The sequence below is a fragment of the Bartonella sp. AU15XJBT genome (genome assembly GCF_028618615.1).
Classification (GTDB): Bacteria; Pseudomonadota; Alphaproteobacteria; order Rhizobiales; family Rhizobiaceae; genus Bartonella.
In genome coordinates this window covers 1-48,942 of sequence record NZ_JAQITG010000013.1, presented here as the reverse complement: position 1 = coordinate 48,942, position 48,942 = coordinate 1, and the positions used below count along the sequence as shown (strand labels likewise).

Sequence of the window (48,942 nt, the reverse complement as noted above, 5' to 3'; positions counted from 1 at the left end):
GTGTTGAAATGTTCCGTAAGCTTTTAGATCAAGGTCAAGCGGGTGATAATATTGGTGCTCTGCTTCGCGGTGTTGACCGTGAAGGGATTGAGCGAGGTCAAGTATTGGCGAAGCCCGGATCTGTTACACCTCATACACGTTTTAAAGCAGAGGCTTACATTTTGACGAAGGATGAAGGCGGTCGTCATACACCGTTTTTCACGAATTATCGCCCTCAGTTTTACTTCCGTACGACGGATGTTACGGGTATTGTCACGCTTCCAGAAGGAACGGAAATGGTTATGCCAGGGGATAATGTTGCGATGGATGTGTCTTTGATTGTTCCAATAGCGATGGAAGAGAAGCTTCGTTTTGCTATTCGTGAAGGTGGTCGTACTGTTGGTGCTGGTATCGTCTCTAAGATCATTGAATAAATAATGCTTGCTGAGCGCCTTGATTATTGAAGGCGCTTTATATGACAGGGAAATAAAGAGCATGAACAGTCAAAATATTCGTATTCGCTTGAAAGCGTTTGATCATAGAATTCTTGATACGTCGACGCGTGAGATTGTATCGACTGCTAAACGGACTGGTGCAAATGTCCGTGGTCCCATTCCGCTTCCGACGCGGATTGAGAAATTTACGGTCAATCGTGGACCACATATCGATAAGAAGAGCCGTGAGCAGTTTGAAATGCGTACGCATAAGCGTCTTCTTGATATTGTTGATCCAACACCGCAAACAGTGGATGCGCTTATGAAGCTCGATCTTTCTGCTGGTGTGGATGTAGAAATTAAGCTCTGAGGTTTGAGGACAGAAGGAACAGACCCGATGCGTTCAGGTGTAATAGCACAGAAGCTGGGCATGACCCGTATTTATAATGATGCTGGTGAACATGTGCCGGTGACAGTACTTCGTTTGGAGAATTGTCAAGTCGTTGCTCAGCGTACAGTTGAAAAGAATGGTTATACTGCTGTTCAATTAGGTGTAGGCTTTGCTAAGGTTAAGAATACTTCACAAGCTCTTCGTGGACATTTTGCTAAGGCTTCTGTTGAGCCTAAGTCCAAAATAGCAGAGTTTCGTGTGAGTCCCGATAATCTTCTTGATATCGGTACTGAGATTACGGTGGAGCATTTTGTTCCAGGGCAGCGCGTTGATGTGACGGGTACCAGTATTGGTAAGGGGTTTGCCGGTGTTATGAAGCGGCATAACTTTGGCGGGCACCGTGCTTCCCATGGTAATTCGATTACACATCGTGCTCATGGTTCTACGGGACAGTGCCAAGATCCTGGTAAAGTTTTTAAAGGGAAAAAAATGGCTGGCCATATGGGGCAGGTGCGTGTAACAACACAAAATATTGAAGTTGTTTCCACTGATATTGAGCGTGGTTTAATTTTAGTGCGCGGTGCTGTTTCTGGTTCTAAGGGTTCTTGGATTTTGGTGAGAGATGCCGTGAAGAAGCCGCTTCCTGATAATGCTCCAAAGCCTGCTGGTATTCGCCGTCTTGTGAAGGAGAAAACGGAAATGGTTGCTCCGGTGACGGAAGCCTCTGAAGTTGAGGGAGCCTAATAATGGATCTTGTAATTAAAACTCTTGATGGTCATGAAGCTGGTAAATTAAAGGTTTCTGAATCTATCTTTGATCTTGTTCCGCGTGAGGATATTTTACAGCGTGTTGTTCGTTGGCAACTTGCACGTCGTCAACAGGGAACCCATCAATCACAAGGGCGCTCTGATGTGTCACGCACAGGGGCAAAGATGTTTAAACAAAAGGGAACTGGGCGTGCGCGACATTCATCGGCCCGTGCTCCTCAGTTTCGAGGTGGAGGTAAGGCACATGGACCGGTGGCTCGTAGCCATGCGCATGATCTTCCTAAAAAGGTTCGTGCTCTTGGGTTACGTTTTGCTTTATCTGCAAAATTAAAAGCAAAAGATTTAATTGTTGTGGATGAGTTGACTATTAAGGATGCTAAAACGAAAAAGCTTGTTTCTCATTTTTCTAAGCTTGGGTTTAATAATGCTCTCTTGATTGGTGGTAAAGAGATTGATATTAACTTTTTCCGTGCGGCATCGAATATTCCTAATATTGATATTTTGCCCATTCAGGGAATTAATGTTTATGATATTTTGCGTCGCAGCAAACTTGTTTTATCAAAGGCAGCTGTTGAGGCTCTTGAGGAGCGTTTTAAATGACAGATCTTCGCCATTATGATATAATTATTAGTCCAGTTATTACTGAAAAGTCGACTATGATTTCTGAATATAATCAAGTTGCTTTTAATGTCGCGCCGAAAGCGACGAAACCTGAAATTAAGGCTGCTGTTGAGGCGCTTTTTAGCGTAAAAGTTAAAGCAGTTAACACGATAGTCCGTAAGGGTAAAGTGAAACGTTTTAAGGGTATTGTTGGTCGGCAGAGTGATGTCAAAAAAGCGATCGTAACTCTGGCCAGTGGTCAGACTATCGACGTTTCGACAGGTCTTTAAAGAGGCTCGGAGATAGGAATAATGGCACTTAAGCAATTTAATCCAACAACACCTGGGCAGCGTCAGCTTGTTATTGTGGAACGTTCTGGTCTTTATAAGGGAAAACCCGTAAAGATGTTGACTGAAGGTTTGTCTTCAAAGGGTGGACGGAATAACCGCGGTCGTGTTACTGCTCGTTTTCAGGGTGGTGGCCATAAACGAAGTTATCGATTTGTCGACTTTAAGCGTCTTAAGCGTGATGTTTCAGCAAAAGTTGAGCGTTTAGAATATGATCCTAATCGCACCGCTTTTATCGCTTTAATTCGCTATGAGGATGGGCAATTAAGTTATATCCTTGCACCACAGCGTCTTGGTGTTGGTGATTCTATTATCGCTGGTTCAAATGTTGATGTTAAACCAGGGAATGCTATGCCCCTTGGCAATATGCCGGTTGGTACAATTATTCATAATGTTGAAATGAAGCCAGGAAAAGGGGGGCAGATTGCACGTTCAGCGGGTGCTTATGCACAATTGGTTGGACGAGATCATGGTATGGCTATTCTTCGTTTAAATTCTGGTGAACAGCGTTTGGTGTCTAGCAGCTGTTTTGCAACTGTTGGTGCTGTTTCAAATCCTGATCATGGGAATATTAATGATGGTAAGGCAGGTCGCTCACGTTGGCGTGGTAAGCGTCCACATGTTCGTGGTGTTGCTATGAACCCTGTTGATCATCCGCACGGTGGTGGTGAAGGTCGTACATCGGGGGGGCGTCATCCAGTGTCTCCTTGGGGTAAACCTACGAAAGGTAAGCGTACGCGCTCCAATAAAGCCACTGATAAGTTTATTATGCGTACGCGTCATCAGCGCAAGAAATAAGAAAGGTAGTCTGAAGTGGTTCGTTCAGTTTGGAAAGGTCCGTTTGTTGACGGCTATCTTCTTGGTAAAGCAGAGAAGGTACGTGCAAGTGGGCGCAATGAAGTTATAAAAATATGGAGTCGTCGCTCTACTATTTTGCCGCAATTTGTTGGTTTAACTTTTGGTGTTTACAACGGCAATAAGCATATTCCTGTTTCTGTTTCTGAAGAGATGGTTGGACATAAGTTTGGTGAGTTCGCTCCTACCCGGACTTATTATGGTCATGGTGCCGATAAAAAAGCGAAGAGGAAGTAGGAATGGGAAAAGCTAAGGTTCCGCGCCAGCTTAAAGATAATGAAGCAAAGGCTGTTACACGAACAATTCGTGTTAGTCCGCAAAAGCTTAATTTAGTTGCTGCAATGATTCGTGGTAAAAGAGTTAATGTGGCGCTCGCTGATTTGATGTTTTCGCGTAAACGTATTGCTGCTACTGTGAAAAAAACGCTTGAATCAGCGATTGCAAACGCAGAGAATAACCACGATCTTGACATTGATTCGCTTATTGTAGCAGAGGCTTATGTTGGTAAGTCGATCGTGATGAAGCGTTTTCATGTTCGTGGTCGCGGGCGTGCTAGTCGAATTGAGCGTCCATTTTCACATCTTACTGTTATTGTTCGTGAAGTTAGCGAAAAAGTGGAGGCCGCGTAATGGGTCAGAAGATCAATCCAATAGGACTTCGTCTTGGTGTTAATCGGACATGGGATTCTCGTTGGTATGCTGATAGTGGTGAATATGGACGTCTTCTTCATGAAGATTTGAAAATTCGTTCTTATGTGCTTGAAGAGCTTAAGCAGGCAGCTATTTCTAAGGTCGTTATTGAACGCCCTCATAAAAAATGTCGTGTTACGATTCATTCTGCGCGTCCTGGTTTGATTATCGGTAAAAAGGGTGCTGATATCGAGAAACTTCGTCGTAAGCTTTCAGAAATGACCAATGCTGAAACTTCATTGAATATTGTGGAGATTCGTAAGCCAGAGATTGATGCTACGATTATTGCGCAGTCAATTGCTCAACAGTTAGAGCGTCGTGTTGCTTTCCGTCGTGCGATGAAGCGTGCTGTTCAGTCTGCTATGCGTCTTGGTGCGGAAGGTATTCGTATCAATTGTTCTGGTCGTCTTGGTGGTGCTGAAATTGCTCGTATGGAATGGTATCGTGAAGGTCGTGTTCCACTTCATACCTTGCGTTCTGATGTCGATTACGGTACAGCAGAAGCTAAGACCGCTTACGGTATTTGTGGTATTAAAGTTTGGGTCTTTAAGGGTGAGATTCTTGAACATGATCCGATGGCTTCAGAACGTCGTGCTACGGAAGCTGATCAATCTGGTTCTTCATCGAATCGTCGCCGCGAAAATGCTTAGTTTTTGAGATTAAACTAAAATTTGGAGTAGAGAACAATGTTGCAGCCAAAGCGCACAAAGTTCCGTAAGCAGTTCAAGGGCCGTATTCACGGTGTTGCGAAGGGTGGTACGGATTTGAATTTCGGTGCCTACGGTTTGAAGGCTGTTGAGCCGGAGCGGGTTACTGCTCGTCAAATTGAAGCGGCGCGTCGCGCGATTACACGTTATATGAAACGTTCTGGTCGTGTATGGATTCGTATTTTTCCAGATCTTCCGGTTACATCTAAACCGACTGAAGTTCGTATGGGTAAAGGGAAGGGTAGTGTTGATTATTGGGCTGCACGTGTTGCTCCTGGGCGCATCATGTTTGAGCTTGATGGGGTTCCTGAAGATGTTGCACGTGAAGCACTAAGGTTGGGCGCTGCAAAGTTGCCTATAAAAACGCGTTTCATCCAGCGTATTGCTGAATAAAGAGGTTAAGCGATGAGAGCCAGAGAATTACGGGCGCAAACGCTCGACCAAATGAAAGATGAATTGGCTAAATTAAAGAAAGAGCAATTTAATTTGCGCTTTCAAAAAGCAACAGGTCAATTAGAAAAGACTGCGCGTGTTAGACAAGTTCGTCGTGATATTGCGCGCATTAAGACTTTTCTTCGTCAAAGATTAAGTGAAAGTAAGGTTTAAGGAAATAAGAGATGCCTAAACGCGTTTTGCAGGGTGTTGTTATTAGTGACAAAAGCGATAAGACTGTCGTTGTTAAAGTTGAGCGTCGTTATTCTCATCCGCTTCTTAAGAAGACTGTTCGGCAGTCTAAAAATTATAAAGCGCATGACGAAAACAATCAATTTAAGATTGGGGATCAAGTTTCTATTCAAGAATCTAGACCAATTTCGAAAGATAAATGTTGGATTGTTGTAAAAGACAATGTAGCGTAATGGGTTAAGTTTATTGTTTTAGAATTTAACAGTGGTTTTTCGTTGGTAAATTTGAAGGCGATAACTTTATCGTTATTTGGCAGGCAAATTCGAGTGTATAAAAGATACAAGCGGATATAGATGTTAAGAAAAGGTGGCCAGTCATGATTCAGATGCAAACAAACCTCGACGTTGCTGATAATTCTGGTGCTCGTCGTGTCATGTGCATCAAGGTGTTAGGCGGTTCAAAGCGGAAATATGCTTCGGTCGGTGACATTATTGTTGTTTCGGTTAAGGATGCTATTCCTCGTGGCCGTGTTAAAAAGGGTGATGTTATGAAAGCTGTTGTGGTTCGTACTGCTAAGGATATTCGTCGCGCAGATGGTAGTGTCATTCGTTTTGATAGTAATGCTGCGGTTTTAGTGGATAACAAAAAAGAGCCGATTGGTACGCGTATCTTTGGACCTGTTCCCCGTGAATTGCGTGGGAGGAACCATATGAAGATCATCTCGCTCGCTCCTGAAGTTCTGTAAGGAGTTAATATTATGCAGAAGATTCGAAAAGGTGATAAAGTTGTTGTTTTATCCGGTAAGGATAAAGGATGTAGTGGTGAAGTGATTAAGGTTAGTCCAAAAGAGAATAAGGCTTTTGTTCGTGGGATTAATATGATTAAACGTCATCAACGTCAAACGCAGAAACAAGAAGCTGGGATTATTTCTAAAGAAGCTCCGATTCATCTGTCTAATTTGGCGATTGCTGATCCTAAAGATGGTAAGCCTACACGCGTAGGCTTTCGTATGAATGCAGATGGTGATAAGGTACGTGTTGCCAAGCGTTCGGGAGAGTTGATTAATGGCTGAAGAAAGACAAATACCGCGTATGAAAGCGTATTATTTTGAAGTGATTCGTAAAGCACTTCAAGAGAAGTTTAATTACAAAAATGCGATGCAAATTCCGCGGATTGATAAAATTGTAATTAATATGGGGATAGGTGAAGCAACTGCTGATTCGAAAAAACCTTCCCTTGCCGCTGAGGATTTAGGACTCATAACAGGTCAAAAGGCTGTTGTTACCCGTGCGCGTAATTCTATTGCGACCTTTAAGGTTCGTGAAGGAATGCCTCTTGGTGCCAAAGTGACATTGCGTAAAGATCGTATGTTTGAGTTTTTAGATCGCCTTGTTACGATTGCTCTTCCGCGGGTTCGTGACTTTCGTGGTTTAAATCCAAAGAGTTTTGATGGTCGTGGCAATTTTGCTATGGGTATTAAAGAACACATTGTGTTTCCAGAAATCAACTATGATAAAGTTGATCAAATTTGGGGCATGGATATTATCGTTTGTACGACAGCAAAAACAGATGATGAAGCTCGTGAATTGTTGCGTGCTTTTAATTTTCCTTTTCGTTCGTAACGGCAAACGTAGCGAGGTGAAATTATGGCCAAAGTAAGCGCCGTTGAAAAAAATAAGCGTCGTGAAGTGATGGTGAAGCGTTATGCTGCACGTCGCGCACGTTTGAAAGCAATCGTTATGGATCAGAAGGTTTCTCTTGAGGAACGTTTTAAGGCTTCTGTTCAATTAGCGGAATTGCCGCGTAATTCTTCGAAAGTTCGTATTCGTAATCGTTGTGAGGTTTCAGGTCGTCCGAGGGCTTATTATCGTAAGTTAAAAATGTCACGGATTGCATTGCGTGAACTTGGCTCTATTGGTCATATTCCTGGTATCGTAAAGTCTAGTTGGTAAGAGGAGATTATTTAATGTCTATGTCAGATCCTCTTGGTGATATGTTAACACGTATTCGTAATGCGCTTGGTCGCAAAAAAGGCAAGGTGGTTACTCCAGCTTCGAAGCTTCGTGCGCACGTTCTTGATGTGCTTCAGTCTGAAGGTTATATTCGTGGATATAATCAAGTCGATTTAGGTGATGGAAAGTCTGAAATTGAAATCGAGTTGAAATATTTTGAAGGATTAGCTGCTATTCGTGAGATTTCACGTGTTTCAAAGCCTGGTCGTCGTGTGTATGTTTCTGCCAAGTCACTTCCGCAGGTGGCAAATGGTTTAGGTATTTCGATTTTATCGACTCCTAAAGGTGTTATGGCTGATCATGAAGCGCGTGAACAGAATGTTGGTGGAGAACTCCTTTGTCGTGTTTTCTAAGGTATGTTAAGAAAACGGAAGAAAAAGTAGGTTAGAACAATGTCTCGTATTGGAAAAAAACCCATTTCAATTCCTTCTGGGGTTACTGCTACTGTTGAAGGTCAGCTGGTTAAGGCAAAAGGTCCAAAAGGTGAACTAAGTTACGTCGTTAATGATGAGGTCTTAGTTAAATTCGAGGAAAATGTCATATCAGTTATGCCGCGGGATCAGTCAAAAGATGCACGCTCTAAATGGGGTATGTCACGCTCAATGATTGAGAACATTTTTTGTGGCGTAAAAGATGGTTTTGAAAAAAGGTTAGAGATCAATGGGGTTGGTTATCGTGCTGCTTTACAGGGTAAGGATATTCAACTATCTCTAGGTTTTTCGCATGATGTGGTTTATAAAGTTCCATCGGGTGTTACTGTAACTGTTCCTAAGCCCACAGAGATTGTTATTTCTGGAATTGATAAACAGCAAGTTGGGCAAGTTGCAGCGGAGATTCGCGAGTATCGTAGGCCTGAGCCTTATAAAGGTAAAGGTGTTAAGCATGCAGATGAACGTATCTTCCGTAAAGAAGGTAAAAAGAAATAAGGATTTTGTATTATGGTTTCATCTAAGGACATTATCCAGCGTCGTGCAAGACGTGTTCGTCGTAGAATAAAGATGGTTTCTCATGATCGTCCTCGGCTTAGCGTTTATCGTTCAAATCAGAACATCTACGCGCAAGTTATTGATGATTTACGGGGATGTACGCTTGTTTCAGCTTCTACTCTTGAAAGTGATTTGAAAAAATCATTAAAAAGTGGTGCTGATAAAGAAGCCGCTTTTGCTGTTGGTAAGTTAATTGCTGAGCGTGCAAAGCAAGCTGGTGTTAATGAAGTGGTTTTTGATCGTGGAGCCTATGTATACCATGGTCGAGTCAAAGCTTTGGCTGAGGCTGCTCGTGAGGGTGGTTTGAGCTTTTAAAGTTTCCTCCTTTTTGGATGGGGAGGGATACTTTAAAGTATTTCGTTTAAGTTCTTCTGGTTTGATGAGGAGCTTTGTTATCGTGCTTCCGGAAAAGAAAAAGGAATGAGGAATGGCACAAAAAGAACGTGGTGAGAGAGAAGAACGCGATAATGAGTTTGTCGATAGGCTCGTTCATATTAATCGTGTTGCTAAGGTTGTAAAGGGTGGTCGGCGTTTTGGTTTTGCTGCTCTTGTTGTCGTTGGAGATCAAAAAGGGCGTGTAGGTTTTGGACATGGTAAAGCCCGTGAAGTTCCAGAAGCCGTTCGTAAAGCAACTGAATCTGCAAAGCGTGGGATGATTTATGTTCCACTTCGGTCTGGACGTACATTGCATCATGATCTTGAAGGTCGTCACGGAGCGGGGCGCGTTTTGCTCCGTTCAGCGTCTGCTGGTACTGGTATTATCGCAGGGGGACCGATGCGTGCTATTTTTGAAGCTCTTGGTATGCAGGATGTTGTTGCAAAATCACTAGGATCATCAAATCCTTATAACATGGTTCGTGCGACATTTGATGCATTGAAACATCAAATGCATCCGAGAGATATTGCTGCTCAGCGTGGTATAAAATATTCGACTTTACAGGCGCGTCGTCGCCATTTGGTCGACGTAGAAGGGTAGTTTCTGAGATTGTCAGAAAAGGAATTAGAAAATGGTTCAGAAAAAATCTCAGAGTGGTAAAACTGTGACAGTAGAGCAAATTGGAAGCCCTATTCGAAATTCACAGATTCAGCGTGCAACCTTAAAGGGGCTTGGACTCAATAAAATGCGTCGGCGGCGCGTTTTAGAAGATACACTGTGTGTACGGGGTATGATTGCTCGGGTTCGGCATCTTGTTCGCGTTATAGATGAAGATTAAGGGTTGCAGGAGTATTAGATATGAAACTCAATGAACTACGTGATTGCGAAGGCGCAACAAAAAATCGTAAGCGTGTTGGGCGTGGTATTGGTTCGGGAACTGGCAAAACTGGTGGTCGCGGTGTAAAAGGGCAAAAATCCCGTTCTGGTGTTTCCTTGAATGGTTTTGAAGGTGGGCAAATGCCTATCTATCGTCGTTTACCAAAACGTGGATTTAAAAATTTCTTTTCTAAAACCTACAATGAAGTTTCACTGGGACGTATTCAATTGGCCGTTGACGCTGGTAAGTTGAATATTGAAAAGCCTGTTGATATGATTGCTTTGAAAGAGGCTGGTATTATTCGTCGCCAGAAGGATGGGATTCGCCTTCTTTCTGATGGTGATTTGAAAGCTAAAATTACCTTTCATATTTCTGGTGTTTCACAAGCTGCTCGTGTTAAGATTGAAAAAGTGGGTGGTCAGGTTATTTTTCCTGAAGTTGTTGGATAATTTTTTGATATCAGTCGTTATTTAAAGAAGAGGTACATCTATTCTTTTGAATTTTTTGTGGAGAATTGTTTAAGTTCTGCAATTATTTGTGTATAAAGATATGAATTTTAGGATACTTCTGTGATTTAAAGAACTGGAGTGTGAAGTGGAGACGTTTTATGGCATCAGCAGCAGAGCAATTTGCTTCCAATATAAACTTCGGTACCTTTTCGCGTGCAACTGAATTAAAAAAACGGATCTGGTTTACTCTGGCGGCACTTCTTGTCTATCGTTTCGGCACTTATATTTCTCTTCCGGGTATTAATATTGATGCTTTACGGCAAACATTTGAGCATCATGCATCGGGTGTCCTAGGACTGTTTAATATGTTTGCTGGAGGTGCTGTTGGGCGTATGGCAATTTTTGCTTTGGGTATTATGCCTTATATATCGGCATCTATTATTGTACAATTGCTCACCTCCATTATTCCTTCTTTGGAGACCCTAAAAAAAGAGGGTGAGGTAGGTCGTAAGGTTATTAATCAATATACGCGTTATGTAACAGTTATATTGGCTATTCTGCAAGCTTTTGGTATTGCGGTTGCGCTTGAAAGCGGTATAGGGACAGGGCTTCAAATTGTTGTAGAACCAGGTCTCATGTTTCGTATCTCTTCTGTTATTACACTTGTTGGCGGGACAATGTTTCTCATGTGGCTTGGCGAGCAAATTACATCACGCGGTGTTGGTAATGGGGTTTCTCTTATCATTTTTACAGGGATCGTAGCCAACTTTCCTTCTACTTTTGCTCAGCTTTTGACCGCGCATAGTCAGGCTGATTTATCAACTTTTCTTTTAATAGCAATCGTTCTTATTGCTGTTTTGGTTATCGCACTTATTGTTTTTATAGAACGTGCTCAACGGCGAATTCTTATTCAGTACCCGAAACGTCAGGTTGGTAATCAAATGTTTCAAGGTGATATGTCGCATCTTCCTTTAAAATTGAATACTGCTGGTGTTATTCCGCCTATTTTTGCTTCATCTTTATTGTTATTACCCGCCACTATTAATAATTTTTCTGATAAAATGCCCCAATGGATGCAAGCCATTTCTTATTCTCTTGGCCATGGGCAACCACTTTATATGATTATTTATGCATTTTTAATGGCGTTTTTTTGCTTTTTTTATACGGCTATTGTGTTTAATCCAAGTGATACTGCTGATCAGTTGAAAAAACATTCTGGTTTTATTCCAGGAATTCGTCCAGGTGAGCGTACAGCGGAATATATTGATTATGTTTTAACGCGTATTACTGTTGTGGGTGCACTTTATATTATCTTGGTTTGTTTACTCCCTGAATTTATGATATCTGCATTCCAGGTTCCTTTTTATCTTGGGGGGACGTCTTTGTTGATTGTTGTGACTGTTACTCTTGATACGGTTGCTCAAATCCAAGGGCATCTTGTTGCGCACCAATATGAAGGGTTGATAAAAAAATCAAAACTTCGTGGAGGTCGAAGAAATCGATGAGAGTTGTTCTTTTAGGCCCTCCTGGAGCGGGGAAAGGGACGCAAGCTAAAATGTTAACTGAGGAATATAATATTCCTCATTTGTCAACAGGGGATATGCTGCGTGAGGTTATTGCTAAAGAAACGGAAGTTGGTAAAAAAGCTAAAGCTATTATAAGTTCTGGTGCTTTGGTTCCTGATAGTATTGTTAATCAAATCGTATCAGATCGGATTGATGAAGCTGATTGTATAAACGGTTTTATTTTGGATGGATATCCAAGAACTGTAGGACAGGCAGAAGCGTTACAACAGATGCTTGAGTCAAAAAATATGCCGCTTGATGCTGTTATTGAGTTGTGTGTTGATGAAGACGCATTGATTGAACGTATGAAAAAGCGTGTTCAGGAGACGGTCGCGGCTGGTGGACAAGTCCGTTTAGATGATAATCCTGTTGCTTTTGCAAAAAGATTAGTAGAATATCGTGAAAAAACATCTCCTTTATCAAAATTTTATTCAGAGAGAGGAATGTTGAAGGTTATTGATGGAATGATTGGTATTGCTGAAGTGACACGTATAATTAAAGGTTTTCTTGCATAAGATTTTTTTGAGAAGTAAATGAAAAGAGTTGACTTTTGAGATAAAATCTATCACAAACAACTTTAATTTATTTCAGTTGAATAGGCGGATTCGGAAGAGTTTTGTTCTGAGTCTATTTTTTTCTGTAAGGTACATCAGTTATTTTATAACAATTTGTCAACATAATTAAGGAGAGTAGGCGTGGCTCGTATTGCTGGCGTCAATATCCCGACAAATAAGCGTGTAATTATTGCGCTTCAATATATCCACGGGATTGGACCAAAATTTGCTCAAGAAATTACTGAAAAGGTTTGTATTCCCACGGGGCGTCGTGTGCATGAGCTTTCAGATGCCGAGGTGTTGCAGATTCGTGAGGCGATAGATCAGGGCTATCAAGTTGAAGGTGATCTTCGTCGTGAAGTTGCCATGAATGTTAAGCGTTTGATGGACCTTGGTTGTTATCGTGGATTGCGTCATCGTCGGTCTTTGCCAGTTCGGGGACAGCGTACACATACGAATGCTCGTACGCGTAAGGGACCTGCTAAGGCAATTGCTGGTAAGAAGAAATAAGAATCTGTGTGAGAGGTTTTTTATATATTCTGTTTCTTGTTGAAGTTGGTTTGACAAGGGAAAGAAGGTGGAGCTGCTGATATTACGGCAGTGATGAGATCGTTGAAAGGAAAAATATGGCCAAGGAAGCCACACGTGTTCGTCGTCGCGAACGTAAGAATATTTCATCAGGTGTTGTGCATATCAATTCAACATTTAATAATACAATGATTACGATTACTGATGCGCAGGGAAATGCAATTGCGTGGTCATCTGCGGGGGCTCAAGGGTTTAAAGGGGCGCGTAAATCTACACCTTTTGCCGCTCAAGTTGCTGCGGAAGATTGTGCGAGAAAAGCACAAGAACATGGTATGCGTTCTTTGGAAGTTGAAGTTTGTGGTCCTGGGGCAGGGCGCGAATCTGCTCTACGTGCGTTGCAATCTGTTGGGTTTGTCATTACTTCTATTCGTGATGTAACACCAATTCCTCATAACGGATGTCGTCCGCGGAAAAGACGGCGTGTTTAATTGGGTGTTGTTTTTTGTTGTCGGAGATTTCTCTGATGTTCACATTGGTCGTTACGATTGAATGGTAACGGAACTAAAGAACGGGAATAAAAATATGATCCAGAAAAACTGGCAAGAACTTATTAAACCCAATAAGGTTGAATCATGTACCCATGATAATCCAAATATTATAAGCGTAATTGCTGAGCCTCTTGAGCGGGGCTTTGGTTTAACACTAGGAAATGCCCTTCGTCGTGTGTTGTTATCTTCGCTTCGTGGTGCTGCTATTACTGCTGTACAAATTGATGGCGTCTTACATGAATTTTCATCAATTCCGGGTGTTCGTGAGGATGTTACAGATATTATTCTGAATATAAAGGAAATTGCACTTCGTATGGAAGAAGAAGGGCCTAAGCGTCTCGTCGTTTATAAAGAGGGGCCTGGTGTTGTGAGAGCGGGGGATATCAATACCGTTGGGGATATGGAAATTCTTAATCCAGATCATGTTATCTGTACGCTTGATGAAGATGCTGAAATTCGTATGGAATTTATTGTCAACACAGGAAAGGGGTATGTTCCATCGGATCGTAATTGTGTTGATGATGGGCGCATAGGACTTATTCCAATTGATAGTCTTTATTCACCAATTCGTAAAGTGTCTTATAAAGTGGAAAATACGCGTGAAGGTCAAGTTCTCGATTATGATAAATTGACGTTAACGATTGAAACGAATGGTGCTGTTAATGGAGAAGATGCTGTTGCTTTTGCAGCACGCATTCTCCAGGATCAATTATCATTATTTATTAACTTTGAAGAGCCACAGAAGGAGCCTGTTGAGGAGGCTGATTCTGAGCTTTCCTTTAATCCTGCACTTCTCAAAAAAGTGGATGAATTAGAACTTTCCGTTCGTTCGGCAAATTGTCTTAAGAATGATAATATTGTCTATATTGGTGATCTTATTCAAAAAACAGAATCTGAAATGCTTCGGACACCAAATTTTGGTCGTAAGTCATTGAATGAGATTAAAGAAGTTTTGGCATGTATGGGATTGCATCTTGGAATGGAAATTCCTGCATGGCCGCCTGAAAACATTGATGATCTTGCTAAACGTTATGAAGATCAGTATTGAAATTAGAATTTAAGGAGAGGGCTTATGCGCCATAGTAAGTCAGGCCGCAAGTTGAATCGGACTGCCAGTCACCGTAAAGCGATGTTTGCAAATATGGCAACGTCGTTGATCGAGCATGAGCAGATTGTGACAACACTTCCAAAGGCTAAAGAAATTCGTCCTATTGTTGAAAAACTTGTTACTCTTGGTAAGCGTGGTGGTTTGCATGCACGTCGACAAGCAATTGCAGCACTTCGTGATACAGGGAAAGTTGCAAAGTTATTTGATACACTTGCGCCGCGTTATGCATCACGCAACGGTGGGTATTTGCGTATTATGAAAGCGGGGTTTCGTACCGGTGATAATGCGCCCATGGCTGTTATAGAATTTGTTGATCGTGATGTCGAAGCGAAGGGGGCTGGGGATCGTGCTCGTATCGAAGCTTCTGAGAATGAGAAGGGAACGTCCTCATAAGTTTTTTATTTTGTTGGATTTTTAAAGGCCGCCTTATCTTAGGCGGTTTTTTTATACATATTTTTAAGTTTGTTTTACTTGAGAAATAGATGGTGAGAGAGAATTATAGGATATTGAATTATTTGATTTTTATAATATTTATTGTTTAAATGGGTTGTTTTTATTCTCTATTATGAAATATTAATGGAGATCCTTTATTTGCGGGGATGCTTTTTTAAAATTCTATGAATCTTCAACAGAATAGGCTGATTTTATAAGGAGTAGATTATGAGGTATTCTTTTTGGGTGCGGCTTTTTTTTGCGATTATGATGCTGATATCGTTTGATCATATCTATGCTCATGTTCCTCAGACAGAAAAAGAAATCACTCTTTCATTTGCTCCTTTAGTTAAAAAGACAGTTCCATCTGTTGTAAATATTTATGCAGCACGGCAAATTAGAGCGCGATCACCTTTTGCGGGTGATCCATTTTTTGAGCAATTTTTTGGTCGTTTACAAAATAATTTTCCTGTTCGTAAGCAATCATCATTAGGGTCAGGCGTGATTGTTGATGCACGTGGTTTGATTGTTACAAATTACCATGTCATTAAAGATGCAAGCGAAATTAAAGTGGCTTTTTCTGATGGGCGAGAGTTTGAGAGTAAGGTCGTGCTCAAAGATGAAGCAACGGATATTGCCATTCTTGAAGTTGATGCAAAAGATACTCAGTTTCCTGTTCTTCCTTTGGGGGATTCTGATACTGTTGAGGTTGGTGATCTTGTTCTGGCTATTGGTAATCCTTTTGGTGTTGGTCAAACGGTTACAAGTGGTATTGTTTCAGCGCAAGCGCGTACACGTGTTGGGATTTCCGACTTTGACTTTTTTATTCAAACAGATGCAGCCATTAATCCAGGAAACTCTGGTGGCGCTTTAATTGATATGAAGGGGCAATTAATCGGAATTAATACAGCTATTTATTCGCGTTCCGGTGGTTCTGTAGGGATTGGTTTTGCTATTCCAGTTAATCTTGTAAAAGTGATGCTTGATACTGTTAAACGCGGTGGAAAATATTTTGTGCCGCCTTATATCGGGGCATCCTTTCAAAATGTTACACCTGATATTGCTGGTGGTTTAGGTTTAGAACGTCCTTATGGGGCTCTTATTATTGAAGTTATTAAAGACAGTCCTGCTGAAAAAGCCGGCTTGAAAGTAGGTGATGTTATTTTGAGTGTGCAGGGGGTGCGCGTTGATAGTCCAGATAGTCTTGGGTATCGTTTGATGACGGCTGACGTTGGTCATAGTCTTGCTTTAGAATATTTACGAAGTGGCAAAACTTTAAAAACACAAATAAAGGTTGCATCAATATCGGAAACTACATCTGTAAAATCTGAAAAAATTACGGGTGATAGTCCTCTTGCTGGTGCCGAAGTGTTAGATTTAACACCGCAAAATAGTCGACGTTTTCATCTTCCCATATCGGCAAAAGGTGTTGTGATTACCAATCTTGATGAAATGAGCAATGCTTCTGGAATTTTTCGTCCCGGAGATATCTTACGTGTTGTAAATGGCCATAAGATTCAAACAGTTCATCAGTTGAAAAAAGTTCTTATGCAAACGCGTTCGCGTACTTGGCAATTGGAATATGAACGTGATGGTATGTATATTCGCCAATTTATTCGTTGAGGTTTTTTTTGGAGAAAGATTTTTTTACTTCGTCATTTGATCCTAAAGTTAATAAAAATCAGCCACTTGCAGAAAGAATGCGTCCTTGTTCTCTCAATGAAGTTGTGGGACAAAAGCATTTAATTGGAGAAGATGGCTTGCTTTCACGGATGGTGGCAGCGGGCTCAATTGGATCGATGATTTTTTGGGGGCCTCCAGGGACGGGAAAAACAACAGTTGCACGTTTGTTAGCACTTGAAACAAATTTCGCCTTTGAACAAGTTTCTGCTATTTTTACAGGCGTTGCTGAACTTAAAAAGATTTTTGAAGTTGCGCAGAGGCGTTTTATGTCTGGGGATAAAACGCTTCTCTTTGTTGATGAAATTCATCGCTTTAATCGTGCACAGCAGGATAGTTTTCTTCCTGTGATGGAAGATGGTACGGTGGTACTTATTGGTGCAACGACCGAAAATCCTTCTTTTGAACTTAATGCTGCTCTTCTTTCGCGTGCACGGGTTTTAACATTTCTTTCTCATGATCATGAAAGTTTGGACATGCTTTTGAAGCGTGCTGAAGAGGTAGAAGGAAAGTTTCTTCCCTTGGATGATGGTGCTAGAGACGTTTTGATAGGGATGTCTGATGGTGATGCACGGGTAGCATTGACATTAGCAGAGGAAGTGTGGTCTGTTGCGCGCTCGGGAGAGATTCTTGATGCTGGTGCTTTGCAAAAAGTTATTCAGCGTCGTGCACCCATTTATGATAAAGGACGAGATGGGCACTATAATCTCATTTCAGCGTTGCATAAATCCGTTCGTGGCTCTGATCCTGATGCGGCGCTTTATTATTTAGCACGTATGTTGGATGCTGGTGAAGATCCTCTCTATATTGGGCGAAGATTGGTTCGTATGGCTGTTGAAGATGTTGGTTTGGCAGATCCTCAAGCTCTTGTCATTTGTAATGCGGCAAAGGATGCCTATGATTATTTGGGGTCACCAGAAGGAGAGTTGGCTTTGGCACAGGCATGTCTTTATGTTGCAACTGCACCAAAGTCAAACGCGACATATCTTGCGTATAAAGCAGCACTGCGTTGTGCGCGCAAAAATGGTTCTTTACCGCCTCCTAAGCGTATCCTTAATGCACCGACGAAATTGATGAAGGAAGAGGGGTATGGAGATGGTTATTGTTATGACCATGATGAACCAGATGCTTTTTCAGGACAAGAATATTTTCCTGAAAAACTTGGGCGACAGAGTTATTATAAACCAGTTGAGCGTGGATTTGAGCGTGAAATTGTGAAACGTCTTGAATGGTGGAAACAATTGCGCCAAAAGCGTAAAAATCAACAATAAAATTTGAGTTAAAACACATTTTTATTGATTTTGGATTTAATTTTTTATCCCTCATGTCACCGTATGAACAAGTTAGTTTATATTTTAAACACTTGTTGCATTGCTCGTAGAGCAATCTTTTTTTGAAACGCATATCTTTTTATGGATTCATAATTTAAGAAATCTGTCATTCAACTCTTAAAGCTGCTTTGTTTTTGCGGTTTTAAGCGATTAAGATATTTATTTATATTGATATTTCATTGTTTTGTATGTTGAATGAGAACCCCAAATACCGTATGTTTCTCTTATTCCAAACCTAATCAATCAAAACCATTCGCTTGTACGTTACAAACGGAATTAACGTGTGATAAAAACTGTACAAGAAAAAACTAAAAATGACACTATGAATCTTTTCAAATGTCGAGGGGCTTTGTAACATTGGGAGCTGGAAAGTGTGTCGTGGTGTCATGATGGTGGTGCTGGGTTGTTTCAAGCGTAAAGATGTCGGTGCTCAATGGATTTTACAGTATATCATTTACGGGCACTGTCGCGAAATGGGTGTGGCGAGCGTTGAAAGATGTCTTTTTCAAACAAGCGCGTGGAGATGCAACACAAAGGCGTTCTGTTTTTTGATGTAATAGGGTGTCGTTTTTATTGATGATGTATTTTGTGTGATTAAGGGGAGCGTTTTTCTCTTAGGGATTTAACCAAAGGGGTAAGGAGAAAGGTTGAACATTGTGTTGAAATTTAAATTGTTGCTTTTCTAGAGAGAGATAAATGTGCTAACTTGCCCTCCTATAGGAGTATTATTTTATTTAGAATTTCTTTTGTGTCATAAGGTAAGGAGTTTCAATTCTTTATTTTGATGCTCATGATATGTTATAGACATAACGTGGGGGTAGAGATGGAAATAGTCTGTGAACATCTAAACTCAAGACTTTAGTTAAATTAAAAGTACAGTGTACACTTTAGAAGTGTTAGATTATTATGAATCGGTCAAGGATATAATCGTGGATAAAACAAAAGCTCTCGATGCTGCTCTCTCTCAAATTGAACGTTCTTTTGGTAAAGGCTCGATTATGCGTCTTGGGCAAAAAGAGCAGGTTGTTGAAATTGAAACAATCCCAACAGGGTCATTATCCTTGGATATTGCTTTGGGGATTGGTGGGTTACCGAAGGGGCGTATTGTGGAGATCTATGGACCAGAAAGTTCTGGGAAGACAACATTGGCTCTACATGCTATTGCTGAAGCCCAGAAAGGGGGAGGAATTTGTGCTTTTATTGATGCTGAACATGCGCTTGATCCTATTTATGCGCGCAAGCTTGGGGTTGATTTAGAGAATTTGTTCATTTCTCAACCGGATACCGGTGAACAAGCATTGGAAATTACAGAGACGTTAGTTCGTTCTGGTGCAGTTGATGTGCTTGTTGTGGATTCTGTTGCTGCTTTAACACCGAGAGCAGAAATTGACGGTGAAATGGGTGATGCTTTGCCCGGATTGCAAGCTCGGTTAATGAGTAAAGCGTTGCGAAAATTAACAGCAGCAATTTTTCGCTCTAACTGTATGGTTGTCTTTATTAATCAAATTCGCATGAAAATTGGTGTGATGTTTGGTTCTCCCGAAACGACAACGGGCGGAAACGCTTTAAAGTTTTATGCTTCTGTTCGTTTAGACATTCGTCGTATTGGCTCTATTAAAGATCGGGATGCAATCGTTGGTAATCAGACGCGTGTTAAAGTAGTGAAGAATAAACTGGCACCTCCATTCAAACAGGTCGAGTTTGATATTATTTATGGAGAAGGTATTTCTAAAGTAGGTGAATTGATTGATTTGGGTGTCAAGGTTGGTATTGTGGAAAAATCTGGTGCATGGTTTTCTTATAATTCTCAGCGTTTAGGACAGGGGCGTGAGAATGCAAAGCAGTTTTTGCGTGAACATGCGGAAATAGCTACAGAGATTGAAGCCGCTTTGCGCCAAAATGCTGGTTTGATTGCGATTGAATTGTTAGAAAATGCAGGGTCAGAAAATATAGAAAGTGATGAAGTCATTTGATAGAGCGTTTTTTCGTCTATAATTTTTTCATTTAAGTTTTTTTCTGTTTTTATTTGTTTGAGTTTTTTAATATACAGCCATTTTTTCTCAATTTTTTTGAACAAATAGTCCATTCTTTGATTAAATTGACTCCATGCGTGGCAAAGAGAATATTTAATGAAGGGGATTTTTCTTTTATGGTTTTATGCGGTATTCTGCAGGTGTATATATGAATAGTGTTAATAATATTCGGTCAACATTTTTGGATTATTTTCATCGTAATGGGCATCAAGTTCTTTCTTCTAGTCCACTTGTTCCACGCAATGATCCTACACTTATGTTTACAAATGCAGGGATGGTGCAGTTTAAAAATGTTTTTACCGGACTTGAACAGCTTCCTTATAAAAAGGCTACAACGGCACAAAAATGTGTTCGTGCGGGTGGAAAACATAATGATCTTGATAATGTTGGTTATACGGCGCGCCATCATACATTTTTTGAAATGCTAGGTAATTTTTCTTTCGGCGATTATTTCAAAGAAGAAGCCATCTTTTTATCATGGGATCTTTTAACAAAGGAATTTTGCCTCCCAAAAGATAAATTGTTGGTAACCGTTTATCAGAGTGATGATGTTGCTGCTGAATTATGGCGTAAAATCTCAGGTCTTCCAGATGAGAAAATCGTTCGTATTGCGACAGCTGATAATTTTTGGGCGATGGGTGATACAGGTCCTTGTGGTCCTTGTTCGGAGATTTTTTATGATCACGGTGATGAAATTTGGGGTGGTCCTCCTGGAAGTATGGAAGAAGATGGTGATCGCTTTATTGAGATTTGGAACCTTGTTTTTATGCAGTATGAGCAGCTTTCTAAGGAAGAACGTGTTGATTTGCCTCATCCTTCTATTGATACCGGTATGGGATTAGAGCGTATCGCGGCTGTTTTACAGGGTGTTCATGATAATTATGACATTGATCTTTTTCGTGCATTAATTGGAGCGTCAGAAGAACTTACAGGGATTAAGGCAAAGGGTGATTTTATTGCCAGCCATCGTGTTATTGCTGATCATCTTCGCTCATCGGCATTTTTAATTGCGGATGGTGTTCTTCCTTCCAATGAAGGAAGAGGATATGTTTTACGTCGCGTTATGCGTCGTGCTATGCGTCATGCACATCTTCTTGGTGTTAAAGAACCTTTAATGTGGCAGCTTTTGCCTGCTCTCATTCGCGAAATGGGACAAGCTTATCCTGAATTGGTGCGGGCTGAATCTTTAATTACAGAAACTTTAAAATTAGAAGAAATACGTTTTCGTAAAACGCTTGAACGAGGACTGGGTTTGTTAAATGAAGAAAGTGCCCAGCTTAAGGAAGGGGATCATTTAAATGGTGAAATTGCTTTCAAGCTTTATGATACCTATGGTTTTCCACTTGATTTAACGCAGGATGTGCTTCGGCGTCGCGGAATATCTGTTGATGTTGATGCCTTTGATAAAGCGATGGAACGCCAGAAAGAGGAAGCCCGTGCTCATTGGTTGGGTTCTGGAGAAGCTGTCACGGAGACAATTTGGTTTTCTGTTCGTGATCAGGTAGGGGGTACAGAATTTTTAGGGTATGAAACAGAAAAAGCTAAAGGTATTCTTACAGCTCTTGTGTTTGATGGTAAAATTGTTGATGAGGTTTCTTCAGGGCAGAAAGCCATTCTTGTGTTAAATCAGACTCCTTTTTATGGTGAATCTGGTGGACAAATTGGTGATAGCGGTATTATTTCGGGTAAAAATTTTATTTTTGAGGTGCATGATACTCAGAAAAAGGCTGATGGTGTTTTTATTCATCTTGGAAAAGTTAAATCTGGTCATGCTAAGATCTCTGATTGTGTAGAATTAACCGTTGACGTTGTTCGTCGTAAAAAAATCCGCGCCAATCATTCTGCTACCCATTTATTACACGAGGCTTTACGTCAAGTATTGGGATCTCATGTGACTCAAAAGGGCTCTCTTGTATCGCCAGAACGGTTGCGTTTTGATTTTTCGCATCCAAAATCTGTTTCTTTGGAAGAATTAAAAAAAATAGAAGATTTAGCCAATGAGATTGTTTTGCAAAATAATAAAGTGATAACGCGCCTCATGGCTGTCGATGAGGCAATTTCTGAAGGAGCAATGGCACTCTTTGGCGAAAAATATGGGGATGAAGTTCGTGTTGTTTCTATGGGGGCGCCACTTGAGCAGGGAGGATTAAAAAAGCATTGGTCAATTGAGCTTTGTGGAGGGACACATGTGGAAAGAACAGGCGATATTGGCTTGATTCATATTGTTTCTGAAAGTTCTGTTTCAGCTGGAGTGCGGCGTATTGAAGCTTTAACAGGTGCCGCAGCGCGTCTTTATCTTTGTCGCCAAGATGTACGTATCCGTGAAATTGCTGATCTTTTAAAAACTTCTTCTTCTGATTTAGAAGAACGAGTGAGGAGTTTGCTTGATGAACGTCGTAAACTTGAAAAAGAGTTGAATGATGTACGCAAGAAAATGGTGTTGAATGGGAAAATAACAGAAAGTGGTCAAGGTGATATTACCATCATCAATGGACTTTCTTTTATGGGGCGTATTGTCAAAAATATTTTACCACGGGATCTTAAGGCACTCGTTGATTCTGGAAAAAGGAAAATTGGGTCTGGAGTGGTTGCTTTTATCAGTGTTTCGGAGGATGGAAAAGGGAGTGCTGTTGTTGGTGTTACGGATGATTTAACGGATAAACTCAATGCTGTTGATCTTGTTCGTATTCTTTCAGCTGTTCTTGGTGGTCAAGGTGGAGGTGGGCGTCCTGATATGGCGCAGGCTGGTGGTCCTGAGGGAAACAAAGCTGATGAGGCCTTTGCAGCACTAAAAGATTTTCTGGAAAAAATTTAAAAAGTAAAAACCTTTCTTATCGGTGTTTTTTACGTTTTTATGTTAGATTGGCGTCTAAAAATCACCAATATCTGTCTGGTGTATTGCTGAAATGCAGAGATAGCATCATTGAGAGAGATAAAATCGTAAAGATAAAAAAGTAGTGTTCGTTCGCGAGATTGTGCGATGCTTCATGCTTTTGTTTATGAGGTAAACGAGGCATATCTTTCATGAAGAATAGTATCTATTATATTGATTTTAAAAGAAACATCTCTATTCTTTTTCAAAAGAGGAATTGTGAAGAGGATAACGCAAGGTTTATTGGTATAACAGTTTTTTAAGCTTGTGAAGTTATAAGCTATCGTTTTTTGTTTTCTTCCATGTGCACTCGCCACATTAAAAATAGATTATGCTATTCTTAGAAATTTTTTCATTTACATGAACAAAGCATTTTGGCAACATTTTGCATTGAGATGTTTTTGGGCATGAGATTTGTGAAGAGTATCATTTTTATGATGCTATGGCTTCATGTAAGGGGATGATGTTTTCATTTTCTCCTTCTCTTTCTGGTGGTGTGAGTGTTAAACCGCTTGCTTTTAAAAATTCAGAAAAACGGCCTCCTTTATCGATCAATTCTTGAAAGTGTCCTTTTTCAATTAAGTACCCCTGTTCCAGAAAGAGTATCATATCAGCATTGCGTACTGTTGAGAGGCGATGTGCTATAATGAAAGTGGTGCGGTTATGGCTTATGCAATCAAGAGCCTCTTTGACACGTGCTTCTGTTTCAACATCAAGAGCACTTGTTGCTTCATCTAGAATGAGAATAGGGGCATTTTTTAAAACAGCGCGTGCAATTGCTAAGCGTTGTTTTTCTCCGCCTGATAGTTGAGATCCTCGTTCGCCCACCATTGTGTTATAACAATCGGCTTTTTTTAGAATAAAATCATGCGCTTCTGCTATTTTTGCTGCTTCACAAAGTTCTTCGTTTGTTGCATTTTCTTTTCCTATTGAGATATTATCACGAATACTACGGTTGAAAAGACCGGCATCTTGAAAAACTGTTGCTAGAGATTGGCGTAAAGATTCGCGATTGATCGAGCGTATATTTATTCCATCAATGGAGATATGCCCAAAGGTAGGGTCATATACGCGCTGCAACAGATTGATTAATGTTGTCTTTCCAGCCCCTGTTGGTCCTACAATCGCAATCGTTTGTCCTGCTTTCACTTCAAAGGAAATGTCAAAAACACCTTGAGAAGAATTTGGGAATTTATAGGTAACGTGATGAAATTGTATGCTACCCTTAACATTTGGGAGGGAAGGGAGATTTTGTGGTTCGTTGATAGGGAAGGTTGAGTCTTCCATTTCAAAAAATTCTTGCAGTTTTGCTTGTGAGGATATTGCACAATGAATAAAATTGCTCATTTGATCGAGACGGCTAATCATAAGTTGTGCAAATCCAACAAAAGCAACGACTTCACCTACTCTTAATTGATCTTTTGCAACAAAAAAAGCTCCAAGGAGAAGAACACAAACGATTGAAACTGTTGAAGCCATTCGATTTAAGCCACTGGCGAGTGCCCACCAATTGAGAACAGGATTTTGTGCTTTAAGTAGAGCATTTGTATGTTGATGCAGTATGGATGTTTCTTCTTTTATTCGGCTATAACTTTGTACAATAGAAACATTAGAGATTGAATCACTGACATGTTTAAAAAGGTTATGATGATAGCATTCTACAGCGGCTTGTCCGTCTTTTGTTTTTCGCATCACTAAACGTGCAATTAAGACATAGATAACGGCAAGTACAACCAAGACTATTGAAAGACGCCAATTCATATGAAAGGCTGTGGGTATGAGAACCAATAAGGCGACAAGCGTTGAGAGATGTTGGCGCATAAAATCAAGCCATATGGTTGACATGGAGTCTATTGCACGTAAAAGTGTGTGGAGTGCGTTAGACGTTCCGCGTTGTTGATGCCAAATTAAAGGCATGGCAATGATGCGTTCAAAAGATTCTGTTAAAACCGTTAAACGGCGTCTATGAGCTAAGCGGTCTGCACCACGAGCTACAAGGACATAAGCGATAATATGGAAAAGACCAAAACAAACCCAAATGGCAAGGGTATGGATGATCCCTGATTTCTCTGCAATGGAGTCAATAACGTGTCCAAATAAAATAGGTTCTGCAATAGTTATAATCGCCAACATAACATTAGCGGTACAGATTAAAAGGGATGCATTTTTCTCTCTGTTTAGGTAAGTGAGAACACGTGCATAGGTTTTGAATAAGGACACTTTTAATTACCTCCATTCGCTGTTAAGCGTAAAGGCTGTTGATTTTTATAATCTTGAATTTCTAGCTAATAAAATCTGAACGTTAAGAAAAGGCAATTTTGGATACTCATTGTAATATGGTGTGATAAAGCCAACGAAAATATGAATTTTTGTGTTTATAAAGGCGCAAAAATAGATCAATAAAATTATCAGGCAAAAATATCGGGTAGGGAAAATTATCAGGTAAGGGAACTTTCATGGCAGGCGTAGAAATAAAAAAGGTTGAGACAGATGAAAATGGAATGCGCTTAGACCGTTGGTTTAAAGTGCATTATCCAGGACTTGGGTTTGGAGCTTTGCAAAAATTGTTGCGTTCTGGTCAGATACGGGTTGATGGTGGGCGTGTTAAAGCCGATATGCGTCTTTGTATGGGGCAGTCTGTTCGTGTTCCACCTCTCCCTCTTGATGACACGATACGTCTTCCAATAACGGATAAAACACTTCGTGGGCAGGATGATGGGAGCATTTTGAAAAAAATGCTGCTTTATGAAGATCCAAAGGTCTTTGTTTTTAACAAACCAGCAGGTCTCGCTGTACAAGGTGGATCTGGTTTAACACGTCATATAGACAGTATGCTTGAGGTATGGCGCAATAAAAAAGGTGAAAAGCCGCGTTTGGTTCATCGTCTTGATCGTGAAACATCAGGTGTGCTTATTGTTGCGCGCTCAAGGGGAGCTGCTCAGGCCTTAACAGCTGCTTTTAGAGAGCGAGAAACAAAAAAGACTTATTGGGCGTTGGTTCGGGGCGTTCCTAAAAAAAAGCAGGACAAAATTTCAACGTGGATGGTTAAGGAGGTGACAGCACAAGGTGACAAAATGCGTGTTTGTGATCATGGTGAGACAGATTCCCATCATGCGGTTTCTTACTATCGCGTTTTGGATACGCGTGGGCGAGCTCTTTCGTGGCTTGAAATGGAACCTTATACGGGGAGAACACATCAGCTCCGTGTGCATGCTGCCCATATGGATCATCCTATCATCGGCGATTCAAAGTATTTTTTTTCTGATAGTAATTGGACATTACCAGGAGGAATTCAAAACCGCCTTCACCTTCATGCACGTCGTATTCGTATTCCTCATCCTTCAGGAGGCATATTGGATATTGTTGCACCTTTACCACCCCATATGGCCCAAAGTTTTAACCTTTTGTCTTTTAATGAGCATGATGCTGAAACAGAATAAAAAACTTCATTTGTGTTTTTTTGATTGATAAAAATTTTGTCTATAAATTTGATAAGATGGATAGGGCATCATTAGAAGAGAGCTTTAGTAATCGCTATGAGAAAATGGTGTTTTTGCATGATGCATTTTTTTCTACAGTTCTTTATCCATATTGATTGTATTGTTATTTCTAGATAGGGTGTATCTTTAATAATTTAAGCTTATGAAGGTATTCCTTTGAATTATCTGTAGGGGTTGTATATTGGGGAGAGGTGTCTGTTGAGGAAGATGAATGAGATAAAATGTGAAGACGTTTATTGAAATGTGTAAAGGCGATTTTTAATTTTTTTATAGAGAATAATTGAATCCTTTTACAGGAATTCTTAAGGGAGCAGCATCTCAAAAAAATTCTTGTTTTCAAGCAGGTTTGTTCTGTTATCTGTGTGGTGTGAATACTTATTATAGATTTATGGTTTATATCTTTGTCTACACAATGAGAATTTATGAGTAAAGTGCTCCTTCAATGACCAATTATTCTTTTACTTATTTCATTTATCTGAATTTATTCGAAAGATTATCTTTCACAAAAGAAGAAACAAGTTTTTAGTAGCTTAATGCTTCATTGAAGATGCCATACTAAAAATTGGTGATTAAAGTGTCAGGTGCGCTTTATTGCTCTAAGGAAAGGGGGATTTTAACAGTGAACAAAAACAAATATTCAGAGATTATAGGAATGTTCCAAGAGGGGCTAAGTTGAAATGAGGAAGACTGATGGGATCATTATTGATTGATGTTAATAACGTCTCAAAAATATACTGCAGCATAGACAGAGGAACTGGTGTTACAAACAAAATTCTTTCTCTCTTTAAGCCAGTATATACAAATTATCATGTGCTGAAAGATATCAGTTTTACTCTATTTTCAGGACAATCTCTTGCTATCCTTGGAGCGAATGGGGCAGGTAAATCGACACTGATTAAAATACTTTCTGGTATACAAGCCGTTGATAAGGGGAGTGTTAAAGTCCTAGGATCTAATCCCTATAAAACTAAGAAAGATCTGTTTAAGCAGTTGGGTGTGGTCTTTGGTCATAAGAGTTGTTTATGGTGGGATTTACCACTACGTTACAGTCTGGATATGATTCAACCATTATATGGTCTTGAACGGGCCTCTTTTATCCGCGATCTTAAAGAGATTACAGAATTGCTAGGACTTGAGCCGATCATGGATAAGCCAGTACGGATGTTGAGTTTGGGTGAGAGGGTCAAAAGTGAATTGGCTTTTAATTTATCGTTTAGACCTAAATTGTTGTTCCTAGATGAGCCAAGTATTGGTCTTGATATTACTTCTAAGCACGAAATCAGGGAACTGCTTACAAAACTCAAAAAAGAGCGAGGTATGGGATACATCATCACAAGTCATGATATGGGGGATATTGATGGCTACGTTGATGATATTCTTCTATTGCATAAAGGAAAAAAACAATTTTACGGTGATCTTAATACCTTTAAAAATATGCTTCCTTCTTTGGTGCGCGTGACATTTTTTTGTAAACATTTGCAAGCGCTTTCTGCTGCTGTAAAGAGAATGGATGAACTTTCGTTAAAATTGTCTGCGCCTTTAAAAGATAAAAAACTGAACAATGAAGAATGCTCACTGGAGATTTCGTTGTCCCGTGGAGATTATTCATATTTCATACGGGAAATGACAACTCAATTCAATGGTACATTCTCTGTGTCTACTCCCTCACTTGAAGAGATGCTCCGTGTTAAATTTAAAGAATTTACTTAATCATTGCTTTGGCATATTTTTCTATGCAAGGAATGGATTACTCACTGTTCTAAGTGATAGAGCCATGTTTTTTACGGATATTGTTATTGGGACACTTTCGCCATTTATTATTCAACTTCTATTATGGAATGCACTTTTTTCTGATACGGTCAACACCATAAATGGCTTTAGCTTTTATGATATGATGTATTATTACGCATTTGCTTTAGTCTTAGGACGCTTAAATAACGGTTATAATGTGATTAAGTTTTTTTCTCATCACGTTAAAGAAGGTCAATTAGAAGTATATCTTACAAAGCCATTCCAATATATGACACAAATGCTTTTTACCTTTTTGGGTGAGAGCGTATTATATAGCATCCCGTTGTTGGCTCTTTTTGTTGTAAAGCTTGTTTTATCTTATGAAAATATTTTTGGATTGATTATCGCTTTTCTGTTCTTTTTTCTGGTTGTTATTCTATCACAATTGCTTTGTTTTTTACTTTCTTTTGGAATTGCCTTATTAAGTTTTTGGGTGATTGAGTACAATATATTACTTTCATTGAGTATTCTCAGTTCGGCGCTTCTTGGGGGTGTTCTTTTACCACCATCTTTTTGGCCGGTGTGGCTTATTCCGCTCATGCAATTTAATCCTTATCGTTTTATGATATCAGCGCCTGCCGAATTTTTCTCGACACAAAATTTAGCGGTGTTTCAGCAGTTTATTTTCGGAAGTTTTGCTTATATTTTGTGTCTTTTATTCTTAATTCATATTGTTTGGAATAAAGGAATGAAAGCTTATAATGGAGCAGGTGGCTGAGATGAAAATAATCTTTCATTTTATCAACTTGAATATCTGCCGACAAATTGTTTACGGTAAGAATTTGGCTGGGGAGTTTATTCTTTCTTTGTGCTATTATTTTATTCAATTCATATTTATTGATAGAATATCTTCTTTTTCAGGAAGAATTGGTAACTATAGCAGAGATGAGATTCATCTTATCTTTGTGGTGTTTGTTTTACTTGGTGAATATTTTTACTCATTCTATTGAAACGTTTTTTGAAAAAGTAGCGGATGGTAAAATTGAGCCATACTTGATAAAGCCTGTTTCAATTTGGTTGTTGATGTTGTTTGGTTGGTGTAAACCACTTAATCTGATCAAGCTATTTGTTCTGTATGTGAGTGCCTATTTATTCGTATCATTACCGGATATGTCTGATCTTAAGCTTAGATGGATCTCTTTTATTGTTGCAATATTTTGTGTTTTTATCGTCAATATTTGTTTTTTCATGATGTTTAATTTTGTAACATTTGTTACCAGTCGTAAGATGCCAGTCGAATATTTTCATGAAATGATTTACGAGCTTTCATTTGTCCCAATAGGAATTTATCCTTTAAATCTTGTAAAATGGCTTTTGTTTATGCTTCCCATGGCTTTTTCTGCTTCTTTGCCTGTGTCCCTGTTGCTTGGTAAAGGCGAATGGAATATTGGATATCTTCTGTTGAGCGCTTTTCTTTCCATTGCTATGACTTTTATAAGTTATAAGAAAACAATTCGTCAATTTAATGGATTAGGGGGATGAGATGAACGTTAGCCTGATTATAAAAATAAAAAATTGAGTGAATAATTCTATTGTGCCATAAATTATCGTTATTTATGCCGGCGATATAAGGCATATGAAATTTGCACATGAGGCTTTTTGTTAGATATATTGACGCGTAAGATCGGCTGTGTTTCATAGCTGCGAGCAAAGAATTTATAAAAGAAATCAGAGAGTTGAATTGCTTGGTTTTAGATCAATTTTGGTTTGAGTTTAGATGGCAGCTTGATGACAAAAACCAATGATAAGATGATGTCAAGATTACTTCATAATACGGCTGGATTTGTTCTTGTTGCGGTTATGTTACTAAAAAATTGTCAAAGACGGGTGATTTTTACATGGGTAGAATGTGGTTATTCGTGCGGATTTTATTCGTGCAATATATTGTTATGTTGTGATTTTTTTCTTAAATAATAAGAAAATTGACTGAGTAAAGTTTCTAAGCCGCCCGATAGAAAGGGCAAGATGCGGTCGATAATCGCCTGAAAAATAACAGAGCTTACTAAGCCAGAAAGCACAAAACAATAGCAACTAGCTTGAGTTCAATAAGGTAATATATTTCTAGTGTTTTTTGTAAATCAAAAGAAAAGTTCTAATTTTTCGTATGCATGACTCATTTTATATTATGATTTTTGTAAGCGAAAGAGAGATTAATGTCTCAATATTAAAGTATTATATATGAATATATTTTATTATTAACTTTAAAATACTTGAAATGATAAATTTATACGTTAAAAATAAATTGTATTTATTTATATTATTTGAGCATTTTAGTTTCTAATTGTTATGGTGGATATTATTGATGTGGATGTATTTTGTTAAATTTATTATAAAAGCACTGCATTCAATACTTATTGTTATTACTATCATATATTCATTTATATTGTACTATGAATCTAAAGGTTTCAGTAAAATAGAAACTAAGAAAAAGTTATTATCATTCGTAAAATTATATTTTATATTTATAGTGATATTATCTGTTATATGATTAGTTATTATTATATTAAATTTATAATTATATATTTAGTTAATGCTCTTTCTATAGAGCTTATGAGATATGCTATTAATAAAATTATGTTTTTAATTTTGTCTAAAGAAATAAAGAGAAAAATAAATCTAGACAGCTTCTTTTTCAATAAACAAAAATAATGCGTTCATTTGATGTTGTAAAATAACAGATAACGATCATATGTTTGTGATTAACAGTGATAAAAACAATGTGATTTGTGATATGGAGATTGAAAACTTTTTTGTGTATCATTCACATTTTCTTACCAAATTTTTTAAAAATTATATAAAGCAGAAAAAATCAATGCTGTAGCGATATTAACATTTATAATGAATCTTTTATTGTCTAGTGTTGTGAATGCTTTTGCATTTAACAATGCATTAATAGCATGTATGGTCTATTCTAAAGTTTTGTTTAAATTCATAGGTAAGTTCTATTTTGATTTGTTATTGCATAGCTCGTATTGATGTATAACAAAAAACGATTGAGAAAATATAAGATCACAAAAATAAATTTTTGATTGGGCATATAAACTACCGATTGTTTATAGATCAAAAAAATCTATGCGTATCAAAGTTACGTAGTTTTTTTCTCTTCAAAATGCGCATTTGAGTTAAATTTTGTGATTGATAGCGATGAAAATATGGATATCATTCGATATCCACGAATTTTATATATTCATCTAAAAAATATACGATAAAAATTTTACGGCTATGGTGGATTTCATTTTTATAAACTGAAGAAATATAATACAGGGCATTACAAATATTTGCGACAAAATAATTTTATTCGGTGTTGTTGAGACTTTTATGGTTTACATTTTTATCATTTTATTTTGGGTAGAGAGAGTGCGTATTCATTATTATTTTTCTATTTTATCTTAAAAGCTTAAAGTTATATTAATGTCAAAAAGCTATAATTGTGGAAGATAACGAATTTAAACGGAAGTTATTCCGCGATTCTGTAGAAACAAATGGCTGTAAGATCATTGAAATGTGTAATGGCTTCTTTATGGATTAAAGTTGGCACATCCATCAATGTCATATCTTATCTCTAGCTTTTTCAATCAAAGATCTAAGCTTGTGCTTACGCTCATTTTTACTCGCTTAGCTATTTCTCCTCAATCTATAATAAGAAAAAAATATTTTGTTATAATATTTAAATAAATATGTTTATCTTACTACATTATATAAAAATAAAAAACATTATGTGTAACTAAAAAACAACACTGTAATATTTTTATATTATAATATTTATGAATTAAAGAAAAAATATAATAAAAACAATAAAATAATTATTTAGTTTTAGCTAAATTATACAATTTAAAAATACATATCAAGTAATTGACAATTTAAATTTAATATGTATTGTATTAATTTTAAATATTGTATAACATAAAATGATAATTAAAATAAAATTATTAATTAAAATTTTGTGTTATATTCTTCTTTTCAGAAGATAGATAGACGTTATTGATAGATGATGCGATGTTTTTTGTTTAGAGGGACAATAAATAAAATTTATTTTATTAAATATTATATAGGTGGTTATGATGAAAATATTTAATCATTGTATAGTGTATGTCGTTGCAATGGCTATTTTCTTTTCGCAGGTTTTTTGTGCTAATGCTGATTCTTTAAATGGTAGGTTTCAAAATACTGGTTTCATTTCTGTAATGACACAAGAAAATGGAGTTACTAAAGCTGTTAATATGATTATTAGCCAATTTGGAGGACAAGGTGCTGAAAAAAATGTCCACAAGGTTGCGGCTTTAATGGGGATGGAGGCAGCGATTTTTGGTTTAATTGCATATCTTGTATATTTCTTTACTAGAAAGCCGCCAAGTCCTAGAAGAGCGACAGGTGGAAGAACGTTCGATGCTGTTACTCATAGTGCATGGGCTCTTAATCCTTGATGAAGTTTAAATTATTCCTATTATTGAATGTTTTATATTAAATAAACCGTGATATTTAAGCACGGTTTATTTATTTTTTACTTTTAATAATATTGATAAATTTATTCTTTTATATCATTAAGATATTGTTGCGGGCGGAATGGCAGTGTAGGGGGATTAAATTTAAATAATTAGCTGCTTTTTAAAGTTAATTAAATTTTTTCTCTTCAAAATACGCAGTTGAACTAAGTTTGTACTTGATATTTTTTTTATGATGAAAATACATATGCTTTAATTGAAATACCCATGAACTGTGCGTATCCAGTCAAAAAATATAGGGTAATATAATCTTATGGGTATTGTGGATTTTATTCTGATGAACCGAAAAAGCACAGTGATGCGTCTTACAAAGATTTGCAAAAAATGCTTTTATTAGAGGCTGTTCATCTCTTTGTGGTTTACAATTTTTTTTATCATTTTATCTTAAGACAAAGAGAATGTGGATTCATTTCTATTTCTCTATTTTATCTGAGAAGGATGGAGTTATACGAATGTCAAAAAAAGTCATGATCGTGGAAGATAATGAGCTTAATATGAAGTTATTCCGTGATCTTGTAGAAGCAAGTGGCTATGAAACCGTTGAAACACGTAATGGTCTTATGGCATTAGATTTGGCGCGTTCATCGATGCCATCTCTTATCCTTGTGGATATCCAGTTGCCAGAAGTCTCTGGAATAGATGTTATTAAACAATTAAAAGAGGATGAAGAACTTCGATCAATCCCCGTTGTTGCTGTAACAGCTTTTGCTATGAAGGGGGACGAGGAACGAATTCGTGCCAGTGGATGTGAAGAATATATGTCAAAGCCTATTTCTGTCCCTCATTTTATTACAATGGTAAAACATTTTGTGGACTGAAGCTTTGTTAAATGATGATAGAAAAAGACATTGAAAAGCTATAAGATTGCTAAAGTTATCACACAAATATTTTTGTGCTTTAGCATGTGGATATATTCAAGTTAGTAAAACAGACTTTTAAAATTGACACGAAAGTTTTGAATTTTTTTTGGTCTATTTTTCTTAGTTTTTCTCTTAAGAGAAACAGCTGTTTTGCATTTTTGTTTTTTCTAATCGGTATAAATTTGTTCCTACATTCATCTAAAAGTCTGTTTTAGCAGGGTAAAAATTTAGCAAGATGAAAAAAGCCCCGATGAAAACGGGGCCCTATATATTGCATAAAAATTGAAATTAACGTTTTGAAAATTGGAAAGAACGACGCGCTTTTGCTTTACCGTATTTTTTACGTTCAACAACACGGCTATCGCGGGTAAGAAATCCCCCTTTTTTCAAAATTGGTCGGAGTTCTGGTTCGTAATAGGTTAAAGCTTTGGAAATACCATGGCGTACCGCACCAGCTTGTCCAGAAAGACCACCACCTGCAACGGTTGCAATAATATCAAATTGGCTATCCCTATTTGTTGCAACAATTGGTTGACGAAGAATCATTCTTAGAACGGGACGCGCGAAATATTTGTCAAATTCCTTGTTATTAATGATAATTTTTCCAGAGCCCGGTTTAATCCACACGCGAGCAACAGCATCTTTTCGTTTTCCTGTTGCATAGGCACGTCCTTGAGAATCAAGCTTCTGCACGTGGACAGGAACAACATTTTCATGGAGCTCTGTAATATTTGTTACCATGCTAAGTTCAGAAAGAGAATTAATTTCAGCCATAATCAAGCAATCCTTTTGTTTTTGCGGTTTAAAGCGCCAACGTCAAGAGACTCGGGCTGTTGTGCTTCATGCGGATGTTGGCTTCCAGCATAAACACGGAGATTCTTCAATTGACGGCGACCAAGGGGGCCACGCGGAATCATGCGTTCTACAGCTTTTTCAACAACGCGTTCGGGAAAACGCCCTTCAAGAAGCTGACGTGCTGTACGTTGTTTGATTCCACCAATATAGCCGGTATGCCAATAATATGTTTTATCTGTATATTTTTTACCGGTCAGAGCTATTTTATCGGCATTGATGACAATAACGTTGTCACCATCATCAACATGTGGTGTAAATGTAGCTTTATGTTTGCCACGTAAGCGGTTTGCAACAAATGTGGCAAGACGACCTAAAACAAGGTTTTCTGCGTCAATAATAACCCATTTTTTCACCACTTCAGTTGGCTTTTGTGAAAAAGTTGCCATAGAAGTATCCTTTAATTAAAGCCCCTGTAGCATGAGGGCATTTTCATTGTTTGCGTTGAAGATTGTTAGCACAGCGAAATATTTAACACATACTTGTTGCTCTGATATAATGTCTTTTGATTGACGTCAAGAGAAAATAAAAACTTTATAAAACAGCACTTTATGATTGAGGTATTATAATACCTTATTAAAATAATTTTATGGATAATTTAAATTTAAAATGAATGTTGCAAAAGGCTATTTTATCTTTAACGCATGATTGTATTTTATTAATCGCCATTATAAAATAAGCGGCAATGCAGCTGTCTCGTTATTTTCTCAATGTTGAATCTTCTGCTTGTGGTCAAGCTTGGTTAGATGCTCTTGATGTTCAAGGGATAAATAATGCGCGTGCTATTTCTCAAAAGTTTGGTTTTCCAGATCAGTTAGCGCGAGTCCTTTCAGCAAGAGATGTGGATGAAACTGAAGCTGTTGCTTTTATTAATCCAACATTGCGAACGCTTATGCCGGATCCAGAAAGTTTTAAAGATATGCAATGTGCAGCAGAGCGTATTGTTAAGGCTCTTCTCAATCAAGAACAGGTTGCTGTTTTTGGTGATTATGATGTTGACGGTGCTTGTGCATCAGCACTTATAGCGCGTTTTTTTCGCTATTTGGGGATTGAAGTCAAAATTTATATTCCCGATCGTATTGTTGAAGGCTATGGGCCGAATGAACAAGCAATGAGAATGCTCGTGCAAGAAGGTGCCCGTTTAATTATCACGGTTGATTGTGGCGCAAATAGTCCAGATGCTGTAAAAGCGGCGAGGCTTGCGGGGGCTGATGTTGTGATTTTAGATCATCATCAAATGTCAGAGGTTCATCAAGAAGCTGTTGCTCTTGTCAATCCTAATCGCCCTGATGATTTTTCTAAACAAGGCCATTTATGTGCAGCAGGTGTTGTCTTTATTACATTAGCTTGGGTTCATCATTTGCTGCGGAAAAAGCAATTTGAAAGGAAGCTGCCTGATCTTCTTAGTATGCTTGATCTTGTTGCATTGGCAACCATATGTGATGTTGTTCCATTACAGGGTGTTAACCGTGCTTTTGTGGCAAAAGGGCTTCAAGTTGCTCGTTCTATGCATAATCCAGGGATAGCAGCTTTAACAAAGGTTGCACGGATAGGGGAGCCACTTAATAGTTTTCATTTAGGTTTTTTATTAGGTCCTAGAATTAATGCAGGAGGGCGCATTGGCGACCAAGCTTTGGGAGCGCGTTTGCTTAGTTGTGAGAATAAAGATGAAGCGGACAGAATAGCAGAACAATTAGATCAGCTTAATCAAGAACGCCAAGAAATGGAGAACATTCAATTAGCACAGGCGGAATCTTATATTGCTTCTCTTTATCAAGATCAAGAAACACCATTGTCACTTGTCATTTCTCATCAAGAATGGCATCCGGGAATTATTGGTATTCTTGCTTCCCGCCTTAAAGAGCGTTTTTTTTGTCCTGTTTTTGCTATCGCTTTGAAAGAAGATGGAAATGGCGTAGGGTCAGGACGCTCAATTCATGGCATAGATTTAGGAGCACTCGTTCGTGAAGCTGTTACCCTCAATTTATTAGAAAAAGGAGGGGGGCATAGTATGGCAGCAGGAATTACAATTCAATCGACAAAAATTGAAACTTTTCGAAAATGGCTAGAAGAAAAAGTTTCTGTCATGGTTTCACAATTACATGCAAAAAAATCTCTTCGTATAGATGGTTCTCTTTCTGCTTCTGGTGTCAATCAAGCACTCTTTGAGTTGCTTGAAAAGGCGGGGCCTTTTGGGACAGGGAATGCGACACCTGTTTTTGTTCTTCCCTCTCATCGATTGGTGAACCTATCTGAAGTTGGAAAAGGACATCTTCGTCTCATTGTATCTAATGGGGAAGGCAAAAAACTGCAAGGAATAGCTTTTCGTGCTGTAGGGACAGCGCTTGGTGATTTTCTGTCGAGAAATATTGGTGAAATGATTCATTTAGCGGGTCATCTTAGTTTGAATTATTGGAATGGAACGATCAATCCGCAACTGCGCGTGATTGACGCTGCTGCAGTGATTTAAAAGAGATATTTTTTACATTAGATGTCTAAATTAGAAGCAAAAGTAGAGTTTTCTTGTATAAAACGAAATCGTGCTTCTGGTTTTGTTCCCATGAGACTTTCTACAGTCTTTTTCGTTTCTTGAATTTCCACGGCATCAATAGAAACACGAAGCAATGTACGTTTTTGAGGATGCATCGTTGTTTCTTTAAGTTGTTCCGCGCGCATCTCACCCAGCCCTTTAAAACGCCCGATTTCAATTTTAGCTTTTCCCGTAAATTCAGTTTTGAGCAATTCATCCTTATGGATGTCATCGCGTGCATAAGCAACTTTTCCTCCTTGCGATATTCTATAAAGGGGAGGGACGGCGAGATATAAATGTCCTTGATGAATAAGGTCAGGCATTTCTTGAAAAAAGAAGGTAATGAGCAGTGAGGCAATATGAGCACCATCAACATCTGCATCTGTCATGATGATAATCCGTTCATATCTGAGATCTTTTTCACGATATTTAGAGCGTGTTCCACATCCAAGAGCAAGGATAAGATCGCTAATTGTTTGGCTTGAGTTCATTTTTTCATGTGCAGCACTGGCGACATTGAGGATTTTGCCACGAAGAGGTAAAATTGCTTGGTTTGCTCTATTTCTCGCTTGTTTGGCTGATCCTCCTGCGGAATCCCCTTCAACAATGAATAATTCAGCACCCGCAGCATGGTTTTGGCTACAATCTGCAAGTTTACCGGGCAGACGTAATTTACGGACAGCAGTTTTTCGACTTATTTCTCTATCTTGGCGTCGTTTAACACGTTCTTCAGCACGTTCAATAACCCAATCGAGAAGTTTTGTTGCTTCTTGAGGGGAGTTTGCCAACCAATGATCAAAAGGATCGCGGATTGCACTCTCAACAATACGCTGTGCTTCAATGGTTGCTAATCGATCTTTTGTTTGTCCAACAAATTCAGGGTTGCTGATAAAGACAGAAAGTATTGCGGCTGTTGAAATCATAATATCATCAGATGTAATGATTGCTGCGCGCTTGTTGCCTATTAACTCAGCGTAGGATTTCAATCCACGTAAAAGAGCTTGACGTAATCCTATTTCGTGTGTTCCACCTTCTCCTGTAGGAATAGTATTACAGTAAGATTGCACACAAGAATCACCACCATGCCAAGCGATGGCCCATTCAACACAGCCATGACCATTATTTTGTTGTGTTTTACCAGAAAAAATTTCTGACGTTACGCGATATTCATCTTTTAGTGACGCAAGTAAATAGTCTTTAAGCCCATTGGGAAAATGAAAAACAGCTTTTTCAGGAATATTTTTAACGCCTTCAAGTATGACGGGATCACAAGTCCAGCGAATTTTTACGCCGCCAAAAAGATAGGCTTTTGAGCACGCCATTTTATAGATTTTTTCTGGATCAAAAGCTGCTTTTTCACCAAAAATTTCATGATCAGGATGAAAACGAACGCGCGTACCACGGCGATTATAAACATCCCCCAAATCTTCCAATTCAGATTGAGGAATACCGCGTGAGAAACGTTGGCGGTAAAGTTTTCGTTCTCGTGCAACTTCAACTTCCATATCATCAGAAAGAGCATTGACGACAGAAATTCCTACCCCATGAAGTCCGCCCGCAGTTTGATAAGCTTTTCCATCAAATTTTCCTCCTGAGTGAAGTTGTGTCATAATAACTTCAAGGGTAGATTTGTCAGGCATTTGAGGATGATTTTCGACAGGAATACCGCGTCCATTATCTGTAACGGTTATATAACCGTTCCTATCTAATGACACTTCAATGGAGTCTGCATAACCAGCAACAGCTTCATCCATCGCATTATCAATAATTTCGGCAAATAAATGATGAAGTGCTTTACTGTCTGTTCCACCAATATACATTCCAGGGCGTAAACGTACAGGCTCTAAACCCTCAAGCACTCGAATAGAGAGGGCATTATAGTCGTCTTCTTGCGTATTTTTTGCACTTTTTTTTGAAATCATCCCTTTTGATTTCGTTGGAGATTGCAGAGTGCTTTCTTTTGTATTTACCCGAGATTGGGCTTTATTTAAAACACTAAAAAGATCCTTGTTGTTATCGCTCATAGCGTTTAACTATATACCTCATAAAATAAAATATTCATTAAAATAAATTTTATGCCTGTTTTTTATTTAAAAATCAATGCACTTAGGAAACATCAATTGTTGGACCAAAAATTTGTTCAAAAGCGTGTTTGAGTGCAATATCAATATCATGCATTGTTACAGGGCACCCTAGATCAAGAAAGCTTGTGACACCGTGGTTTGTAATTCCACAAGGCACAATTCCTGAATAATGAGATAAATTAGGATTAACATTGATAGAAACGCCATGAAAACTTATCCATTTGCGCACTCGAATGCCAATCGCCGCAATTTTATCTTCGGAAGAAAGATCATGTTGTTTTGATGGGCAATGAGACTGTTTAACCCAGACACCAACGCGATCTTCTCTACGTTCGCCTTTAATATTAAAGCTTGCAAGCATCTGTATGATCCATTCTTCTAATGCACTAATGAAAGCACGAATGTCTTGTTTTCGACGTTTAAGATCAAGCATAATATAAGCAATACGCTGTCCTGGACCGTGATATGTAAACTCGCCCCCACGTCCTGCTTCATAAACAGGGAATAAATGAGGAGCTAAAAGATCTTTTTTATCTGCACTTGTACCTGCTGTATAAAGGGAAGGGTGTTCAAGAAGCCAAACTTGTTCATGGGCAGTTTTTGCAAGAATTTTTTCCACACGCTCTTGCATATAACGCAGCGCTTCAGGATACTCAACCAAATGATCACTTATTTTCCATTCAACGGGTGGATTTCCTAGAATAGCATTAAAATGATGTGATAAGTGACTACGATCCCTATGTTTTAATTCAAATGTCATTGGCAATATTTATCTTAATGTTTGAGTTTGTATTGTAATCAGAAAAATAACAAAAGCATAAGATTAAGAGATACTTTATGAGAATTGCAATGAATTTTATTTAAAAAACGCGTTATGCTCGTTTTACCATCTTCCTGTTGCACCACCACCACCTGATGATCCACCACCACCTCTAAATCCTCCTCCTCCTGAATGTCCACCAAAGATTCCACCAGAGGCTCTACCGCTCGTATTTAAGTTTAAAAACCAAGGTGTGAAAATAATACCCATCCAAAGATACTTTCGTGGACCTACTTTCTGACCAAAAATCACAGCCAAAATGGGCAAACCAACTGCTATAAAGAGAATGAAAAACAGGATTGTATTTATAATCATTTCTTCTTTTGCAGCTTGTTTACGTTGTTCTTCAACAGCTTTAGCCTTTTGATTGATTCGAAAAGAAAAATCAGCATCGCTTTGTGTGATCACTTTGATAATTGCATGAACCGATTCGACAATTCCTTTTTGATAATTTCCTTCACGAAAATTAGGAATCATGAAGCTATTCATGATGACAGAGGAAATGGCATCTGTTAGTTCTCCCTCCAGACCGTAACCTACTTCAATACGTGCTTCACGTTCATTGGGTGCAATGACGATTAATACGCCGTTATTGATCTGTTTTTGACCTAACTTCCATGTGCGAAAAAGAGAATTGCTGTATGTCTCTATATCATTGCCCGAAAGAGTAGGGAGTGTTATAAGAACAATTTGATCTCCCGTTTTCTCTTCGAGTGTAGCGAGCTTTTCCGTTAAATTTCTCTTTGTTGCAAGATCAAGTAAATGAGCCATATCATTGATATAGCCGGTTAAGGGAGGAAATTTAGTGTGTGCGTAAGTGACATTCCCCAATGCAATGATCAAGCATAGAATGCTCAAAGGAACCCATAAACGTAGAAAAAAACGACGTTGTATAGCGTGTTGAAATGATTTCATTAATTAAAATTAACCTTTGGTGTTTGTTGGCTATCCGTATCAATGGTAAAAGTTGGCATAGGTTTAGCATCACGAAACCATAATTTTGCCCAAATCATTGTCGGCATTGTTTTGAGCGCAGTATTGTAGGCACGGACTGTTTCGATATAATCGCGGCGCGCAACGGAGATACGGTTTTCAGTTCCTTCTAGTTGTGATTGAAGGGCAAGAAAGTTCTGGTTTGCTTTAAGATCCGGATAGTTTTCGACAACTGCCATAAGCCGCGAAAGTGCACTTGATAAATTTGCTTGATTTTTGAGATATTGCTGCATAACTTCCGGATTATTCAACATATCTGCATTAATGTTGACTTGTGTTGCTTTGGCACGTGCTTCAATGACATTTGTGAAAACGTTTTGTTCATGGGCTGCGTAAGCTTTAACTGTTTCTACAAGATTGGGGATGAGATCTGTACGGCGTTGATATTGATTGAGCACTTCACTCCATGCTGCGTGTGCTTTTTCTTCAGTTGTTGGTATGGTATTAAATCCGCAGCCACTTAAAAGTGGAATTAATCCTGCCAAAAAAATAATGATTGAAAATTGTTTTAATATTTTAAACATTGAAGAAGTTTGTACATTTAACATAAAGATGTCTCCACAGATATTTTATATATTATATAGGGTTTATCTTCTTGGTGGAAAGTATTTCGAATTTTATAAACAGATACCCTTATCAATAAATTGATATCTCTCTGCACTTTTAGCACGCTTAAGTGATGTGTTGATATAAAAATATAGATGTCATCTTGTGAAAGATCAATAATATTCATATCAATTATTTTTACAGAAGATTATATTATTTTCGTAGTATTTTTTTGTTTTAGAATGTAGCAGATAACAATTGAGGAAGAGAAGAATATAGGCATCAAGCTTATAGAAAGGAGAGGAAGTTTTCCTTTTTCCTCCTTTAGAAGTTATGCTTAACCTATTGAATAAAAAGGCTTTTAAATTATGGATATCAACAATTGTGAAGAAAGGGGAAAATCCTATGTTGCAAAACGTTCAACCGCAAAGTGAAAAGTTTGACGGATTAGCGGGTGATTATGATCGTTCTTGCTACCCTCTCGCCTTATTGAAGACCATGTTTCTTCCTTTTAAGAACAAAAAACATTTGTCGATCGTGGATGTAGGTGCTGGGACCAGGCATTACATGAGAGGGGATTGTTAAACTTTTAGGGAATGAGCACCAATCTCATGCTATCAATATATCGGTAGATATGATTAAGAAGGGGTGAAGAAAATTTTCTACGGTACAGTGGTATCAAAGTCAAGCTGAAGACTTATTGCTTCAAATTGGCGAGGTCTATCTTGTTGCTGTGGCACAGGCGTTTTAGCGGATGGATCCGCCCTAAGTTGCTTTGGCGTTGCTTCAGATCAATTTCGAGCCAATGGTGTTATGGCGGTTGTTCAAAATAATCGTGATTTCAAGCATAGCGAATTTCTAGACGTTTATGAGGCATTGTTAGAGAAGATCCGTTCGAACTATTTCCGTTATTATCGTAATTTTGATTTTTTACAGGAAATGAGTGATGGTTTTGGAAAAAAACAGAAAATATTTCTTTTCATACACATAACTGAATAATGACAATCCCGTCTGAATCTTTTATTGGAATGAGCTGCTCTTTAACGCAAGCTCAACGCGCTATTGTGCGCTGTAGGGAAGAATATTTGCCGAAATTGGTTGCATTGGTAAAAAATATGAAGAGCAAGGAAGTTTGGAGCTTTATATGTATACAAATAATCTGATATCGATGATGCTTTTTTACCGTTTAGCGCATCAGAGTAGGCTTTGTTCAGGAAATTCGCGCATTATTAAGGCTCATTTTGAGGGGAAAAACAGTTTTTTTGCACTTAACGGCTGCCTCAGTACATCTGATCTTTACTGTCTACTTCACATGTGAGAGTTCTCAACAGAAAACTTATGAACTGCATTATGGCATTTAAGGAAAAGTATCTTTACTATAATTTGGCAGTAGGTTTTACACTAAGTAGGAAGAGGGGGATTTTTTGTTTTTATAATTATTTTTTACTATTAAAGTTTTGTTAAAATAGATTTTGACAGGAAAAAGTATAAAAATTATCATAATCAGAATTTTCTCGTCTATATTGATGTTTTGAATAAGTTTTTTTAATTTTCAAGTTTCGTTGAAAATACTGCTCTATCTTCAAGAGAAGGTTTAATTTTTGCAATCATGATAGATTGTGACAGCTATCTATCTAAGTTTTCATAAGTTTAGTAGGAATAATTTTGCGATAAATTCATGAAGTCCCCTCATCTTTACGTTTAATAAAAAAAGCTAGCCTGCATCATCACACACTTTGCCATCTCCCAATGTCGCGACAGCCCTTGATACGGTTCATAAGAGGCATTTTTAGTCTTTTCTTGTACAGTTTCACTCCCCACGCCAATCTCGCTTGTGTTCTGCAAGAAACATGATTTTGATTGATTTAACATAAATAGATTTGGAATGAGAGAATCTTAAGACATTCGCTCTCTCATTCAATATGCGTAACGCTAGATTGTCATTATATATTGATTTACTATCTATTATTTAAAATTCACAGCCTTTGTTGTGTTTGTCAATATCTCATTTTCATTTGTCGTTAACCATTCTATTTTTTGGCAATACCTTTATTCTAAGGAATGGCTTTTAAAAAAGCATTTTCGTTTAAAGAGTAATTATATCTTTTTTGTTTTATAGAAGGATCAATAATGCTAAGAATTACTCTTTAATTAAAAAAGAAAGAAAATTATGACGATTATACTAAAACCGGGTAAGGTAACACTTAGCGAACTTGAAGCTATTTATTTTAATGGTGAAATCAGTAAGCTTCATCATGACACGCATTTAGCTATCGAGAAAGGAGCGCAGCGCATTGCTGAAATTGTTGCTGGAAGTGAGCCTGTGTACGGTATTAATACTGGTTTTGGGAAGTTGGCTTCCATTAGAATTGATGCGGACAAAGTCACTATTTTACAGAGAAATCTTATTTTGTCCCATTGTTGTGGGGTAGGAGATCCTCTCGCTGAAAATATTGTGCGTTTGATGATGAGCTTAAAGCTTATCTCTTTAGGAAGAGGGGCGTCTGGGGTTCGTTTAGAGTTGGTAAATTTGCTGGAAAATATGCTTGAAAAGGGTGTTATTCCTGTCATCCCAGAAAAAGGATCTGTTGGCGCTTCAGGTGATCTTGCTCCACTTGCTCATATGGCGGCTGTTATGATGGGAGAAGGAGAAGCGTTTTTTCAAAATATTCGTATGAGTGGAGCACTTGCTTTAGAGAAAGCAGGGTTATCCCCTATTATTTTAGAAGCAAAGGAAGGTCTAGCCCTTATTAATGGGACTCAAACATCAACAGCACTTGCACTTGCCGGACTTTTTCGAGCTTATCGGGCATTGTGTGGTGGATTGTTGGCTGGGGCTTTAACGACAGATGCTACCATGGGATCAACGGCGCCATTTCATCCTGATATCCATATTTTGCGAGGCCATTATGGGCAGATTGCCGTATCGAAAACATTAGAAAAGCTTGTAGAGGATTCAGAAATTCGTGCCGCACATTTACGGGGTGATGAGCGTGTTCAAGATCCTTATTGTATACGTTGCCAGCCACAGGTTATGGGGGCATGTTTTGATATTTTGCTAGCAGCAGCAAAAACACTGGTTATTGAAGCAAATGCTGTTACAGATAATCCGTTGATTTTAAGGAATGGTGAAGTTGTATCAGGTGGGAATTTTCATGCTGAGCCTGTCGCGTTTGCTGCTGATCAGATTGCTCTTGCTTTGTGTGAAATAGGATCTATTTCTCAACGGCGTATTGCCCTTATGGTTGATCCAGCAGTTTCTTATGGTCTTCCAGCTTTTTTAGCGCACAATGCAGGTCTTAATTCAGGTTTTATGATCGCTGAAGTAACAGCAGCAGCTTTAATGTCTGAAAATAAGCAAATGGCTCATCCTGCTTCCGTTGATTCAACACCAACTTCAGCTAATCAAGAAGATCATGTTTCAATGGCTTGCCATGGTGCTCGTCGGTTATTGGTAATGAGCGAAAACCTTTTTACACTTATTGGCATTGAAACGCTTATTGCAGCACAAGGAATTGAATATCGTGCACCTTTAAAAACAAGTACTCTTTTGCGATCTGTTATGGAACGTTTACGCAAAAATATTGCTTCTCTTAAGGAAGATCGCTATCTGGCTCCAGATCTTCATCAAGTCCATATACTTGTACGTGAAGGGCACTTATTATCTGTTTTACCAGAAATAGTTTTTCCTTCATTAAGTTTTCAATAATATTGGTTTTAAGGCCAATGCTGAAGGGCAGATATGAAATTTTAAAACTTCCTTCATATAAAAATATAGAAGATCGATACTATATTTAAATTATTTAATAAATTATGTATTTATTTACTGTATATATCTATTGTTTTTAGTCAAATAGATATTTTATAGTGCTCTAAATTTATCATCATAATTTTATAGAAACTATAAAATTGAAGAACCCATACTTTCTGATTTCTATCAGAATTTTTAATATAAGTTAAATAATATCCGCATTATATATTGTGATATTATATTTTTATAAGTACAAATTATATTATAGGAATTGTTTTAAGTAAAATAAAAACTTTACTATATATTCTTCTTATTTGTTAATACTTTATGAGTTTTATAGTTCATTTTTGGTATTTTAAATAAAAAAGGAGAAAGAAATGTTTAAAAGTGCTAGATTATGCGTTTTAATGACAGTTCTTTTTTGTTTTTTGCAAATATTTGAGGTTCATGCAAATTTTAGGAGAGATAGTTTTCCAGAGGAAATTTTCATTGTGATAGTGTCTCAAGAGAAAGAGCCTCTTGTTTTGGCGAAAAACAAAGGTTTTATTGCTATCTCAGGACAAACTCCCAGAGGCAAGGAGAATGCTATCATCGGACCAACAGTCAAAGATGCTATTTTTACCCTATATTTTTTTTTCATTGGAAAGCTTGTAGTTAGAGCAGTTGAAGTCCTTAAAAGATGGGCTGTAGATACACTTTCTCATACTTTTGAAAACTGGCGAGATTCGTATTATCACTGATTGAGCTACTCAATTGGCGTTAAAAGTTTGTTTTATAGACCCAAAGAGAGTTTGTTTAAAGTAACAAAAAAATTAATTGTACGCATCGTTAATGCGCCTGTTATGAATTTTTAGGCTTTTATTTCGGTGCACTGAAATAGAAGCCTTAAGTGTTCATACTACATTAAGGCTAATTTTCTCTGTAAAAAACTAGAGAATACGAAATGAATTAAATGACAATTATAAAAAAATTCATTATCACTTTATTTAAATAAAATAATACGAAATTGCAGGCTATAAAAGCTGAATAATTCGCAATAAAAGTATTTTTTCATTGTTTAGAGCAAAGTGTTGGACTGGCTGGTCTTCGATGTTTTTTGAAATATATTTGTGAAAAAAAACATGAGGCTTTATTTATCATAAAGCTGTTATCGTGGTGTGGATTTTGTCAGCATTTCAATAAAGAAGGAAAGAAATGGCAATAAATGAACTGAAACGAGGGATGAGTAAGCGCCAAGTTATTTTTTTAGCTCTTGGCTCTGCTATTGGAACAGGTCTTTTTTATGGGTCTGCACAGGCAATTAAGCTTGCGGGTCCTAGTGTTTTAATTGCCTATTGTATTGCTGGTTTAGCTATTTTTATGGTTATGCGGGCTTTAGGAGAAATGATACTGCATAATCCATTGCCTGGTTCTTTTGCGCGTTATGCGGCAAATTACATATCGCCATTAGCAGGTTTTTTAACGGGTTGGACATATGTATTTGAGATGATTCTTGTTGGTTTGGCTGATATTACAGCTTTTGCGACTTATATGGGGTTTTGGTATCCTGATGTTGCTCCTTGGGTATGGGCACTGAGTATTACATTAATCATCACAGGTATTAATTTAGCTGCTGTAGAAGTCTATGGTGAACTAGAGTTTTGGCTGTCTTCTATTAAAGTTATCGCGATCATTGCGATGATTATTTTAGGAGTAGCAATTATTTTTTTGGGGTGGGGTGAAGGTGCAGATTCTTCCACTGTTACTGTTCATAATTTATGGAAGAATGGTGGTATTTTTCCCAATGGCTGGTTTGGTTTTTTAGCTTGCTTTAGTGTTGTTGTTTTTGCTTTTGGTGGCATAGAAATCATTGGCATGGCAGTCATGGAAGTTCAAAACCCTCATCAAACGATTTCAAAGGCAATTAATTCTACTCCAGTTCGTATTTTGCTTTTTTATGTCATGACGTTAGCTATTTTAATGTCTCTTTATCCTTGGAATGAGATTGGTCTTATGGATAGTCCTTTTGTATCCATTTTTGAAAATCTTGGGATTTCATATGCAGCAAATATTTTAAATATTGTTGTTGTTACAGCGGCTATTTCGGCAATGAATAGTGGAATGTATGGTGCTTGTCGTATGATCCATGGTTTATCACAGGAAGGTTATGCTTTGAAAAAGTTTCAATATTTATCAAAAAACGGTATACCAGTTTTTGTTATTTTGATGATCTTCGCTATTTTTCTCCTTGGTGCTGTCCTTAATTATTTTTATCATGAAAAACTTTTTTTTCTTATTGCAGCAATGGCAACATTTGCGACGGTTTTTGTTTGGATGATGATTCTACTTTCGCAAATTTTTATGCGAATTAAGATGCCTAAAGAAGCACAGAATAGTTTAAACTTTCCTATTCCTTTTTGGCCGATAGGGTCAATTTTTTCTATTTTATTTATGTTTTTTATTTTTATTCTCTTATGGCTCTTCGATGAGACACGACCAGTTTTAATTGTCGGTATTAGTTGGATTGCTTGGCTTGTTATTTGTTTCTATGTCCTTAAACTTTATAATTTTAAGCAAAAGAAACTGCAGTAAATAAAGATTCAACTAAAAAGAAATAGCTGTTGTTTTCAGAAGAACGGGTATTTGATCATGATCCTCTAAAGATTGGAATAATTTAGATTGAAAACAATCTATTCGTTATCATTTTGTTTTGGAGTTTTTTGTGAGCCATTGCTTATGATAACGCCCCAATCATATAAATATCAGATATTTTTTGATGGTGAGCTGTGCCATTAATAGCCATGCCATCAATATAAGTATCTCCTGTTAAAATGCCTGACAGTACGAACATATTTTACTAGATAGTATAGAGAAATATTTTTTCTAAATTTATTAATGAAGTTATGTTTCACAAGAAAAGTTATTTTGAGAATTATCTTTATTGTTTGATTTAGTTTTTTTCATCGATACTCAACTGAGCCAATAATTTATTTTATAAGTTTTTTTAAAATTGAGTTTTTAAATTTTATTATTTAAGGAATCGCTGATCTTTTAGAAGCGAAGGTGAAATTCTTTATGCAGTTTCTTGTAAAGAAGAGCTAGAGGCTTTTGCGTCTTTTAAAAGGATATTGCAGTTATTATGGGCGAAAGAGAAGGATTTTTTTATTATCATTTTTTCAAAGAGAATTGGCGCTGCTAGAAAATAGCAGATAACAGAAGCATTGGGGGATTGTATTATTGTGTTTGCAAAAGCTTTAATAAAGAAACAGTAAGGTATCACGATAAAATCTCATAGAAAAGTCAATCTAAGAAAACGATGAGCGTGTGAACATTTTTTCACGATCCTGTTATTGCTACCAAAAGAGTAGGGAGCAGGCTTACTTTTTATAAGGTTATATTTCATTGACTGTTTTTCGCGGATTTTTGTTACAATGTTAATAATATTGATACAGGGCTAATTTTTATCACAAGTGGAAGAGGACCAAATGCGTTTTTGCAACTGTATTTAGGTACAAAATTATGTAATATTACCAGGTGTACAAGAACACTACGACTAGCAAGAGCAATCCTCAAAAAGTGGCTTTTTGCATGAAAAATCTTCCGATACATCTGAATCCCATACAACAACGGTTTCCTCTATCCTTGGGGCGACGAGCAACATTATTACGCAATCAGACAAAGAGACCACAATCACGGCTTCTCATATGATTGCCAATGAAGATATCAATGTGGCAGGACAAAGCGTGACGATTGATGGCATGACAGATCACCATGAGAGCCATTCAGAAACCCATGAAACAGGTTTTGGTGTGGGATCAGGCAAGGGTTTTGTTTCGATATTTGGGAGTGAGGGAAAGGTGCAAAATGAAGAAAGTTTTGAACATCAAGGCTCTTCGCTCAATGGTAAAAATATTACCATCACCGCCAAAAAAGAAGATGTGAACGTGGTAGGTTCTGACTTTACCGCAGAGGAAAATATTAATGTTTCGG

The 48,942-nt window shown here is 37.9% G+C and carries 48 protein-coding genes and 4 pseudogenes; 45 read left to right on the top strand and 7 right to left on the bottom strand.

Translation table 11 applies throughout. The features are described 5' to 3' along the window. The 33 genes and pseudogenes from tuf to alaS all read left to right on the top strand — a co-directional run. A pseudogene (tuf, locus tag PVV57_RS06820) lies at positions 1-413 on the top strand (elongation factor Tu); the annotation flags it as partial. A gap of 61 nt (positions 414-474) precedes the next feature. Beyond that, the gene (rpsJ, locus tag PVV57_RS06815; RefSeq protein WP_005773267.1) at positions 475-783 is read left to right on the top strand and encodes a 30S ribosomal protein S10; all 309 of its coding nucleotides are present in this window, start codon (positions 475-477) and stop codon (positions 781-783) included. A 27-nt stretch (positions 784-810) separates the two neighbouring features. Next, positions 811-1,548, top strand: a complete 738-nt coding sequence (rplC, locus tag PVV57_RS06810) for a 50S ribosomal protein L3 (protein ID WP_273717739.1) — start codon at positions 811-813, stop codon at positions 1,546-1,548. A gap of 2 nt (positions 1,549-1,550) precedes the next feature. Next, on the top strand, positions 1,551-2,171 hold the full coding sequence (rplD, locus tag PVV57_RS06805; RefSeq protein WP_273717737.1) for a 50S ribosomal protein L4: 621 nt from the start codon (positions 1,551-1,553) through the stop codon (positions 2,169-2,171). Beyond that, entirely contained in the window at positions 2,168-2,461 is a 294-nt protein-coding gene (locus PVV57_RS06800) for a 50S ribosomal protein L23 (RefSeq protein WP_273717735.1), read from the top strand. The genes rplD and PVV57_RS06800 overlap by 4 nt, the downstream gene beginning before the upstream one ends. Before the next feature lie 21 nt (positions 2,462-2,482). After that, the gene (gene rplB, locus PVV57_RS06795) at positions 2,483-3,316 is read left to right on the top strand and encodes a 50S ribosomal protein L2 (protein ID WP_273717733.1); all 834 of its coding nucleotides are present in this window, start codon (positions 2,483-2,485) and stop codon (positions 3,314-3,316) included. Between the two features lie 15 nt (positions 3,317-3,331). After that, the gene (rpsS, locus tag PVV57_RS06790; RefSeq protein ID WP_004855734.1) at positions 3,332-3,610 is read left to right on the top strand and encodes a 30S ribosomal protein S19; all 279 of its coding nucleotides are present in this window, start codon (positions 3,332-3,334) and stop codon (positions 3,608-3,610) included. A gap of 2 nt (positions 3,611-3,612) precedes the next feature. Further along, positions 3,613-4,002, top strand: a complete 390-nt coding sequence (rplV, locus tag PVV57_RS06785) for a 50S ribosomal protein L22 (RefSeq protein WP_273717730.1) — start codon at positions 3,613-3,615, stop codon at positions 4,000-4,002. Beyond that, entirely contained in the window at positions 4,002-4,712 is a 711-nt protein-coding gene (gene rpsC, locus PVV57_RS06780; protein WP_005773275.1) for a 30S ribosomal protein S3, read from the top strand. Before rplV ends, rpsC begins: the two co-directional genes overlap by 1 nt. 36 nt (positions 4,713-4,748) lie before the next feature. Beyond that, a complete protein-coding gene (gene rplP, locus PVV57_RS06775; protein ID WP_139413397.1) occupies positions 4,749-5,162 on the top strand; it encodes a 50S ribosomal protein L16 in 414 nt (137 codons plus the stop codon). Between the two features lie 12 nt (positions 5,163-5,174). Beyond that, positions 5,175-5,375: a 50S ribosomal protein L29 gene (gene rpmC / locus PVV57_RS06770; RefSeq protein WP_100129418.1), complete on the top strand. Its 201-nt coding sequence runs from the start codon at positions 5,175-5,177 to the stop codon at positions 5,373-5,375. Positions 5,376-5,386: 11 nt separating this feature from the next. Next, a complete protein-coding gene (gene rpsQ, locus PVV57_RS06765; protein WP_012231991.1) occupies positions 5,387-5,626 on the top strand; it encodes a 30S ribosomal protein S17 in 240 nt (79 codons plus the stop codon). A gap of 143 nt (positions 5,627-5,769) precedes the next feature. After that, positions 5,770-6,138 carry a 50S ribosomal protein L14 gene (gene rplN, locus PVV57_RS06760; RefSeq protein ID WP_004855715.1) on the top strand — a complete coding sequence of 123 codons (369 nt, stop codon included), beginning with the start codon at positions 5,770-5,772 and terminating at the stop codon, positions 6,136-6,138. 12 nt (positions 6,139-6,150) lie between these two features. Further along, positions 6,151-6,465 (top strand): 50S ribosomal protein L24, encoded by a 315-nt coding sequence (gene rplX / locus PVV57_RS06755; protein WP_273717729.1) that lies wholly within the window; start codon positions 6,151-6,153, stop codon positions 6,463-6,465. After that, positions 6,458-7,015 carry a 50S ribosomal protein L5 gene (gene rplE / locus PVV57_RS06750; protein WP_100129417.1) on the top strand — a complete coding sequence of 186 codons (558 nt, stop codon included), beginning with the start codon at positions 6,458-6,460 and terminating at the stop codon, positions 7,013-7,015. Before rplX ends, rplE begins: the two co-directional genes overlap by 8 nt. 24 nt (positions 7,016-7,039) lie before the next feature. Then, the gene (gene rpsN, locus PVV57_RS06745) at positions 7,040-7,345 is read left to right on the top strand and encodes a 30S ribosomal protein S14 (RefSeq protein WP_005773283.1); all 306 of its coding nucleotides are present in this window, start codon (positions 7,040-7,042) and stop codon (positions 7,343-7,345) included. A gap of 14 nt (positions 7,346-7,359) precedes the next feature. After that, positions 7,360-7,758 (top strand): 30S ribosomal protein S8, encoded by a 399-nt coding sequence (rpsH, locus tag PVV57_RS06740; protein ID WP_273717728.1) that lies wholly within the window; start codon positions 7,360-7,362, stop codon positions 7,756-7,758. Positions 7,759-7,797: 39 nt separating this feature from the next. Continuing rightward, entirely contained in the window at positions 7,798-8,331 is a 534-nt protein-coding gene (gene rplF / locus PVV57_RS06735) for a 50S ribosomal protein L6 (RefSeq protein WP_039758092.1), read from the top strand. 12 nt (positions 8,332-8,343) lie between these two features. After that, positions 8,344-8,706 (top strand): 50S ribosomal protein L18, encoded by a 363-nt coding sequence (rplR, locus tag PVV57_RS06730; RefSeq protein WP_273717727.1) that lies wholly within the window; start codon positions 8,344-8,346, stop codon positions 8,704-8,706. Between the two features lie 112 nt (positions 8,707-8,818). Further along, complete coding sequence (rpsE, locus tag PVV57_RS06725) at positions 8,819-9,367, top strand: 30S ribosomal protein S5 (RefSeq protein ID WP_005773287.1); 549 nt, start codon at positions 8,819-8,821, stop codon at positions 9,365-9,367. A 31-nt stretch (positions 9,368-9,398) separates the two neighbouring features. Further along, a complete protein-coding gene (gene rpmD, locus PVV57_RS06720; RefSeq protein ID WP_012231985.1) occupies positions 9,399-9,605 on the top strand; it encodes a 50S ribosomal protein L30 in 207 nt (68 codons plus the stop codon). 20 nt (positions 9,606-9,625) lie between these two features. After that, positions 9,626-10,093 (top strand): 50S ribosomal protein L15, encoded by a 468-nt coding sequence (gene rplO, locus PVV57_RS06715; RefSeq protein ID WP_273717726.1) that lies wholly within the window; start codon positions 9,626-9,628, stop codon positions 10,091-10,093. Positions 10,094-10,251: 158 nt separating this feature from the next. After that, positions 10,252-11,598 carry a preprotein translocase subunit SecY gene (gene secY, locus PVV57_RS06710; protein WP_273717725.1) on the top strand — a complete coding sequence of 449 codons (1,347 nt, stop codon included), beginning with the start codon at positions 10,252-10,254 and terminating at the stop codon, positions 11,596-11,598. Further along, positions 11,595-12,173 carry an adenylate kinase gene (locus PVV57_RS06705; protein WP_273717724.1) on the top strand — a complete coding sequence of 193 codons (579 nt, stop codon included), beginning with the start codon at positions 11,595-11,597 and terminating at the stop codon, positions 12,171-12,173. The genes secY and PVV57_RS06705 overlap by 4 nt, the downstream gene beginning before the upstream one ends. Positions 12,174-12,353: 180 nt before the next feature. Further along, entirely contained in the window at positions 12,354-12,722 is a 369-nt protein-coding gene (gene rpsM / locus PVV57_RS06700; RefSeq protein WP_273717723.1) for a 30S ribosomal protein S13, read from the top strand. A 116-nt stretch (positions 12,723-12,838) separates the two neighbouring features. Beyond that, complete coding sequence (gene rpsK / locus PVV57_RS06695) at positions 12,839-13,228, top strand: 30S ribosomal protein S11 (protein WP_005773294.1); 390 nt, start codon at positions 12,839-12,841, stop codon at positions 13,226-13,228. A 94-nt stretch (positions 13,229-13,322) separates the two neighbouring features. Beyond that, the gene (locus PVV57_RS06690) at positions 13,323-14,336 is read left to right on the top strand and encodes a DNA-directed RNA polymerase subunit alpha (RefSeq protein ID WP_273783706.1); all 1,014 of its coding nucleotides are present in this window, start codon (positions 13,323-13,325) and stop codon (positions 14,334-14,336) included. Positions 14,337-14,360: 24 nt separating this feature from the next. After that, positions 14,361-14,789 carry a 50S ribosomal protein L17 gene (rplQ, locus tag PVV57_RS06685; RefSeq protein ID WP_273717721.1) on the top strand — a complete coding sequence of 143 codons (429 nt, stop codon included), beginning with the start codon at positions 14,361-14,363 and terminating at the stop codon, positions 14,787-14,789. Between the two features lie 267 nt (positions 14,790-15,056). Next, entirely contained in the window at positions 15,057-16,451 is a 1,395-nt protein-coding gene (locus PVV57_RS06680; RefSeq protein WP_273717720.1) for a DegQ family serine endoprotease, read from the top strand. An 8-nt stretch (positions 16,452-16,459) separates the two neighbouring features. Next, positions 16,460-17,779, top strand: coding sequence for a replication-associated recombination protein A (locus PVV57_RS06675; protein ID WP_273717719.1), 1,320 nt, complete (start codon positions 16,460-16,462; stop codon positions 17,777-17,779). A 431-nt stretch (positions 17,780-18,210) separates the two neighbouring features. Then, a complete protein-coding gene (locus tag PVV57_RS06670) occupies positions 18,211-18,396 on the top strand; it encodes a hypothetical protein (RefSeq protein ID WP_273717718.1) in 186 nt (61 codons plus the stop codon). A gap of 372 nt (positions 18,397-18,768) precedes the next feature. After that, positions 18,769-19,812 carry a recombinase RecA gene (gene recA, locus PVV57_RS06665; RefSeq protein ID WP_273717717.1) on the top strand — a complete coding sequence of 348 codons (1,044 nt, stop codon included), beginning with the start codon at positions 18,769-18,771 and terminating at the stop codon, positions 19,810-19,812. Between the two features lie 208 nt (positions 19,813-20,020). Further along, entirely contained in the window at positions 20,021-22,687 is a 2,667-nt protein-coding gene (gene alaS, locus PVV57_RS06660; protein ID WP_273717716.1) for an alanine--tRNA ligase, read from the top strand. 489 nt (positions 22,688-23,176) lie between these two features. On the opposite strand, the gene PVV57_RS06655 is transcribed toward alaS, so the two are convergent. Next, a complete protein-coding gene (locus PVV57_RS06655) occupies positions 23,177-24,964 on the bottom strand; it encodes a glucan ABC transporter ATP-binding protein/ permease (RefSeq protein WP_273717715.1) in 1,788 nt (595 codons plus the stop codon). Positions 24,965-25,200: 236 nt separating this feature from the next. Between PVV57_RS06655 and PVV57_RS06650 the strand changes: the two genes are divergently transcribed. From PVV57_RS06650 to PVV57_RS06625, 6 genes and pseudogenes are all read left to right on the top strand, one after another. Further along, positions 25,201-26,184 (top strand): RluA family pseudouridine synthase, encoded by a 984-nt coding sequence (locus tag PVV57_RS06650; protein ID WP_273717714.1) that lies wholly within the window; start codon positions 25,201-25,203, stop codon positions 26,182-26,184. Between the two features lie 750 nt (positions 26,185-26,934). After that, a complete protein-coding gene (locus PVV57_RS06645) occupies positions 26,935-27,954 on the top strand; it encodes an ATP-binding cassette domain-containing protein (RefSeq protein ID WP_273717713.1) in 1,020 nt (339 codons plus the stop codon). A 64-nt stretch (positions 27,955-28,018) separates the two neighbouring features. After that, a complete protein-coding gene (locus tag PVV57_RS06640) occupies positions 28,019-28,753 on the top strand; it encodes an ABC-2 family transporter protein (protein WP_273717712.1) in 735 nt (244 codons plus the stop codon). After that, positions 28,737-29,517 (top strand): annotated as a pseudogene (locus PVV57_RS06635) (ABC-2 family transporter protein). Before PVV57_RS06640 ends, PVV57_RS06635 begins: the two are co-directional and overlap by 17 nt. 2,579 nt (positions 29,518-32,096) lie before the next feature. Continuing rightward, the gene (locus PVV57_RS06630) at positions 32,097-32,459 is read left to right on the top strand and encodes a hypothetical protein (RefSeq protein ID WP_273717710.1); all 363 of its coding nucleotides are present in this window, start codon (positions 32,097-32,099) and stop codon (positions 32,457-32,459) included. 530 nt (positions 32,460-32,989) lie between these two features. After that, the gene (locus PVV57_RS06625) at positions 32,990-33,355 is read left to right on the top strand and encodes a response regulator (protein ID WP_005773308.1); all 366 of its coding nucleotides are present in this window, start codon (positions 32,990-32,992) and stop codon (positions 33,353-33,355) included. Positions 33,356-33,685: 330 nt separating this feature from the next. Here PVV57_RS06625 and rpsI read toward each other — a convergent pair whose 3' ends face one another. Both rpsI and rplM read right to left on the bottom strand, forming a co-directional pair. After that, on the bottom strand, positions 33,686-34,171 hold the full coding sequence (rpsI, locus tag PVV57_RS06620; RefSeq protein WP_273717709.1) for a 30S ribosomal protein S9: 486 nt from the start codon (positions 34,169-34,171) through the stop codon (positions 33,686-33,688). Between the two features lie 2 nt (positions 34,172-34,173). After that, a complete protein-coding gene (gene rplM, locus PVV57_RS06615) occupies positions 34,174-34,638 on the bottom strand; it encodes a 50S ribosomal protein L13 (protein WP_273717708.1) in 465 nt (154 codons plus the stop codon). 296 nt (positions 34,639-34,934) lie between these two features. Between rplM and recJ the strand changes: the two genes are divergently transcribed. Then, complete coding sequence (recJ, locus tag PVV57_RS06610; RefSeq protein WP_273717707.1) at positions 34,935-36,719, top strand: single-stranded-DNA-specific exonuclease RecJ; 1,785 nt, start codon at positions 34,935-34,937, stop codon at positions 36,717-36,719. Between the two features lie 17 nt (positions 36,720-36,736). Here the strand turns inward: recJ and parE are convergent, their stop codons facing one another. The 4 genes from parE to PVV57_RS06590 all read right to left on the bottom strand — a co-directional run bounded on the left by parE (position 36,737) and on the right by PVV57_RS06590 (position 41,224). Then, on the bottom strand, positions 36,737-38,803 hold the full coding sequence (parE, locus tag PVV57_RS06605; RefSeq protein WP_273717706.1) for a DNA topoisomerase IV subunit B: 2,067 nt from the start codon (positions 38,801-38,803) through the stop codon (positions 36,737-36,739). 82 nt (positions 38,804-38,885) lie between these two features. Further along, positions 38,886-39,623, bottom strand: coding sequence for a lipoyl(octanoyl) transferase LipB (lipB, locus tag PVV57_RS06600; RefSeq protein WP_273717705.1), 738 nt, complete (start codon positions 39,621-39,623; stop codon positions 38,886-38,888). Between the two features lie 123 nt (positions 39,624-39,746). Further along, on the bottom strand, positions 39,747-40,598 hold the full coding sequence (locus tag PVV57_RS06595; RefSeq protein ID WP_273717704.1) for a YgcG family protein: 852 nt from the start codon (positions 40,596-40,598) through the stop codon (positions 39,747-39,749). Beyond that, on the bottom strand, positions 40,598-41,224 hold the full coding sequence (locus tag PVV57_RS06590; protein ID WP_273783704.1) for a LemA family protein: 627 nt from the start codon (positions 41,222-41,224) through the stop codon (positions 40,598-40,600). Before PVV57_RS06590 ends, PVV57_RS06595 begins: the two co-directional genes overlap by 1 nt. Positions 41,225-41,627: 403 nt before the next feature. On the opposite strand from PVV57_RS06590, the pseudogene PVV57_RS10530 reads away from it, so the two are divergent. The 5 genes and pseudogenes from PVV57_RS10530 to PVV57_RS06565 form a co-directional block, all read left to right on the top strand. Beyond that, positions 41,628-42,372 (top strand): annotated as a pseudogene (locus tag PVV57_RS10530) (class I SAM-dependent methyltransferase); the annotation flags it as partial. A 1,020-nt stretch (positions 42,373-43,392) separates the two neighbouring features. Then, on the top strand, positions 43,393-44,931 hold the full coding sequence (gene hutH, locus PVV57_RS06580) for a histidine ammonia-lyase (protein WP_273783702.1): 1,539 nt from the start codon (positions 43,393-43,395) through the stop codon (positions 44,929-44,931). Positions 44,932-45,350: 419 nt separating this feature from the next. Beyond that, positions 45,351-45,713, top strand: coding sequence for a hypothetical protein (locus PVV57_RS06575; RefSeq protein WP_273717700.1), 363 nt, complete (start codon positions 45,351-45,353; stop codon positions 45,711-45,713). Between the two features lie 454 nt (positions 45,714-46,167). Further along, positions 46,168-47,544 (top strand): amino acid permease, encoded by a 1,377-nt coding sequence (locus tag PVV57_RS06570; RefSeq protein WP_273717699.1) that lies wholly within the window; start codon positions 46,168-46,170, stop codon positions 47,542-47,544. A gap of 941 nt (positions 47,545-48,485) precedes the next feature. After that, positions 48,486-48,942, top strand: a pseudogene (locus tag PVV57_RS06565) (hemagglutinin repeat-containing protein); the annotation flags it as partial.

Coding starts and splice junctions, on each gene's coding strand:
- recJ (WP_273717707.1), top strand. CDS start 34,935: ATGCAGCTGTCTCGTTATTTTCTCAATGTTGAATCTTCTGCTTGTGGT.
- rplR (WP_273717727.1), top strand. CDS start 8,344: ATGGTTTCATCTAAGGACATTATCCAGCGTCGTGCAAGACGTGTTCGT.
- rpsK (WP_005773294.1), top strand. CDS start 12,839: ATGGCCAAGGAAGCCACACGTGTTCGTCGTCGCGAACGTAAGAATATT.
- rpmC (WP_100129418.1), top strand. CDS start 5,175: ATGAGAGCCAGAGAATTACGGGCGCAAACGCTCGACCAAATGAAAGAT.
- rplN (WP_004855715.1), top strand. CDS start 5,770: ATGATTCAGATGCAAACAAACCTCGACGTTGCTGATAATTCTGGTGCT.
- rplQ (WP_273717721.1), top strand. CDS start 14,361: ATGCGCCATAGTAAGTCAGGCCGCAAGTTGAATCGGACTGCCAGTCAC.
- PVV57_RS06595 (WP_273717704.1), bottom strand. CDS start 40,598: ATGAAATCATTTCAACACGCTATACAACGTCGTTTTTTTCTACGTTTA.
- PVV57_RS06800 (WP_273717735.1), top strand. CDS start 2,168: ATGACAGATCTTCGCCATTATGATATAATTATTAGTCCAGTTATTACT.
- PVV57_RS06645 (WP_273717713.1), top strand. CDS start 26,935: ATGGGATCATTATTGATTGATGTTAATAACGTCTCAAAAATATACTGC.
- PVV57_RS06575 (WP_273717700.1), top strand. CDS start 45,351: ATGTTTAAAAGTGCTAGATTATGCGTTTTAATGACAGTTCTTTTTTGT.
- rpsC (WP_005773275.1), top strand. CDS start 4,002: ATGGGTCAGAAGATCAATCCAATAGGACTTCGTCTTGGTGTTAATCGG.
- PVV57_RS06630 (WP_273717710.1), top strand. CDS start 32,097: ATGAAAATATTTAATCATTGTATAGTGTATGTCGTTGCAATGGCTATT.
- PVV57_RS06570 (WP_273717699.1), top strand. CDS start 46,168: ATGGCAATAAATGAACTGAAACGAGGGATGAGTAAGCGCCAAGTTATT.
- rplF (WP_039758092.1), top strand. CDS start 7,798: ATGTCTCGTATTGGAAAAAAACCCATTTCAATTCCTTCTGGGGTTACT.
- PVV57_RS06705 (WP_273717724.1), top strand. CDS start 11,595: ATGAGAGTTGTTCTTTTAGGCCCTCCTGGAGCGGGGAAAGGGACGCAA.
- hutH (WP_273783702.1), top strand. CDS start 43,393: ATGACGATTATACTAAAACCGGGTAAGGTAACACTTAGCGAACTTGAA.
- rplO (WP_273717726.1), top strand. CDS start 9,626: ATGAAACTCAATGAACTACGTGATTGCGAAGGCGCAACAAAAAATCGT.
- rplE (WP_100129417.1), top strand. CDS start 6,458: ATGGCTGAAGAAAGACAAATACCGCGTATGAAAGCGTATTATTTTGAA.
- rplD (WP_273717737.1), top strand. CDS start 1,551: ATGGATCTTGTAATTAAAACTCTTGATGGTCATGAAGCTGGTAAATTA.
- rpsE (WP_005773287.1), top strand. CDS start 8,819: ATGGCACAAAAAGAACGTGGTGAGAGAGAAGAACGCGATAATGAGTTT.
- rpmD (WP_012231985.1), top strand. CDS start 9,399: ATGGTTCAGAAAAAATCTCAGAGTGGTAAAACTGTGACAGTAGAGCAA.
- rplM (WP_273717708.1), bottom strand. CDS start 34,638: ATGGCAACTTTTTCACAAAAGCCAACTGAAGTGGTGAAAAAATGGGTT.
- rpsI (WP_273717709.1), bottom strand. CDS start 34,171: ATGGCTGAAATTAATTCTCTTTCTGAACTTAGCATGGTAACAAATATT.
- PVV57_RS06690 (WP_273783706.1), top strand. CDS start 13,323: ATGATCCAGAAAAACTGGCAAGAACTTATTAAACCCAATAAGGTTGAA.
- lipB (WP_273717705.1), bottom strand. CDS start 39,623: ATGACATTTGAATTAAAACATAGGGATCGTAGTCACTTATCACATCAT.
- PVV57_RS06625 (WP_005773308.1), top strand. CDS start 32,990: ATGTCAAAAAAAGTCATGATCGTGGAAGATAATGAGCTTAATATGAAG.
- alaS (WP_273717716.1), top strand. CDS start 20,021: ATGAATAGTGTTAATAATATTCGGTCAACATTTTTGGATTATTTTCAT.
- PVV57_RS06640 (WP_273717712.1), top strand. CDS start 28,019: ATGTTTTTTACGGATATTGTTATTGGGACACTTTCGCCATTTATTATT.
- rpsN (WP_005773283.1), top strand. CDS start 7,040: ATGGCCAAAGTAAGCGCCGTTGAAAAAAATAAGCGTCGTGAAGTGATG.
- rpsH (WP_273717728.1), top strand. CDS start 7,360: ATGTCTATGTCAGATCCTCTTGGTGATATGTTAACACGTATTCGTAAT.
- rplX (WP_273717729.1), top strand. CDS start 6,151: ATGCAGAAGATTCGAAAAGGTGATAAAGTTGTTGTTTTATCCGGTAAG.
- rpsQ (WP_012231991.1), top strand. CDS start 5,387: ATGCCTAAACGCGTTTTGCAGGGTGTTGTTATTAGTGACAAAAGCGAT.
- PVV57_RS06650 (WP_273717714.1), top strand. CDS start 25,201: ATGGCAGGCGTAGAAATAAAAAAGGTTGAGACAGATGAAAATGGAATG.
- parE (WP_273717706.1), bottom strand. CDS start 38,803: ATGAGCGATAACAACAAGGATCTTTTTAGTGTTTTAAATAAAGCCCAA.
- rplB (WP_273717733.1), top strand. CDS start 2,483: ATGGCACTTAAGCAATTTAATCCAACAACACCTGGGCAGCGTCAGCTT.
- rplV (WP_273717730.1), top strand. CDS start 3,613: ATGGGAAAAGCTAAGGTTCCGCGCCAGCTTAAAGATAATGAAGCAAAG.
- rplP (WP_139413397.1), top strand. CDS start 4,749: ATGTTGCAGCCAAAGCGCACAAAGTTCCGTAAGCAGTTCAAGGGCCGT.
- PVV57_RS06680 (WP_273717720.1), top strand. CDS start 15,057: ATGAGGTATTCTTTTTGGGTGCGGCTTTTTTTTGCGATTATGATGCTG.
- secY (WP_273717725.1), top strand. CDS start 10,252: ATGGCATCAGCAGCAGAGCAATTTGCTTCCAATATAAACTTCGGTACC.
- rpsJ (WP_005773267.1), top strand. CDS start 475: ATGAACAGTCAAAATATTCGTATTCGCTTGAAAGCGTTTGATCATAGA.
- rplC (WP_273717739.1), top strand. CDS start 811: ATGCGTTCAGGTGTAATAGCACAGAAGCTGGGCATGACCCGTATTTAT.
- PVV57_RS06590 (WP_273783704.1), bottom strand. CDS start 41,224: ATGTTAAATGTACAAACTTCTTCAATGTTTAAAATATTAAAACAATTT.